This is a genomic window from Liquorilactobacillus uvarum DSM 19971, assembly GCF_001434935.1.
Classification (GTDB): Bacteria; Bacillota; Bacilli; order Lactobacillales; family Lactobacillaceae; genus Liquorilactobacillus; species Liquorilactobacillus uvarum.
In genome coordinates, this window is sequence record NZ_AZEG01000002.1 from 1 (window position 1) to 57,671 (window position 57,671).

Annotated in this window: 61 protein-coding genes and 2 tRNA genes (1 of these 63 running past the window's edge); 5 read left to right on the forward strand and 58 right to left on the reverse strand. The window is 38.0% G+C overall.

Annotated features, from left to right (window positions below; translation table 11 throughout):
- Positions 1-99 precede the first annotated feature (99 nt).
- From FD20_RS01000 to FD20_RS01025, 7 genes are all read right to left on the reverse strand, one after another.
- Complete coding sequence (locus FD20_RS01000) at positions 100-558, reverse strand: YopX family protein (RefSeq protein WP_057735687.1); 459 nt, start codon at positions 556-558, stop codon at positions 100-102.
- A complete protein-coding gene (locus FD20_RS01005) occupies positions 559-1,419 on the reverse strand; it encodes a DnaD domain protein (RefSeq protein WP_057735689.1) in 861 nt (286 codons plus the stop codon).
- Entirely contained in the window at positions 1,416-2,183 is a 768-nt protein-coding gene (locus FD20_RS01010) for a putative HNHc nuclease (protein WP_083488998.1), read from the reverse strand. Before FD20_RS01010 ends, FD20_RS01005 begins: the two co-directional genes overlap by 4 nt.
- 62 nt (positions 2,184-2,245) lie before the next feature.
- Positions 2,246-2,383: a hypothetical protein gene (locus FD20_RS13255; protein ID WP_157060816.1), complete on the reverse strand. Its 138-nt coding sequence runs from the start codon at positions 2,381-2,383 to the stop codon at positions 2,246-2,248.
- A 56-nt stretch (positions 2,384-2,439) separates the two neighbouring features.
- A complete protein-coding gene (locus tag FD20_RS01015) occupies positions 2,440-2,715 on the reverse strand; it encodes a helix-turn-helix domain-containing protein (protein WP_057735691.1) in 276 nt (91 codons plus the stop codon).
- 12 nt (positions 2,716-2,727) lie between these two features.
- On the reverse strand, positions 2,728-3,465 hold the full coding sequence (locus tag FD20_RS01020) for a BRO family protein (protein WP_057735692.1): 738 nt from the start codon (positions 3,463-3,465) through the stop codon (positions 2,728-2,730).
- Between the two features lie 19 nt (positions 3,466-3,484).
- Positions 3,485-3,703 (reverse strand): helix-turn-helix transcriptional regulator, encoded by a 219-nt coding sequence (locus FD20_RS01025; RefSeq protein WP_057735694.1) that lies wholly within the window; start codon positions 3,701-3,703, stop codon positions 3,485-3,487.
- A gap of 157 nt (positions 3,704-3,860) precedes the next feature.
- On the opposite strand from FD20_RS01025, the gene FD20_RS01030 reads away from it, so the two are divergent.
- From FD20_RS01030 to FD20_RS01045, 4 genes are all read left to right on the forward strand, one after another.
- Positions 3,861-4,475 (forward strand): LexA family protein, encoded by a 615-nt coding sequence (locus FD20_RS01030; RefSeq protein WP_057735695.1) that lies wholly within the window; start codon positions 3,861-3,863, stop codon positions 4,473-4,475.
- 177 nt (positions 4,476-4,652) lie between these two features.
- Positions 4,653-5,639 carry a hypothetical protein gene (locus tag FD20_RS13715; RefSeq protein ID WP_057735697.1) on the forward strand — a complete coding sequence of 329 codons (987 nt, stop codon included), beginning with the start codon at positions 4,653-4,655 and terminating at the stop codon, positions 5,637-5,639.
- Between the two features lie 29 nt (positions 5,640-5,668).
- Complete coding sequence (locus tag FD20_RS01040; protein ID WP_057735698.1) at positions 5,669-6,235, forward strand: hypothetical protein; 567 nt, start codon at positions 5,669-5,671, stop codon at positions 6,233-6,235.
- 179 nt (positions 6,236-6,414) lie between these two features.
- The gene (locus FD20_RS01045) at positions 6,415-7,560 is read left to right on the forward strand and encodes a tyrosine-type recombinase/integrase (protein WP_057735699.1); all 1,146 of its coding nucleotides are present in this window, start codon (positions 6,415-6,417) and stop codon (positions 7,558-7,560) included.
- 124 nt (positions 7,561-7,684) lie between these two features.
- On the opposite strand, the gene FD20_RS01050 is transcribed toward FD20_RS01045, so the two are convergent.
- From FD20_RS01050 to FD20_RS01070, 5 genes are all read right to left on the reverse strand, one after another.
- Positions 7,685-7,757, reverse strand: a tRNA-Gln gene (locus FD20_RS01050).
- 160 nt (positions 7,758-7,917) lie between these two features.
- The gene (locus tag FD20_RS01055; RefSeq protein ID WP_057735701.1) at positions 7,918-8,211 is read right to left on the reverse strand and encodes a hypothetical protein; all 294 of its coding nucleotides are present in this window, start codon (positions 8,209-8,211) and stop codon (positions 7,918-7,920) included.
- 317 nt (positions 8,212-8,528) lie between these two features.
- Positions 8,529-8,601 (reverse strand) — tRNA-Glu (locus FD20_RS01060).
- A 260-nt stretch (positions 8,602-8,861) separates the two neighbouring features.
- Complete coding sequence (locus FD20_RS01065) at positions 8,862-9,395, reverse strand: metallophosphoesterase (RefSeq protein WP_057735703.1); 534 nt, start codon at positions 9,393-9,395, stop codon at positions 8,862-8,864.
- Complete coding sequence (locus tag FD20_RS01070; RefSeq protein ID WP_057735704.1) at positions 9,395-9,991, reverse strand: XTP/dITP diphosphatase; 597 nt, start codon at positions 9,989-9,991, stop codon at positions 9,395-9,397. The genes FD20_RS01065 and FD20_RS01070 overlap by 1 nt, the downstream gene beginning before the upstream one ends.
- Before the next feature lie 176 nt (positions 9,992-10,167).
- Here FD20_RS01070 and FD20_RS01075 point away from each other — a divergent pair, with 176 nt between their 5' ends.
- Positions 10,168-10,683 (forward strand): YslB family protein, encoded by a 516-nt coding sequence (locus tag FD20_RS01075; RefSeq protein ID WP_057735706.1) that lies wholly within the window; start codon positions 10,168-10,170, stop codon positions 10,681-10,683.
- A 300-nt stretch (positions 10,684-10,983) separates the two neighbouring features.
- Here the strand turns inward: FD20_RS01075 and dltD are convergent, their stop codons facing one another.
- The 46 genes from dltD to yfmH all read right to left on the reverse strand — a co-directional run.
- A complete protein-coding gene (dltD, locus tag FD20_RS01080) occupies positions 10,984-12,243 on the reverse strand; it encodes a D-alanyl-lipoteichoic acid biosynthesis protein DltD (protein ID WP_057735707.1) in 1,260 nt (419 codons plus the stop codon).
- Positions 12,243-12,473, reverse strand: a complete 231-nt coding sequence (gene dltC, locus FD20_RS01085) for a D-alanine--poly(phosphoribitol) ligase subunit DltC (RefSeq protein WP_057735708.1) — start codon at positions 12,471-12,473, stop codon at positions 12,243-12,245. The genes dltD and dltC overlap by 1 nt, the downstream gene beginning before the upstream one ends.
- A gap of 19 nt (positions 12,474-12,492) precedes the next feature.
- Positions 12,493-13,701 carry a D-alanyl-lipoteichoic acid biosynthesis protein DltB gene (dltB, locus tag FD20_RS01090; RefSeq protein ID WP_057735710.1) on the reverse strand — a complete coding sequence of 403 codons (1,209 nt, stop codon included), beginning with the start codon at positions 13,699-13,701 and terminating at the stop codon, positions 12,493-12,495.
- Positions 13,701-15,224 carry a D-alanine--poly(phosphoribitol) ligase subunit DltA gene (gene dltA, locus FD20_RS01095; protein WP_057735711.1) on the reverse strand — a complete coding sequence of 508 codons (1,524 nt, stop codon included), beginning with the start codon at positions 15,222-15,224 and terminating at the stop codon, positions 13,701-13,703. Before dltA ends, dltB begins: the two co-directional genes overlap by 1 nt.
- Positions 15,225-15,241: 17 nt before the next feature.
- The gene (locus FD20_RS12925) at positions 15,242-15,391 is read right to left on the reverse strand and encodes a teichoic acid D-Ala incorporation-associated protein DltX (protein WP_083488999.1); all 150 of its coding nucleotides are present in this window, start codon (positions 15,389-15,391) and stop codon (positions 15,242-15,244) included.
- Positions 15,392-15,740: 349 nt separating this feature from the next.
- A complete protein-coding gene (gene trxA, locus FD20_RS01100; protein ID WP_057735712.1) occupies positions 15,741-16,049 on the reverse strand; it encodes a thioredoxin in 309 nt (102 codons plus the stop codon).
- A gap of 80 nt (positions 16,050-16,129) precedes the next feature.
- Positions 16,130-18,493 (reverse strand): endonuclease MutS2, encoded by a 2,364-nt coding sequence (locus tag FD20_RS01105; protein WP_057735713.1) that lies wholly within the window; start codon positions 18,491-18,493, stop codon positions 16,130-16,132.
- Between the two features lie 16 nt (positions 18,494-18,509).
- Positions 18,510-19,052: a CvpA family protein gene (locus tag FD20_RS01110; protein WP_057735715.1), complete on the reverse strand. Its 543-nt coding sequence runs from the start codon at positions 19,050-19,052 to the stop codon at positions 18,510-18,512.
- A gap of 8 nt (positions 19,053-19,060) precedes the next feature.
- A complete protein-coding gene (gene zapA / locus FD20_RS01115; protein WP_057735716.1) occupies positions 19,061-19,315 on the reverse strand; it encodes a cell division protein ZapA in 255 nt (84 codons plus the stop codon).
- Positions 19,316-19,471: 156 nt separating this feature from the next.
- Complete coding sequence (locus FD20_RS01120; protein WP_057735718.1) at positions 19,472-19,759, reverse strand: DUF1292 domain-containing protein; 288 nt, start codon at positions 19,757-19,759, stop codon at positions 19,472-19,474.
- A gap of 15 nt (positions 19,760-19,774) precedes the next feature.
- The gene (ruvX, locus tag FD20_RS01125; protein WP_057735720.1) at positions 19,775-20,215 is read right to left on the reverse strand and encodes a Holliday junction resolvase RuvX; all 441 of its coding nucleotides are present in this window, start codon (positions 20,213-20,215) and stop codon (positions 19,775-19,777) included.
- Positions 20,212-20,475, reverse strand: coding sequence for an IreB family regulatory phosphoprotein (locus tag FD20_RS01130; RefSeq protein WP_034987905.1), 264 nt, complete (start codon positions 20,473-20,475; stop codon positions 20,212-20,214). The genes ruvX and FD20_RS01130 overlap by 4 nt, the downstream gene beginning before the upstream one ends.
- Before the next feature lie 202 nt (positions 20,476-20,677).
- Positions 20,678-23,326 (reverse strand): alanine--tRNA ligase, encoded by a 2,649-nt coding sequence (alaS, locus tag FD20_RS01135; protein ID WP_057735722.1) that lies wholly within the window; start codon positions 23,324-23,326, stop codon positions 20,678-20,680.
- A gap of 292 nt (positions 23,327-23,618) precedes the next feature.
- Entirely contained in the window at positions 23,619-24,938 is a 1,320-nt protein-coding gene (locus FD20_RS01140; RefSeq protein WP_057735723.1) for a DEAD/DEAH box helicase, read from the reverse strand.
- Positions 24,931-25,893, reverse strand: a complete 963-nt coding sequence (locus FD20_RS01145; RefSeq protein WP_057735724.1) for a DHH family phosphoesterase — start codon at positions 25,891-25,893, stop codon at positions 24,931-24,933. The genes FD20_RS01140 and FD20_RS01145 overlap by 8 nt, the downstream gene beginning before the upstream one ends.
- A gap of 11 nt (positions 25,894-25,904) precedes the next feature.
- A complete protein-coding gene (locus FD20_RS01150; protein ID WP_057735726.1) occupies positions 25,905-26,588 on the reverse strand; it encodes a metal-dependent hydrolase in 684 nt (227 codons plus the stop codon).
- A gap of 68 nt (positions 26,589-26,656) precedes the next feature.
- Positions 26,657-27,739 (reverse strand): DNA polymerase IV, encoded by a 1,083-nt coding sequence (gene dinB / locus FD20_RS01155; RefSeq protein ID WP_057735891.1) that lies wholly within the window; start codon positions 27,737-27,739, stop codon positions 26,657-26,659.
- Positions 27,740-28,013: 274 nt separating this feature from the next.
- Positions 28,014-29,474 (reverse strand): glucose-6-phosphate dehydrogenase, encoded by a 1,461-nt coding sequence (gene zwf, locus FD20_RS01160; RefSeq protein WP_083489000.1) that lies wholly within the window; start codon positions 29,472-29,474, stop codon positions 28,014-28,016.
- Between the two features lie 176 nt (positions 29,475-29,650).
- Positions 29,651-30,409 carry an enoyl-ACP reductase FabI gene (gene fabI, locus FD20_RS01165; protein ID WP_083489001.1) on the reverse strand — a complete coding sequence of 253 codons (759 nt, stop codon included), beginning with the start codon at positions 30,407-30,409 and terminating at the stop codon, positions 29,651-29,653.
- A gap of 22 nt (positions 30,410-30,431) precedes the next feature.
- The gene (accA, locus tag FD20_RS01170) at positions 30,432-31,220 is read right to left on the reverse strand and encodes a carboxyltransferase subunit alpha (RefSeq protein WP_057735727.1); all 789 of its coding nucleotides are present in this window, start codon (positions 31,218-31,220) and stop codon (positions 30,432-30,434) included.
- The gene (accD, locus tag FD20_RS01175) at positions 31,213-32,070 is read right to left on the reverse strand and encodes an acetyl-CoA carboxylase, carboxyltransferase subunit beta (RefSeq protein WP_057735729.1); all 858 of its coding nucleotides are present in this window, start codon (positions 32,068-32,070) and stop codon (positions 31,213-31,215) included. The genes accA and accD overlap by 8 nt, the downstream gene beginning before the upstream one ends.
- 2 nt (positions 32,071-32,072) lie before the next feature.
- Complete coding sequence (gene accC, locus FD20_RS01180) at positions 32,073-33,437, reverse strand: acetyl-CoA carboxylase biotin carboxylase subunit (protein ID WP_057735730.1); 1,365 nt, start codon at positions 33,435-33,437, stop codon at positions 32,073-32,075.
- Between the two features lie 16 nt (positions 33,438-33,453).
- Positions 33,454-33,879: a 3-hydroxyacyl-ACP dehydratase FabZ gene (gene fabZ / locus FD20_RS01185; RefSeq protein WP_057735732.1), complete on the reverse strand. Its 426-nt coding sequence runs from the start codon at positions 33,877-33,879 to the stop codon at positions 33,454-33,456.
- Between the two features lie 8 nt (positions 33,880-33,887).
- Positions 33,888-34,337: an acetyl-CoA carboxylase biotin carboxyl carrier protein gene (gene accB, locus FD20_RS01190; protein WP_057735733.1), complete on the reverse strand. Its 450-nt coding sequence runs from the start codon at positions 34,335-34,337 to the stop codon at positions 33,888-33,890.
- 2 nt (positions 34,338-34,339) lie between these two features.
- A complete protein-coding gene (gene fabF, locus FD20_RS01195) occupies positions 34,340-35,575 on the reverse strand; it encodes a beta-ketoacyl-ACP synthase II (RefSeq protein WP_057735735.1) in 1,236 nt (411 codons plus the stop codon).
- A 13-nt stretch (positions 35,576-35,588) separates the two neighbouring features.
- Complete coding sequence (gene fabG / locus FD20_RS01200; protein WP_057735736.1) at positions 35,589-36,320, reverse strand: 3-oxoacyl-[acyl-carrier-protein] reductase; 732 nt, start codon at positions 36,318-36,320, stop codon at positions 35,589-35,591.
- A 4-nt stretch (positions 36,321-36,324) separates the two neighbouring features.
- A complete protein-coding gene (locus FD20_RS01205; protein WP_057735738.1) occupies positions 36,325-37,263 on the reverse strand; it encodes an ACP S-malonyltransferase in 939 nt (312 codons plus the stop codon).
- A gap of 21 nt (positions 37,264-37,284) precedes the next feature.
- Positions 37,285-37,527, reverse strand: coding sequence for an acyl carrier protein (locus tag FD20_RS01210; protein ID WP_057735739.1), 243 nt, complete (start codon positions 37,525-37,527; stop codon positions 37,285-37,287).
- An 18-nt stretch (positions 37,528-37,545) separates the two neighbouring features.
- Entirely contained in the window at positions 37,546-38,529 is a 984-nt protein-coding gene (locus tag FD20_RS01215) for a beta-ketoacyl-ACP synthase III (protein WP_057735741.1), read from the reverse strand.
- A gap of 20 nt (positions 38,530-38,549) precedes the next feature.
- Positions 38,550-38,990 (reverse strand): MarR family winged helix-turn-helix transcriptional regulator, encoded by a 441-nt coding sequence (locus FD20_RS01220; protein ID WP_057735743.1) that lies wholly within the window; start codon positions 38,988-38,990, stop codon positions 38,550-38,552.
- A 70-nt stretch (positions 38,991-39,060) separates the two neighbouring features.
- The gene (gene fabZ, locus FD20_RS01225) at positions 39,061-39,507 is read right to left on the reverse strand and encodes a 3-hydroxyacyl-ACP dehydratase FabZ (protein WP_034987865.1); all 447 of its coding nucleotides are present in this window, start codon (positions 39,505-39,507) and stop codon (positions 39,061-39,063) included.
- A 416-nt stretch (positions 39,508-39,923) separates the two neighbouring features.
- Entirely contained in the window at positions 39,924-40,298 is a 375-nt protein-coding gene (gene yajC, locus FD20_RS01230; RefSeq protein WP_057735894.1) for a preprotein translocase subunit YajC, read from the reverse strand.
- Between the two features lie 84 nt (positions 40,299-40,382).
- Positions 40,383-41,528 (reverse strand): tRNA guanosine(34) transglycosylase Tgt, encoded by a 1,146-nt coding sequence (gene tgt, locus FD20_RS01235; protein WP_057735744.1) that lies wholly within the window; start codon positions 41,526-41,528, stop codon positions 40,383-40,385.
- 29 nt (positions 41,529-41,557) lie between these two features.
- Complete coding sequence (gene queA, locus FD20_RS01240; protein WP_057735746.1) at positions 41,558-42,601, reverse strand: tRNA preQ1(34) S-adenosylmethionine ribosyltransferase-isomerase QueA; 1,044 nt, start codon at positions 42,599-42,601, stop codon at positions 41,558-41,560.
- A gap of 30 nt (positions 42,602-42,631) precedes the next feature.
- Positions 42,632-43,648: a Holliday junction branch migration DNA helicase RuvB gene (ruvB, locus tag FD20_RS01245; RefSeq protein ID WP_057735747.1), complete on the reverse strand. Its 1,017-nt coding sequence runs from the start codon at positions 43,646-43,648 to the stop codon at positions 42,632-42,634.
- A 17-nt stretch (positions 43,649-43,665) separates the two neighbouring features.
- Positions 43,666-44,280: a Holliday junction branch migration protein RuvA gene (ruvA, locus tag FD20_RS01250; protein WP_057735748.1), complete on the reverse strand. Its 615-nt coding sequence runs from the start codon at positions 44,278-44,280 to the stop codon at positions 43,666-43,668.
- Positions 44,281-44,307: 27 nt separating this feature from the next.
- Positions 44,308-46,299 carry a DNA mismatch repair endonuclease MutL gene (gene mutL, locus FD20_RS01255; protein WP_057735750.1) on the reverse strand — a complete coding sequence of 664 codons (1,992 nt, stop codon included), beginning with the start codon at positions 46,297-46,299 and terminating at the stop codon, positions 44,308-44,310.
- 15 nt (positions 46,300-46,314) lie between these two features.
- Complete coding sequence (gene mutS, locus FD20_RS01260; RefSeq protein WP_057735752.1) at positions 46,315-48,927, reverse strand: DNA mismatch repair protein MutS; 2,613 nt, start codon at positions 48,925-48,927, stop codon at positions 46,315-46,317.
- Positions 48,928-48,940: 13 nt separating this feature from the next.
- Positions 48,941-49,741, reverse strand: a complete 801-nt coding sequence (locus FD20_RS01265) for a TIGR00282 family metallophosphoesterase (protein ID WP_057735753.1) — start codon at positions 49,739-49,741, stop codon at positions 48,941-48,943.
- A gap of 157 nt (positions 49,742-49,898) precedes the next feature.
- Positions 49,899-51,464 carry a ribonuclease Y gene (gene rny / locus FD20_RS01270; RefSeq protein ID WP_057735754.1) on the reverse strand — a complete coding sequence of 522 codons (1,566 nt, stop codon included), beginning with the start codon at positions 51,462-51,464 and terminating at the stop codon, positions 49,899-49,901.
- Positions 51,465-51,934: 470 nt separating this feature from the next.
- Positions 51,935-52,996, reverse strand: coding sequence for a recombinase RecA (gene recA, locus FD20_RS01275; protein ID WP_057735756.1), 1,062 nt, complete (start codon positions 52,994-52,996; stop codon positions 51,935-51,937).
- 113 nt (positions 52,997-53,109) lie between these two features.
- Positions 53,110-54,354 (reverse strand): competence/damage-inducible protein A, encoded by a 1,245-nt coding sequence (locus FD20_RS01280; protein ID WP_057735757.1) that lies wholly within the window; start codon positions 54,352-54,354, stop codon positions 53,110-53,112.
- Positions 54,355-54,446: 92 nt separating this feature from the next.
- Positions 54,447-55,034 (reverse strand): CDP-diacylglycerol--glycerol-3-phosphate 3-phosphatidyltransferase, encoded by a 588-nt coding sequence (gene pgsA, locus FD20_RS01285; RefSeq protein WP_057735758.1) that lies wholly within the window; start codon positions 55,032-55,034, stop codon positions 54,447-54,449.
- A gap of 37 nt (positions 55,035-55,071) precedes the next feature.
- Complete coding sequence (locus FD20_RS01290) at positions 55,072-55,992, reverse strand: helix-turn-helix domain-containing protein (protein WP_057735759.1); 921 nt, start codon at positions 55,990-55,992, stop codon at positions 55,072-55,074.
- 98 nt (positions 55,993-56,090) lie between these two features.
- Complete coding sequence (ymfI, locus tag FD20_RS01295) at positions 56,091-56,816, reverse strand: elongation factor P 5-aminopentanone reductase (protein ID WP_057735895.1); 726 nt, start codon at positions 56,814-56,816, stop codon at positions 56,091-56,093.
- Between the two features lie 4 nt (positions 56,817-56,820).
- Positions 56,821-57,671, reverse strand: partial view of an EF-P 5-aminopentanol modification-associated protein YfmH gene (gene yfmH, locus FD20_RS01300; RefSeq protein ID WP_057735761.1) — the 3' portion only. The gene runs 451 nt beyond the window's last position; only the last 851 of its 1,302 coding nucleotides appear in the window; the start codon falls outside the window, past its right edge — the gene reads right to left on this strand; the stop codon is at positions 56,821-56,823.

Genomic DNA, 57,671 nt, shown 5'->3' on the forward strand with positions numbered 1-57,671 from the left:
TTATCAGGTCATGCTGACCAATTTGTCAAAAAATTCGGATTAAATTTGCAATCTACCTTATAAAGAAAATTTTTTCGTATTTATTTCGTATACGCCTGTTCATTTCCCTGCCTCCAATAGCTCTGGGTTATTGTGAATGTCGCCTATAACTTCAAGGATATTACTTCCTGGTCCACCACCAAAAAAGCTGTATAAGCATCTTTTATCTTTTAAATCTTGCAATTGAAATTGGGCACTAGAGCGATTAAAAATAACTTCATACAGTTTGCTCCTAGTTGTCCATGCTCCAGTCGATTCAGTACTTTTGATAATATTTCCTTCATAAATTTTATTGCCATTTTTATCTTTCAAGCCTATATACTGCTCAAGAGTTCCATCTACAATTGAGCACCACCACTTATGAGCGATGTATTCATCAGTAACTTCAATGACTGGCCCTAAAATACATCCGTCTGAATAATTGCCATACACAATACCATTTTTTAGTGGAATGTCAGCATACTCAATCTCATCTTTTGTTATACTTGGAACACCTCTAAACTCGATTTCTCTGTTCATTTAATTTATCTCCTTTTTGTGAAATTTCTGTAGTCTTTTTTTGATTGCTGCACGTTCTTCGTCACTTACTTGTGGTCCAGACTTATGTGACCAATCAGGCAACGTCTCCTTTTGGATAACCGGTTTTCCATAAATTTTATTTTGCTGTTTTTGCTTATATTCTTCCTCGTATTTCAAAGCATCTTTTACAGTCTTGATATTGTGTTTAGAATAGCTGTTAAGTATTTTACGCAGATAGCTAAATGACGATGCTCCATTATCTAGCATATAATCAATTGCATGTACCACGACTTCATTTCCTAGTTCACTGATGAAATCAAGAAAAACAGGCTGTGATATTCCGCTAAGAGGAATCCTTTTTTGTTGTAAGTAAAGAAAAGCATTAGGTCTTAATTCTTTTGTTTCAGTTTTTTGAGATTCTGTGCGCGTACTACTACTACTGTTAACCCTTGTAGTATTAAAAGACCTTGTAGTACTACCTTTATCAGTTCTGACTATAGGGGTATCATCAGAACTGACTATAGGGTCCCCCTCTGTTTTGCGTATAGGGGTATCATCAGAATTGATAATAGGGTCAGTTGTTGGATACATTCTTCGTTGCTTAATCTGCTTATTTTCATCCCTGATTAATACGATTTTTAAGTACCCTAATTCCTTGAGATGATTAATTCTCCTTGAAATTGTTCCCTTCGTCACATTGGAAAATACATCTACAAAATATGAGTTAGTGGCGTAGCAAAATCCTTGTTTAGTCGCTAAAGCTGTAATCTCACTAAACAAAACTTTTTCATCGCCTTTCAATCTGGAATCATATCTAACATTTGCAGTCAGAATTGAATAATAACTAGGCTGCTCTTTCATCTTGTTTCCCTCCATTCAGTGCCGCTGATTAACCGCTGTTCCATTTCTTCACGTTTATATTGCTCATCAAACTCTTGCATCTGTTTCCGTGACATTAACTTCATACTGATTAACATTTCATCGCTCAACTTAATTCCGTGAAAATGTTGTTCTTCGTAAAACGACTCAGCTCCGATACGATGAAACCTTGCATGACAATTCGCACACAATGCTTCGAGCCTATGTTGCCGATGATCAAGGTGATTGCGATTATTTCCGCTGCCTACAGTGTCCTCATGATTTATTTGAATATCTTTAGTTACCCCACATGCAGTACAACGCCTATGAAGTAAGCACAAGTAAACTCTTCGCTCGGTATCAAAAGTGTTTACCAAGTCTTTGAATTGGAATGGTACGTCATACTCGAAACAGTACTCAACCAGAAAAGAAATAAACTGTGTAGCAACATCTTTCTTGCAATCACTTAGGCTGAACATTTGATAGCCGCTATTCTCACAAAACTCTTCTTTTAGTTTCTTTTTCTGCTTTTCACGCTCAAAAACTTGAACATAGCCTTGATACTCACAAATATCACGAATCATTGCGTAAGCTTTTCGCCTCTGTATTCCTGATATCAAATCTTTTGAATGAGGTATGATGTCAAAATCAATCTTTCCTTTACGAAAAAGATTAATTAAGCCATCAAAATCATCAATTTTCATCGTGACAAGATCTTTGTCAATCGTTACATTTGTCAAATGTCCTGAGAAACGTTCATTTTCCATAATTGCTCCTGTGTGCTAAAATTTAAGTGTGTTAGTTTTATTTGAGCCTACTTGCGATAGGCTCATTTTTTATGCAGCCAATCCCAAACACCCCAAATTAGATCACTCATGAAACCACTAACCCCAAACAGTACTAATCCCACTAAAGGAATAACTATTGCCGGCCACTGACCAAATATAAACGGCCATAAATTAAGCATGCTTATTTCCCCCTGTCTCGTATACATTCCTCAATCACTTGCCGCCAGACTTGTAATTATTTAAATTCAGAAAGGAACGTATCTAAGTCACTTTTTTTAATTCTTGTAAGCCCTCCAACTGAGATAGTTGGTAAACCACGTTTTTTTATCCAATTTTGTTCAAGTGTTGATCGACCTATATTTGCGTACTCACACGTTTGAATAATGGACATGTACTCAGGGTATGTTTTTACCCCTTGTGATTCGCTCTGAGCAGTTTTTACCGCCTTTACGACTATTTGGGTTATCTCTTTTTCAAAACCATCAGACAGCTTCAAATTGATCTCAGCCATACGCTCACCCCCCTATGCTGGTTCATCATCAATATCAAGTGACATTTGTCGCACAACAGTTTTAGTTGCTGTTGCAGGCTCCCAGTCGTTAATAAAATCAACAACCATTTGATAATGCTTAGTACGAAGCTGGGAACGTGACCCAACACCAGCAATCTTCTTAACACCACTGTTGATATCCTTAAACAGTTCACCACGTTGTTGTGATGTTAATTTTCCAAAGCCACGACCTACTTCCGTAACTCGTTGACCGATACGGCGACCGATGTAACTATAATCGCCTTGAGGGATGACTTGATTTTCTTCAAGATCATCAACTCGTTTCTCGACCTTTTCAACTTTTTCGTTTGAATCTTTTTGGGCTTCAAACATTAGTTGCAAGGCTTCCATTGGAGTTTGTGGTAACTTAGCATGTTCAGAATAACTGCCAGTTTTTCTGATGGCTGGTAACACTTCTTCGGTAACCCATTCTTGAAATTTTTCAGCAGTTTGGTTATTTGCTTTAATTGCCAACTTGTAGAATTGCGGCTCAGTGATGAAATCACCACGTTTTAGCTGTTGTCCAGAAGTGGACAATTTTAAATACTTATTAACTCGTTCCCACCTGACTACGACGTTGCCACTTTTGGCAACGAATGAAATACCTAACCCAATCGCAGCTTGTTCAGCATCAAAATTAATTTCACCGTTATCTTTAATAAGAGTTGGTAAGTTGATGCTTTCATTGCTAAATTGTTTAAGAATTTTCATGATCATACCCCTTTCTCAGTCACATTTTTGTACCAATTTGGTACTTACGAGGCAAAAAAATTTCGTCCATTGTCTTGCCAAAATATCTTGATAGGGCAAACATTTCGTCCTGAGAAAATTCGCGAACACCTTTTTCTTTAGCGCGATAGGCATTTGCACTTATACCAAGATAGTTTGCAATTTCTTCCTGAGTTACATGTTTCTCATTTTTTCTCAAGTTATACAGTACCAATTGCATATCTAAATCTCCTTTCCTATAAATGTACCGTTATGGTACAAGAATAATATAATACCATTATGGTAATTTTGCAACACTTTTATACTAAATAACAAAAAAATATTCCAAAACGGTAATCATTGTTGTATACTGTAGCTATAGAAATGAGGTGTGATTTTTGGAATTATCTAAATATGTTGGCAGCAAAATAAGAGAACTACGTGAATCAAGAGGGATGGACCAGGATACTTTAGCATCCAAATTAAAAACCACGAGGGTTACCATAAGCAGATATGAAACTGGCGCGCGTAAAGCTAACCAAGATGTACTTTTCCAACTTGCTGATATTTTCAAAGTCAGTATCAACTATTTCTTTCCAACACCACAAAATTTAATTCCTGTAACAAAAACTATCAAAATACCATTGCTAGGAACAATTGCCTGTGGAGATCCAATCTTGGCAGAAGAAAACATAGAAAGCTATGTAGATGAGCCCACTGAAGATTTGCCATCTGGTAAGCTATTTTATTTAAAAGCTAAGGGAAATTCAATGAAGCCAACAATACCTAATGGCTCAAAAGTGTTAATACGTTTGCAATCTGATGTGGAAGATAGCGAAATAGCTGCAGTTTTAATGACTGAGGATAATGAAGCCACTCTCAAAAGAATAAAGCGTGTCAACGGAACCATGTTTTTAATGCCTGAAAATCCAGATTTTGACCCTATCATTGCCGACAAAAATAATCCAGCTAGAATACTGGGCAAAGCAATAAGATACACGAGTGATTTATAATAAAAACAAAAAGCCCTAGCATGGACTGACAATCACAACTAGGGCTGAATAATTCATATCTGAGTAAAATATAACACATCTCAGATACACATACATAATGATTTATGATTTTTATTAACAAATACTTAGTCCAAATTCTGAAGACATTAAAAGCTGAAGTTTTAGGGGGATTTAAAAATGAAAAAAGGTTTTGCACTCACAGGGGCCATAATGCTTGGCTTGTTATTAGCAGGATGTAGCAATGACGCATCAGCTGCAAGTTCTGGACCAAAGGTTGGGAATCATAAACTTTATTCGGCAAAAGTTACCAAGATTGCTGAAAGTGATGATGATAATTGGATTCTATCAGGAACAAGTAAGGCGCCTGATGGTACGAAAATAGTCGTGACACCATCTGAAAGCAGTAGTTTAAATTATGGAGAAGTTGCTTCAGAATCTAAATCTCTTGCTTCATGGGCAAAAGTTAAAAATGGTAAGTTCACAGTACTTGTCGACCCTGTCAGTTTAGTTGACGGAGATGAAAAAGAAGGTCTTGCAACAAAGACAGAGGTTTTTGCAATCAGCAACTATAACAAAAAATGGACAGAACCTGAAATTTCAAAAAAGATTGTTTCTGCTGCCAAGAAACATTTTAAACCTGTAACTCTTACTATCAGTTCTAAACAAGAAGCATACTATAAAACTTTAGACAAGAAATCATCAAGTAGTAGTTCATCATCTAGTTCAAGCTCTGTTTCAAGTTCTAGTTCAAGTTCTAGTTCAAGTTCTAGTTCAAGCGCTAGTTCTAGTTCCACAAATTCTGATAATGATACATCATCATATAATACTGGAATTACTTACGACCAATTAGCTCGTACTCCTAAACAATACAAGGGTGAAAAAGTTACCTTTACCGGGGAAGTTATTCAAGTTATCGAAGATGGTAGTTACACAGAATTACGTCTAGCTGTAGACGGCGACAGTGACAACATTATTTTGGTTGATATGAAAAACAAAATTTTAAATGGATCAAGAGTTTTGGAAAATGACTTAGTAACTGTTTATGGCAAAAGTGCCGGCACAACTTCATATGAATCTACCTCTGGTGAAAAAATAACAATACCAGCAATGGTAACAACTAATTTACAAGATAAAGGTAAAGCATCCGATGATTACGGAGATTAATCAGAAAGTGTTTAAGGAGGATTTTATGCATGGATCTGAATAATATAATCACCCCAGAAAATACGACTATTGCCTTAGAGGCGGGTAAAGCATTACTCTCTGAGGTAAGTATAAAACTCGAAAGGGCAAGAGCTAATAAAAATAAACAAGAAACTATAGACCAATTAAATATAATTATAACCAAGCTAATTGATAATCAAAATGCTTTGGTGCAAAATCAAACACTTATAAATGATAAACTAGAGTCTCAAACAATTTCTGCTGAAGATATCTCTTATATTTCTGAAAAAATAATTCCAATTTTAAAAAGAATTTCCGATCCAGACAAGTTCGATCCAGAAAATTTTGAAAAAATCAAAGCACTTTTATCTCCCGAGTTAATAAAAACATTACAACTTTTAGGCTTTAATCTAAAGGAAGCACTTGGCAAACCGGCAACACAAGCTCTTCAAAACTTTATTTTAAATATTGCAAATAAAGATGCTCTACAAGAACGAGTTCAAATTGAAAACCTTAAATATCAAAATGAACTAGCTAAAATAGCACAAGATGAAGATAGTTTTAATAGATATCAGGAATTTTGTAGAAAAAACTAATTTAAAACACAAAAAACACATCCCCCACCGACCAAAGTATGGGATGCGCTATTAACGAAAAACGTAAGGGTTAATACCCTCTATTCGCATATTATAAAGGAGGTTTTGCCTAGTAACAAGCCCCTCTCTAAAAAATAAGTCACTTGTCGCCAGCAAACTTATTGAGGAGAGATAATACGATGGCTTCATTTAAACAATATAAAACTAAAAGCGGAAATAAATTATGGAAATTTCAAGTTTTTGAGGGTCGTGATCCTTCTGGTAAACAAATCATAACAAAGCGGCAAGGTTTTGAAACAAAAAAAGAAGCCAAAATTGCAGCTGCTCGCTTAGAGGAGAACATCCGTAATCATGGCTTTACCGATAATAATAAAATTACTTTTTCAGAAGTTTATCATTCATGGTTTGAATTGTACCAGAATACTGTTAAAGAGTCTACTTGGGTTAAAACAAAAGAAATATTTCATTTGCATATTTTACCAGTCTTTGGAAATTTACCACTAGCTAAAATAACCACTATGCAATGCCAAAAAGCAGTTGATGATTGGTTTAATAATGGCTTCACCAAATACAAAGTTTTTATTAACAATGTATCTCGTGTTTTCAAATACGCAATGAGAATGAAACTTATAACTGAAAATCCTGTAGATAACATTATCCGCCCACGCGAAAAATCTAAACCAGTTTCAACTATGCAAGACAATTATTATGATCTTGATGAACTAAAACACTTTTTAAATTGTTTGTACGATGATGATAATTTTAAAGCATATACCTTTTTTAGATTGCTAGCTTTTAGCGGATTAAGGAAATCAGAAGCTCTAGCATTAACTTACAACGATATTGACTTTGATAGGAACACGATTTCTGTAAACAAAACACAGTCACGTGGAGAAAAAGGCTTAGTGATCCAGACACCTAAAACTTATGAAAGTAACAGAATAGTTTTTGTTGATAAGAAGACTATAGAAATTGTAAAACAGTGGCGCTTCCAGCAGCAAAAAGAACTTTTGATACTAGGATTTAATTCTCTTAAACCAGAACAACTAATTTTCACTTCAAGAAATAACACTATGTTGCAACCAGTAAAACCTACTATATGGCTTTATCATGTTATAAAAAAATATGATTTGAAAAAGATTACTACACATGGTTTTAGGCACACATATGCAACTTTAGCGATAGAGTCAGGTCTTTCTATCAAAGAGGTACAACAACAGCTAGGACATCGTGATTTTCGAACTACCATGAACATCTATGCTGCTGTTACTCAAAAGCGGAAAAATGAGATTGCCAACAAATTTACCAATTACGTTAACTTTTGATTTCGAGGCTAACAGAAGGCTAACAAACTTTCAAAAAGGTCACCATGTGGTACTAAAACACAAAAACAAAAACGCCGATAAATCAACGATTTACGAAGATTTACCAGCGTTTACGAAGTGTTAATTGGGCATACTGGGCTCGAACCAGTAAATTGCGGATTCAGAGTCCGCTGCCTTACCAATTTGGCGAATGCCCAAAAATCAACTATTTTATAATAATAGATTTTTGCCTTTTTGTCAATAGGATTTCAAAAAAGATCGTTATTAGTATTGCTGCTTGGCTTATAAAAATATTACTATAGCAAAAGCTGGGGCAACTAATCTAAAAATATTGCTCCAGCTTTTAATCGTTGCTTATTATTCTTTAACGTCTGTGTTATAACGTTTGATGTTTCTCTTCAGATAATGCAGCAATTCGGTTTCATTAGGAAACTCTCGCGGACTCTTCTGTCCATGCAGACGCAACGAAATCTTGTTTATCTTGATCCTACCTGTCCAAGTATAGGTGTGCTCAACGATAAAACGATTGTTAAGTGTTGTTTTCCCGAATTTTAAAACATAAACCTTTTCCGGAACAATCAGTGGATTGACGTGCTCTTTTTTATAGTTTATGTTGTTTGCCTGTAAAAAGTTTTTAGTCTTTCTCAGCATGTCACTCCTCCTTTACTAACCACTCATTTATCGTATAAAGCCCAACGACCGACTTCATATTCAATTATAGCAGTTTAAACTATAGTATCAATTTATTTAATCTGCTAACTCATTCAAGACTTTCTTCTATCTATCAATTTTCAATTAATTCTTTTCTACACTGAAAAATTTGTGAACTGATCTATAAAAAGTACTTTACTCTTAATATGTTCCATAGATTATAACCCTTGGCGCTCTAAAAAAGCTTAGTATAGCAATAAAAATGGGCCAAAACATAGTTTTGGCCCATCTCCTATCATTAAAAAGAGATACTATTATCACCCGTACGGGGATCGAACCCGTAACTCCGCCTTGAGAGGGCGACGTCTTAACCAATTTGACCAACGGGCAAAATTACTCTTATAATTATACATTGTACTCAGTAATTGTCAAGATTATTTTTTGAGAATCTCTATCTGCAGATACACACAGATTATAAAAATAAAGAGACAGTACAGACAGCCTGCCACAACAACTAAGCTCAACCAATTGTAACCCAAAATCTGTTTTGATACAAATAAGATTAAAACTGTCACACTCCATTTTAATAGTTTAATGTAGAGCCGCTTCAATTCATTTCGCAAACAACTGCCCTCTTTAGCTTTTTGACTTCATTTTCTTGGAAAAGCAAATTGAAGATCTGGAATCTTTGTAAAACTACGGTCATAGTAGCAGATTTCAAATTGTTCAGCACTTACTTCAATGATCGCATAGGTTCCACCCAAAGCACTGTATTCTCCACGTGGATAGCTTATACTGCCTGGGTTAAGGAAGAGGCAGCCATGAACATACTCAGCGCCTAAACGGTGAGTATGGCCAAACAAAGCAATCTGTGCCTGTTTCTCTTGTGCCAAAAGCCCCAGACGCTCTAAACCTGTATTGACACGCAGCAAATGACCATGTGTTAATAAAACGCGTGTTCCATCAACATCACTTACAAGATACTCTGCGAACCGTGGGTCGTAATCGCAGTTTCCTGTGACAACTTTAAAATAATTAAAAACTTCATCATCAGGGGAAAACTCTGAATCACCGCAGTGAAACATTGCATTTACTTTGGTCTTATATTTTGAAATTAGACTTTCTAATATTTGATGATCACCGTGATTGTCGCTAACTACTAATATTTTTGTTTTCTCGCTCATTATCTTTTCCACCAATCATCAAAATGTTCGTTTAAAGCTTGAACAGCTTTCCCGCGATGACTTACTTTATTCTTCTCAGCAGGTGTTAACTCAGCAAATGTTTTCTTCAATTCCGGCAGATAAAACAACGGATCATAGCCGAACCCATCCTCACCCTGCTTTTTAGTTAGAATGAGACCTTTTACATTTCCTTCAACAATGAGCGGCTCCTTAGATGTGCTTGTTACGACTAAGGATGTATGAAAAACTGCCGTTCTTTTAGATAACGGCACATCCTTCAATTCACACAGCAATTTTCCATTATTTGCTTTATCATCGTGGTCGCCCGCATAGCGTGCTGAGAAAATACCTGGAGCGCCATTCAGAGCATCGACCATCAGTCCTGAATCGTCCGCTAAAACAGGGATGCCTAATTTATCGCTTAAAATTTTTGACTTAATAAGCGCATTTTTTTCAAAGGTTTTTCCGTTTTCAATAATCTTCGGCAAGTTTCCCATTTCATTTAAAGTTTTGACTTTGAATCCTTTAGGTTCAAAAAAAGCCCTGAATTCTCTAGCTTTGCCTTCATTTTTTGTGGCTATCAAGATCGTTGTCATTTGACTACACCCCATCTCTGAATAATCATTTTACTACTTTTACAAATATAATACATTTTCCAACTCCTTTCCAGTACTTCAAATTGATCTAAATTGGTTAAAATTTCAATTTTGTCCTTTGTTTTATAAAGCATCAAGGTATAATTAAAGATAGATTTTAACAGAGGAGACTAGCCATGGATGTTAAACTTTTCCACGAATTGCTCAACAATAATGAACAAACAACGATGTTTGGATATGCACTTATACGCGATACCTTACTCCCAGACTTAATTGGCGACAATGCTAATATTTTATACTGGTCAGGGAAAAAACTTGCACGTGAATTTCTTCTAGCCACTGAAGAGGATCTTTCTTTATTTTTCAAACAGGCAAACTGGGGCGAATTGAAAAAAATAAAAAGTGATAAAAAACAGCAAACCTTTAAATTAGAAGGTACAATAATTAAACAGCGGCTTAAAAACAATTCAAAAGTGGATTTTCTGCTTGAAGCAGGTTTTATCGCTGAAACAATTCAAAATCAACGCGGTTTTATTTCAGAAACAATTATCAAGGATATAGACAAGCGCAAAAACATTGTGACTTTCCTTAATCAGTTAGATCCAAACGATACAATCGATCCTAATCTTATCCCAGAACAAGAACCACTTCACTTGACGGAAATAGCTCGGGAAAAAATGGAGAATGATTAACAAAACAATATGAGTTTTGTGTTGCACTTCAGACTGTGCCATTATTTGGGCACAGTCTTTTTTAACATGTACCGTCTCTCCCCCATGTAGCGAATTTTGCAACAACAACCTCTGTATGTTAATTATTCAAAATTAATGTCTCTTCTGCATAGACCTAGAATCAAAATCAATATAAACGTAAAAAAGATCTGAATCAAAAAGTAACTTTTGATCCAGATCCCTATGAATTAGCATATTTTAGCAAACTGCTCGTCAAAATAAACATGCTTCAACCACTGTTACCCTATATATATTGTCTATCTATTCCAGAGTAATATTTGCTTTTTGCTGCCAGTTCTTTGTGTAAAAATAATTATTGATTTTATAACTTGGTGCCTTTTGTTTCTTGCTCAAAAATGGATTAACATGCTGGTCCACTTTAAGCCAGCCTTTCCAACCTAAATGAATCGTATCTTGCATGAAATAAGGCGAGGATCCATCGTCGCTTAAATCAACAACGTTGTTGAATCCTTGCGAGTTCAGCTGATACTTAATCTTTCGATTAAACTGATGTATCATATTCATCGACAAACCTGTATAATCGGCCCATTTTTGATTGATTGGCGGAATTATAAAAAGCACATTAGTATTTTGTTTTGCAAATTGATTCAGCACTAATTCAAAATCTGAATATTCAACAGATTTTATATAACTGAAATTGCTTTGTTCATTCTTTAATCTCTGATAACTCTTTTTTAACCTTTTATTCCAAAAACTATTGTTAACATTGAAACGGTTATTAGTTGTATTCGCTTTGCCCAAATTCTCTGCAACCTCATTCAACTTAGCAACATTATACGTGTCCGGTAACTGTTTTTCGCCAGCCTCAATCAAAGACCTTCTGTCTTTTAGTGTGATCACTGAGAACATTTGATCTTCATGCTTCAACATATTGTATTTTAAATCTAAATACGTTTTTTCGGTAGAACTCAGCTTTTGTCCCGCTGCTACTTCTAAGATACACTTTTTAAGCGTATCTGATGAACTAGCTGAAGGCATAGTCAACAGACGTTCCGCTGCATATCGATCCATGCGGGTATTGCGTGCATGACGCAGCCATTCAACTGTTTCGAGATTCGAATAGTAGAAGCTGAAAGCATTAGGATCAACACCTTTTTTAACGAACCACTGCGGGGAGATAATGAAAACAGCCTTTTTGCCCGTAAGCTGCTTTCTAATTCCCTGCATCCCCCAATAATGCGTCAATGATTGTGTTCCGGGCGATCCTAAAAGAAATGGGCGGTAGTTCCGATGATATTTTTGAGCCAGAACTGATGGGTGTAGCGCATCCATACGGGATAATTCTGATGACCCAAAAAATGGAACATAATTTTGAGACAAAGCCGCTTCTTTTACAGCAGTTCCCTTGAAAACATTAGGTGATTGCGAAAGTGCCGCTTTCTGGATCGTTGTTTGCGATATATTTTTGACACCGAACGGGGAGATGAGAAAAACAAACAAAAAAAGTGCCGCAAATATTACCGGTCCAAAAATTTTGAATAACTTCTTGAAAACATTCATTACTGCATATTTTCAACTTTCGCAATTATTTTATTAGGCGTATCCCATTCACTACGTTCAAACTCAGACACCGGTACATCAATACCACATTGAGATTGTAATTCTAATAAGAGCTGAACTGTCCCCATTGAATCTAACAACCCTGACTCAAATAAATTAACATCCAAATCCTTACCAACTTCGTCGCTTCCTGTTAAATTCTGTAAAATTTCAATAACTTGATCCTTCATTTTAAATATCCCCTTTATCTTAATTTAAAGCACCGTGGAAAAATAATACGTTTAAAAAACCTGAGAAAATCAAAAAACTAAAACAAACTGTGTTGAAGGTTATAAAAATCGCAAGACCCTCAGTAAATTTATTACTTGGAATATGTGCTTGATGTTTCTTCTTAAACCTGAGCCATGCGTCACATAAAATGATAGCACAAGCATGAAAAATACCATAAACGATGTAATACCACGTTAATCCATGCCAAAAACCCATGATCAAGAATAAGGTCAAGTACCCTAAGTTCGCAATTGTTATCCGACTCTTAATCAGTTTGTTCTTCATTATGAAAAAAACGAGCCGCATATAAATATAATCACGGAACCAAAATGACAAAGTCATATGCCATCTATTCCAGAAATCTTTAATATTATGTGCCTTAAAAGGCCGATTGAAGTTCATTGGTGTTTCGATACCCATGAAATAACTTATGCCCACTGCAAATAAACTGTACCCTGCAAAATCAAAAAATAAATCCATCGAATACACATACATGTATGCGACCACCCACCACGACATTCCGCCATGACTAAGTGCCAACTGTTCAACCATTGGTTCGAGCCTTGAGCCAAAGAAATAAGCAAGAATAAACTTATATAAAAATCCCAAGAAAATATACCAGACACCCTTGTCCAGCATGTTCAAGTATTTATCCCGCGTTATCGTTGTATTGTAATCCTTGGTAAAGCGTCGATACCGATCTATCGGACCTGATGAAATAGTTGGAAAGAACAATAAGAATTGAAGTATTAGCCAGGGTCTGAATTCCTTGATGATCCCATCACGAATCTCCATTATCATTTGAACAACCTTGAAGGTTAAATAACTTATGCCCAAAAAACCAATCAAGGATGCACGCCCATTTTCAAATGCCGGCGTAACCTTTACAATTACCAGCGGAATAATCGCTAGAATAACCGCTGAACAAAAAACCCATGTAGCATTTTTCTTTTTGCGATACAAATGATACAAACCTATTAAACAAACTTCAAAAACAATATAACCAATCAGTGCAATTCCCTGTTCCCACTTTACTCCACCGAAAGTTAACACTAGAAATGCAAAAGAAATCAATGTTTGATACCAATGTAATTTTTTCCCAAACAACATACCGATCATGATCGGTAATAATGCTACACCTAAAATTAAAAAGTACGTTGGATTTTGATAAGGTTGAATATTCGGCATTATTTATTGACCTCTTTGATCAAACATTTGCGGTCGACTTTACCATTAGATGTTAGTGGTAAAGTATCAAGATAAACAAATCTTTGCGGCATCATATAAGGCATCATTAGATTTTTTAGTTCTTGCTTAATTGCTTTTGTCAATTCAAAATTGCTCGTAAAATTATTTTTCTTAGCTGTAACATACGCAATCAATTGACTTACTTTATGATCCTTGCCATATTTAGGAACTGTGGTTGCTTGAGAAATCAGAGAAACCTGATCCAAATGATGATCAACTTCTTCTAATTCGATACGAAAGCCATGCAATTTAATCTGAAAATCAATTCGGCCTTTGTACAATAATTGTCCGTTACTGTCAAGCTGACCCAAATCACCAGTTCGATAAGCCACCTGTTCCTTCAAATCAACAAAGGCCTGATTCGTTTTTACAGGATTATTCAGATAACCTTTTGACACGCTAGGTCCACTGATGATAATCTCACCATCTTGTCCTTCTTGGACATCATGTAATTTATCATCCACAACCCTTATCACAGTGTCTTTCTTTGGTGATCCGATAGGCAGACGTTTATAGTCTGCCAGAACTTGACTCGTAATCTCGACCTGACTGACAGCAACCGTTGTTTCCGTTGGTCCGTACGTATTAAAAATATGTGCATGAGGAAAACGAGAATGTAAAGTATCTGCAGTCTTATGTGTTAACTCTTCCCCACAAAATAGAAAATGAGACAAACTCGGATAATGTTCTTCATCAAAATGCGGCTCCAACAAACAAATATCAATAAACGATGGTGTTGAAACCCAGACATTTAAAGCCAAAGTCGGCAAAACAGCAAAAAGTTCTTTAAAATTATCAGTGACCGCTTTTGGTAATGCTACTAGCCTTCCACCGCGTGTTAGGGCCGGGTACAGGTCCATCACTGACAAATCGAACGAATATGGTGGTTGAGATAAAAAGTTGCATTTATCTTCAATTCCAAAATCCTTCTGCATCCAATCTAAAAAGCTTGCTAAATTATCATGACTGATTTGAACACCCTTTGGAACACCTGTCGTTCCAGATGTGAAAATAATATAAAAAATGTCACTGCCAGCAACCCATTTGTCCTTGGACGGTTCCTCAACAGAGTTACTGAAAATCATTTTTAATTTTTCAGGTTCAATCACAGGTATATCAGCTAGTGACAGAGGCATTTTCTCGACGGCAATACATGCAGCCGGCTCAGCAATTTGATTGATTATCGTCAACCGTTCTCCTGGAGAATTTGTGTCAACTGGTATGTAAGCATGTCCTGATTTGACCACTCCTAGAAAAGTCGCCACCATTTCAAAAGTTTGTCCACCGTAAACAATAATCGGTGTTTTCTCAGCTAATCCCATTGAATCGATATAAGTTGCCAACGCATCTGAATACTCTTTTAACTCTTTATAGGTATTAATCTTCCCCAAGTATTCATATGCAACCCTGTTAGGTTCAGTCATGGCATATCCATCAATTTTTTCAATGATACTTTTTTTCATTTGTTATCTCTCCCTGGCTAAAACTCGTTGTAAATAAAATGCGGCCCGTTTATCCCACTGTAATTGTATAGATAAACCAAAACTAACATAATCGCAAAATACAGTGCTGTGCGCAAAACAAAACGCAAGATCTCATTTTTGATCAGAGGGGCCTGTTTTTTATTCATAAATTATGCCTCCCAACATCATAAATTTTTTTGATTTTTTGAATTTAGCTTTAAATTTCAAAAAAATAACTAGGTTACAAAGTACCTATTATCTAGAATGTCACGAAAATGAAATATTTACAACCATAATTTTTATAAAACTTTGTAAAGATTATTGAAAATAAGATTAAAATAACTTAATAAAAATAATTATAAACCTCTTTTAAATTGTTAAAAAAGGTAAAATTAGAAAAAAAAGACCAAATAAAAAGCCTTCCGAACAGACAATGAAAGGTACCCACCCTCAGAGGGTGAAAACATTAGTATGTCCTCAGAAAGCTCTTTTTAATCAAACAAATCTAATAAAGAATTAAAGGTACTGCTCCAATTTTGATTGAATCTGTTCCTTAGGATGATAACCAACCAAAGTGTCAACAACTTCCCCATCTTTTTTGATAAGGAGTGTTGGGATGCTCATAATACCAAATTTGCTTGCCACATCCGTATTTTGATCAACATCAACCTTGCTGAAAGATACCTTATCACCAATTTCTTCATCAAGTTGTTCAATAACTGGTGACTGCATACGACAAGGTCCGCACCAAGTAGCCCAAAAATCGGTTAATGTTACTCCTGTACTTGTTTCATTCTCAAATGTTTTATCAGTTAATTCTTTCATTTTTAAATAGCCTCCTAGCTTTCTTTTTGTAAGTAAATCATAACAGAAGAATACAAAAAAACAATTTATCTGCCTAGCATTTATTTAAAGTAAACAACTGTTGCGCCATTGCCGCCCGCATTTGGCGGTGCAAACTTAAAACTTTTTACGCTTCGGCTTTGAGTCAAATAATCAGTAATTCCTTGCCGTAAAGCACCTGTTCCCTTACCATGCACAATTGTTACGGAAGAGTATCCAGCTAAAATAGCAGCATCCATGTAACGATCAACGTTGGTCATCGCTTCTTCATATCGCTGACCGCGCAAGTCAAGGTTAGGTGATACATGCGATTGACTCGCTGTTTTAAGAGTTGAACGTGCACTTCTTCCAGCATTGTTTTCTTTAATCTTTATTTTTTCTAGGTCACTCTCATTAATTTTCATTTTCAATATCCCGAGCTGCACTTCCCACTCATTCTTGCTGAGCTTTTGCAAGAGAACACCCTGCTGACCATAGGACTTAACCATAACATCGTCATTAGGGTGAAATTCCTGCTGTCTTTTAGCCCTTTGTAGAACCTTGTTTTTTCGCAGATTTGTTGGTTGATGCAGTCGGTTCATTTTTGTTTTAGCATCGATTAGCTCATTTTCTTTAACTTGCGTACCGACGTTCAAACGCATACGTCGTAACTCACTGATCAATTTATCAGATTTTTGGCTAGCTGTTTCAACAATTTGATTGGCTTTCATCTTAGCTTTTTCGAGTAGATCAGCGCGACTGTTGTCAAATTTCTGATACTCTTGCTCTAGATCTGCGTGCAGTTTTTCTGCCGCTTGTAAATTTTTTTGCAAACTGATATGTTCTTCTTCAGCCATATGCCTTTTCTGAACTAAATCTTGAATCATATCATTTAAGTCCTGACTATCACTATGAGTCAGCTGACGTGCTTGGCTGATAATCTGTTCGTCCAACCCAAGTCTTTTTGAAATATCAAGTGCATTACTTCTACCGGGAATCCCGATCAATAATCGATAAGTCGGTTGTAATGTATTGACATCAAACTCCATACTGGCATTGATTGTCTGTGAACGGTCAAATCCGTATGCTTTCAATTCCGGATAATGTGTTGTCGCAAGGACATAACTCCCTTTTGCCCCCACCGCATCAAGAATTGCGATCGCTAAGGCTGCACCTTCCTGTGGATCTGTTCCTGCTCCTAGTTCATCAAAAAGAACTAACGAATGTTCATCAATGTCTTCAAGAATAGAAACGATATTGGTCATATGCGATGAAAAAGTACTAAGATTTTGTTCAATTGATTGTTCATCACCAATATCAGCAAAAATTTCTTTAAAAATTCCTATCCGGCTACCTTCAAAAGCTGGAATAAATAATCCCGATTGCCCCATCATTTGAATAAGTCCAAGCGTTTTCAATGTTATCGTCTTCCCACCCGTGTTAGGTCCGGTTATTACGACAGCTTGATAATCTTTTCCCAGCGTAATGTCATTACGGACAACCTCCTGCATATTCAACAGGGGATGCCAGACTTGCCTTAAATAAATATCATTTTCCGCGGACAGTTGCGGCTCTGTAGCTTTAATAGATGCCGCATACTTGGCTTTAGCATTAACAAAATCAAAAGTTCCTAAAATATCAGCATTATTTTCTAATTCTGAAGTATAAGGTGCAACCAATTCAGACAGTTCTTGTAAAATATGCCTTATTTCTTCTTTTTCCTGCAGCTGCTGCTGTTTCAAGCGATTGTTTAACTCAACAATGGCCTTTGGTTCAACAAATAGAGTCTGCCCTGATGAACTTTGATCATGAACAACTCCACCAAATTGATGGCGATACTCTTGCCTTACGGGAATAACGTAACGGTCATTTCTGATTGTGATAACCGCATCACTCAAATACTTGGCAGAACTCCCATGAATAAAATCAGACAAGCGGTCGCGTAATTGATTTTCTGTCGTTGTAATTGATTTTCGAATACTGCGTAAAAGGCTTGATGCTTCATCTGTAACATGTCCATCTATTTCCACAGCTTCAAGCAAGCGTTTATTTATCTCAGGCAAGACTTGTAAATTATCTGTTAATTTGTAAAGCTCTTCCAGTTCAACATTTTCATCATCTAAATCAACAAAGAAACGTCTAACCTCGTTTGTTGCACGTAAAACTCGACCAATAGCAGCTAGTTCTTTCCCATTCAGTGATGCTCCAATATCCAACCTTTTTAAGTATGGCTGGATATTATGCAATTTAGGGAGTGGAATTCCACCCTTAAGCCGTAGAATATCAGCACCATCCTTTGTCTGCGCTAAAGCTTCTTTAATTTTAGTGAGGTCGCTGACTGGCCGCAAATTCCGTACTTTTCTTTCACCCATAGGAGTAACGATGAACTGAAACATTTTTTTGATTACTTTATTATATTCCAGAACCTCTAACGCCTTCTCGTTCATCTTTTGCACCCCCTTTTTATTCATTTGACTGCTGCAAATACTTCTGATATAAGTTTTGCGAAACAATTGGTGTTTCTTTCAGAATATACATTGCAACAGGTGAATTCTTGACACTTCGACTGACGTTTTCAGTTGGCCAGCCAACTAAAATCAATAAGCTGGCAAAAATCAGCAGGTAGGCGATTACTAATGAGAGTACTCCACCTGCAATTGCATTGATTTGACTAACAACAGGAAGATGTGTCAGTAAATTCAACTTGCGTGCAATTGATCCAAAAATAATTCCCCCCAGAATAATAATCAACCAATATGCAATTCCATGATAAAATAATGTGCTGCCTGACAGTGCAGAATTTCCTGCTTCGCTCCACGAAGTCTTTTCCGTAAAAAATGCGAAAATATTTTTTAGCCACGAACTCACCGTATCCGCATATTTGTTCGCAATTATAAATAAAACTACAATTCCAACAAGATTCATTAAAGTTAAAAAAAATCCTCGTCTAGCACCCCTTAGATATGCAAAAACCAATACTACAATTATTAACAAAGATATAAACATCGTTTCACCTACTTAGTATCGTCAATTTGCTTCTTTAACCGATCTAACTCTTCTTGCTTATATATTTGGTCAGAGACAGCATTAATCGCTAATAAAATCGATGCCCTTTCCTTACTTAGATTCGGTAACAAATTATTGATCTCCTGGAGTTGCTGATCTACTAGTTTTACAACAGTTTCCATATGTTCGGTACTGCTTTCACCGATAATAATGTAGTCTTTACCATCGATATGGGCTTTAAAACGTCTTTTTCCCTCAGACATTTTATTGACCTCCTTCAATTCAGAATACACTAGTCAATTTTAGCATAAATATTGGGGGGACAAAACTAATGTTTGACGCGTCCCTGCTTAATTTTTTCATAATAAAAAATAGAGTCTTAAAAGATACAGACTCTACCCATTTGCTTCTAACAGCAATTATTGCATTTTTTCGTCGTTAAGAAAGGTATCGAGAACTCCTTCAACCATTTCCCATTCTTCATCACTCTCAATATCATGCAAGTCAGCATCGTTTGCCTCGCCGTTTTCATCTGGATCAAAAGAAAATGCAAGTACATCTACTTGTTCTTCTGGTTGTGAATCAGTGGGAACCAGCAGGATATACGACTTTCCATAATCATCAGATTCGAAGGTAAATAAAATTTTGTATAACATTTCATTGCCCTTCTCATCTACAAGCGTGATCAAATTGTCTTTTTCGTCCATGGATATTCCTCATTTCTAGTTATTTCCAAGTAAGGGACCCTTACGGTCTAGATAGTTCTGCAGAATCAAACCTGCTGCTAACTTATCGATAACCTTTTTCCGCTTTTTCCGTGATGTATCAGCTTGCTCCACTAACATGCGCTCGGCCTCAACTGTTGTCAGCCGTTCGTCCTGATAATCTACAGGTAAGTCAAATGTTTCCTTGAGTAGAGAACCATACTTACGTGAAGCATCCACCCTCGGCCCTGAGGTATTGTTCATGTTTTTGGGAAGACCTAGTACAAAACCAATTACCTCGTACTTTTTAACCAATTCCTTAATTCGCTCAATTCCGAACTCTTCCTCATTCTCATTTATCGCAACAATCTCGACACCTTGAGCTGTCCAGCCTAATGGATCACTAACTGCAACTCCAACTGTTTTCGAGCCAACATCTAAGCCCATTAAGCGCGTCACTTAATTTCCCCCTTGTCGAGATATGATCGAACCAATTCCTCAACTATTTCATCACGTTCATGTTTTCGGATTAAGTTGCGCGCATCATTTAAACGAGGAATATAAGCAGGATCTCCAGATAACAGATATCCTACAATCTGGTTTATCGGGTTATATCCTTTTTCCTCCAATGCCTTATATACAGTGTCTAAAGTCTCATGTACACCTTTTCGGCGACCGTCTTCAAAATCAAAATACATTGTCTTATCTAATGAACTCATCGCAAGCACCTCCGCATGCATAACAACTCCTAGTTTCATTCTACTAGAGAAAAAAGATTGTCACAATCAAAACACATGCTTGTAATCATTCCGTAACACAACTGTCAAATGGAATTTCTCTAATAAATATGACTTAAGAGAAATAATTCTCCAAGCCATAAGAAAATACGCATTTTAAAATTGAAAAACAGGGAACGAATCCTTAAGCTTTTTGTTCCACCCATTTGCTAGCTGCCTTTAATGCATCAGCTATTCCTGCTGGTTTTTTACCACCAGCTTGGGCCAAATCAGGACGTCCGCCACCGCCACCGCCTACAGCAGGGGCAATTGTTTTGATTAGATCACCAGCTTTAAGACCGGCTTTGACTGCTTGATCACTAGCCGCCGTAATCAAATTAACTTTTCCATCCTCCGTCACAGTTGCGAGTACCAGTATATCTGAATACTTTTTGGATTTCCATTGATCAGCTAGCTGACGTAACTGAGCCATGCCAGAAACTTTGACTTGAGCTTTAATCAGCGTCTTACCGTTAATGTGTTCAACATTCTTAAAGATCGAACCAGCTTGTTGTTGTGCAAACTTGGCTTCCAATGCCTGCTTTTGCTGTTCTAAATCTTTAATTTGTGCTTGATATTGCTCTAATTTGTGTGGAATTTCTTTCAGTTGTGCAATTTTTAACTGTACACTGATGCCTTCAAGCAACTGATTGCGTCCCTCAAGGAATTCATATGCTTCCTTTGAAGTTACTGCTTCAATTCGTCTGACACCAGCACCGACACCAGATTCAGAAGTGATTTTAAACAGCCCCAACTCGTTGGTATTATCAACGTGATTTCCACCACACAACTCAATTGAGTAGTCGCCGACTTTTACGACACGGACAATATCACCGTATTTTTCAGTGAACAGCGCAATCGCACCAAGCTTTTTAGCCGACTCAAAATCCGTTTCAACTGTCTGTACAGGAATATTTGCCCAAATTTTTTCGTTAACGATTTTCTCAATTTTAGCCAAATCTGTCTTGGTTACGGAACCAATATTTGTAAAATCAAAGCGCAAGTAATCAGGCTCCACTAATGATCCAGCCTGATGTGTATGTGACCCCAATACATCACGAAGTGCTTGATCCAGCAAATGCGTTGCTGTATGATTTTTGCGTGTTTTATCGTGTAGCTGTTTATTTACTTCAAGAATGTATTCTTTTTCCTTAACCAAAGGAAGTAATATCCTAACAGTATGCATGTTCTGACCATTTGGGGCGTGCTGTACATCTGTCACTTCAGCGACCGTTGTGCCTTCAGTATTTTTGATGACCCCAGTATCTGCAACTTGACCACCCATCTCTGCATAAAATGGAGTTTGATCAAAAATCAGCTGAGCAGAGCCGCTTTCAACTTTATCGACAAGTTTGTCTTCACATATAATGTCCTTTAGGATCCCGTTGGCTCTCAAACGGTCATAGCCAACATAATTGCTTTCGGTTTTAATGTCTGTTAAAAGACCTTTCTGTACTCCCATTGATTTAGCACTACCGCGTGCTGCTCGAGCTCGCTCTTTTTGATGCTTCATTTCTTCATCAAAACCGGCTTGATCGATTTTCATGCCTTGATCATCCGCATATTCTTTAGTCAATTCAATTGGGAAACCATACGTATCGTATAATTTAAACGCCGTCTTGCCTGATAATTCCTTGCTTGCTTTTTCCTTAGCTTCTGCAATCATTTCATTGAGTAACTCAAGCCCATCTTTCAAAGTTTCATTAAAGCGGTCTTCTTCGCTGCGGACAATTTTAGCGATATAATCAGCTTGTGCAAGTACTTCTGGATAATGCGACTGCATAATTTTCCCAACAACGGGCACGAGTTTGTATAGAAAGGCTTGTCCTATTCCAAGTTTCTGTCCATGCATAACAGCTCTTCTAATCAAACGTCGGATAACATAACCTCTTCCTTCGTTAGAAGGGATCGCACCGTCTCCAATTGCAAATGTGACAGCTCTAATGTGATCAGCGATAACTTTAAAGGATACATCATCTTCCTTTACCTGACCATATTTTTTTCCATCACTAAATCCTTCTGTTTGTTTAATAATTGGTAAAAAGAGATCAGTCTCAAAGTTGGTTGGAGCATTTTGAAAAACTGAAACCACACGTTCTAGTCCCATCCCTGTATCAATATTTTTATGGGGAAGAGGTTCATATGTTCCATCTGGTTTATGATTAAACTCAGAAAAGACAATGTTCCAAATTTCTAGATAACGTTCATTTTCCCCACCAGGATAATTTTCTGGGTCATCTTCTGTCAAATTATTAAATTTTTGACCGCGATCATAAAAGATTTCTGAATCTGGGCCACTAGGACCTTGACCGATATCCCAGAAGTTGTCCTCAACTTCATAAATATGATCTTTTGATACTCCGGCAACTTCTTGCCAAATACGTTTTGCTTCAGTGTCTTTAGGATACACAGTCACATACAAACGTTCCTTGTCCATTGCGAACCATTCTGGGCTTGTTAATAATTCCCACGCCCATGAAATAGCCTCTTTTTTAAAATAATCACCTACAGAAAAGTTACCCAGCATTTCAAACAATGTATGATGCCGTGCTGTGTGTCCAACATTTTCAATATCATTAGTCCGTATACTTTTTTGCGAACTAGTAATACGCGGATTCTTCGGGACAACACTTCCATCGAAAAATTTCTTCATCGTCGCAACACCAGAATTAATCCACAGCAAGGTTGGATCATCATGCGGAACCAATGAAGCACTAGGCATGACTTCATGTCCCTTTTCTTTAAAAAACTCTAAGTACATCTGTCTGATCTGTGAACTCGATAGTTCTTTCATCCCTAAAATTACATCCTTCCTCTTATCGATAAACATAAAAACACCGTTGCGAGTAAGGACGCTTTCTGCGCGGTACCACCTTACTTGCAACGATGTTGTCGTTTACCTCTTTAAACTCGATAACGTTGAGTGACGTTTATTCAATCTTTACAGGCAGCTCTTGAACAGTAGTTATTGACCCTCACACCAAAACAGGCCTTCTCTTCAAATAACATATCTTTCAAGTATATCCTGAATTCTCCCAAAGTATATCCAAAATAAACTAAATTGTCAATCATACCTGAATTTACTATCAACGCTTTTTTTGTCTGCGTGAAATTTTTCGATCTTGCTGCTCTTTACGTTTGATTGCTCTTTTAATTTTATTTTTATACCCAGGTTTACGCTTCTTGCGCTCTTTTTTTACTAATCCAATCAGATTCACATCAAGCTGTTCCTTCTTGACCTTGCGCTTTTGACGTCGATCTCGGTCGTATGAATCAACAATTTCCCCATCTTTTAATGCTTTGGGTTTAAATTTCACACCCATCTGTTCAAGTTCAGAAATTTTTGCATCATCATTTGGAGTATAAAGCGTAATCGCTATCCCAGACATGCCATTACGTCCAGTACGACCAACACGATGAATAAAGAATTCAAGGTCATCGGGCAAGTCGTCATTGATAACATGTGAAACGCCTTCTATATCGATCCCTCTTGAAGCCAAATCGGTAGCAACAACAAACTGATATTCAAGATTTTGAACTTCTCGCATAACGCGTTTCCGTTGCCTAGGAGGAATATCCCCATGTATCTTTGCTACCTTCAACCCCTGTGCACGTAGGTAATCAGTCAACTCATCTGCTCGTGTCTTAGTATTGGTAAAAATCAAAGCCAAGTATGGCTGTCCCATTGTTAACAACTGGTATATTATACCATTTCGATCTCGTCCCTTAGTGGAAAGCAGCCAGTTGTCAACCGTTGGACTAATAACTGTTTTATTTTCAACGACTTCAATAACAGGATCTTGCATATATTTACGTAAAAATGGTTTGAGTTTAGCCGGGATAGTTGCAGAGAAAACCAGCATCTGCAAGTCTTTTGGCAAAGTTGAAGCAATTGCATCAACGTCTTTTAGAAAACCAAGATCTAAGGTCATATCGGCCTCATCAACAACCATATATTGGGCATTATGAATGTCCAAATCATTGCTGCTAACCAAATCAAGTATTCGCCCTGGAGTTCCAATCACTAATTGGGGCTGATGATGATGCAATTTTTCAATTTGACGCTGTTTGTCTGTGCCACCAACATAATTGTGCACCATAAGCGGCTGGTCTCCCTGTTCAGTCAGTTGTTTCGCAGCCTCATAAATCTGATATGCAAGTTCACGACTCGGTGTTGTAATGACGGCTTGAACGCTTTTATTGTTTACATCAATTGAATTCAAAATTGGCAATAAGAAAGTATGTGTCTTACCACTCCCTGTTTGCGACTGTCCAACCACACTTTGGTCATTCATTATGACCGGTATAAGTCTCTTCTGAATTTCAGTTGGTTCTTTGAAATGAATTTTGTCTAAAGCTTTTTCAAGAAAAGGTTGAAAACCGAATTCCTTAAACGAATTAATCATTAGATTCTCCTGTATAGCCGGCTGCTATTGCATCCAGCTTTTTAATATATTCTGGTATTTTTTCTCCATCAGGCATAAAAGCCCCGCTAGCTAACGGATGGCCTCCACCTGCATACTCTTTAGCAAGCTCATTAATAACGGGTCCCTTTGAGCGAATGCGCAGTCGAAAAGAACCATCTTTCTGCTGAACAAGAATCGTCCAGCACTTGACTTCAATTATTTTACCAAGTAACGGTACGATTGGAGCAGTGCTTGCATCCTTTATTTCGAATTTTTCCAAGATCTCTCTCGGCAGTACAATGTACGCTGCACCATTCTCCGTAATAGTCATATTTTCATAAACATAAGCTGCCAATCGTGCTACCGGCAATGCAATGCTATCTAGCTTTTGATTGATTTTTGCAGCTTCAAAATCATGCTCCATTAGTTGACCAGCAATTCGCATCGTATGAGGTGTTGTAGCATCGTACATAAATCTTCCAGTATCTCCAATAATTCCGGCGTACAACATTCGCGCAGCATCATCAGGTACAGTAAGCTGACCCTCGACCGCGTTCACAAGATCCATAATCATTTCAGAGCAACTTGATGCATGCGGATTGACCCAACAGATATCTCCGTAAGGATCTTCATTAGGATGATGATCAATCTTGATCAGATATTTTCCCTTTGTATAACGTTTATCATCAACTCGAGGCTGATTAGCCGTATCTGTGACGATTACGAGTGCTTCTTTATAAGTATCGTCTTCAATTTTTTCCTGCTCTGCTATCCAAGAAAGCCCATGAACATTTTCACCTACCTGATAAACTTTTTTATCAGGAAAGTTCATTCGAATAATAGCTGCAAGCCCACACTGTGATCCATATGCATCAGGATCTGGCCGCTGGTGGCGATGAATAATAATGGTTTCGTACTTTTTTATCTGCTCAAGAATATTTGTTTCTATCGACATCCTAGTTCTCCTTAAATTTCAAAAGATTTTCCTACAGTGGCCTTTATCCCGACCCCAAACGCCAACTTATTAATATATGCCGCAGCGTCTTGTTTTATCTGTGGAAAAGTGTTGTAGTGAATTGGCAGTACATGTTTGGCTTTAACGAATGATGCAGCGCGAACTGCATCTTCCGGTCCCATCGTAAAGTAATCGCCGATCGGCAAAAATGCCAAATCAACTCCACTTCCGCCATTGACCAATTGCATATCTGAAAAGAGTGCTGTATCCCCCGCATCATATAAAACTTTTCCATCAATATGCAATTCAAAACCAGCGGCAACGCCCAAAGTACGCGGAGTATTTCCATTTTGTGGAAGCGCCGCTGTATGCCAAGCTGGGATAAGCTTGACCGAACCAAAGTCAGTTTTCAAAGAACCGCCAAAATTGATACCATAAGCCTTAAGTCCTTTTTCACCAAAATACGCCGCCAAATCAGTAATTGCGATTACTGTTGCCCCAGTTTTCTGTGCAATCTCAACAGTATCTCCTACATGATCAAAATGAGCATGTGTCACCAAAATGAAATTCGGTCGACATTCCTCAACTTTCAGATCCGTTGCTGGATTATCTGTAATAAACGGATCAATCAAAATATTAGTCTTGTTTTCAGTAACAATTTCAATAACCGCATGTCCATGCCATATTACTTTCATCAGCTACACCTCCCAAATACTAACTTACATTACAAGTATACCTATAAAGACTAGCAATTACAAAGCCGCTACTCTTTCCATAATGGCAATTTAATGTTTTCAAATCTCAGTTCATCGATGTTAGTTAAGGTTAGCCCTAACAAGCGGACATCAATTTCACTAGGTTGCATTTGATCAAACAACTGTCTGCCCCAAAATACAAAATTTTTTTTTTCGTTTACTAAATAATCGTCAAAAGTTATTCGTTTAGTCATTGTCTCAAACTGACTATTTCTAAGTTTCAGTACGAGTGTTTTCCCATGTTTTTGCTTTTGTTGTACAGTTTCTGCAAGTTTAGCTGCTAAAAAATCCAACTTGTCATCAACCTCGGCAGAACTTTTTAGTGGCTGATTAAGCGTTCGCTCAATTCCAATTGATTTTCGTTTTCTTTTCCACTCGACCGGCCGTTCATCAATCCCGCGTACCCTTTGGTAAAGGATCTGACCCATTTTTCCGAATTTTGAAATCAGATCTACTTCACCCCACTCAAAAAGATCACTCCCTGTATCAATTCCCAACTGATGCATTTTAGGCGCAGTCTTCTTCCCAACTCCACGAAATTTATCAATTGGCAAATCAGACAAAAACGAGTTAACTTCTTCAGGCAAAACCAATGTAAGACCTGCTGGTTTATGATAATCTGAAGCTAATTTTGCCAAAAATTTATTATATGAAATTCCTGTTGAACAGGTTAGCTTTGTTTTCGCAAAGATTTCCTGCTGAATCAATTGAGCAATTCGTAAGGCCGAACCTATTTTCTTTTTATTCTCTGTCACATCCAGGTATGCTTCATCAAAAGCAATTGGTTCGACTTTGTCAGTATATTCATGAAAAATAGCATGTATCTCCTTTGATACACTCTTATATTTAGTGAAGTCCGGTGTAATAAAAACAGCCTGATGGCAAAGCCCATATGCCTCATGCGCACTCATTGCCGAGTGTATTCCAAAACGACGAGCCACATAATTAGCTGTTGTAACAACTCCTTTTCCCCCCGTATGACGTGGATCACGTGCGATTACAAGCGGTTGATTTTTATATTGCTTGTGATCGCGCATTTCAATTGACGCATAAAAAGCATCCATATCAACATGTACGATTTTACGCTTCAATTCCACAGTTATTACCACCCTGTAACCATTTTTGATACTTAAATCATATCAGAACGTTAGTTCGTTTTCAATTATTATCAACACAAAAAAGCTTGCAACAGACTAATGCCTACTGCAAGCTTTCTTTGTTTTGAAATCATTTAATGGATATTTCAACAAGTTTTTTTCTAAATTAACTGTTGCCTTGTTCACAATAAAATCCTAGTTTCAATCATGCTCTTAGCAACAGACTAAAAATTTTCTTAATTCTGGTGCAGCTCTTTGCTTATTATACTTATTTTTTTGCAGTGAAGATCCACTTGTGATCATCATGAGCTAACAATTCATCCGCTTCACGTGGCCCCATTGATCCGCTAATGTATTCAACAGGTGCATCTTCCTGCTTATCCCATGCAGTACGAATAGCATCGACAAATTTCCATGAATATGCAACTTCTTCCCAATGTGTAAAATTGGTTGCATCTCCACGCAACGCATCTAAAATCAATTTTTCATACGCTTCGGGTATTGGAGTACTATCGCTTTCAGACTGCAGTAAATCCAACTTTTGAACCTGCAGACCGAAATTCTGACCAACTTTTTTCACATTCATCTGCAGGTAGATCTCACCTTCAGGTTCTACGATAATCGTCAAAATATTTTTCCCAAGCTTCTCAGACCCAAAAATATTCTTAGGAACATCTTTAAAGACAATATCAATGCGCGTTGTTTTTTTTGCGAGTCGTTTACCAGTTCTAATATATATCGGAACGCCAGAAAAATTCTCGCTGTTAACAAACAGCTTACCTGCTACAAAAGTCTCAGTTCGAGAATTATCTGCAATTTGCTCCTCTTGCCGATAGCCTTTAAGACCTTGCGATTGCGCATATTGGGCTCTTACAAAGTTTTCTTGCACCTCTTCAGGCGTGTACACTTGCAGTGCTTTTAACGCATATATCTTTTCACGTCTAATATCAGTCTCAGTAAAAGAAGCTGGCATATTCATTGTTAGCAATGAAACGATCTGCAAAATATGATTTTGAACCATATCACGCAAAGCTCCTGCTGTTTCGTAATAGCCTGCACGCTCTTCGACACCCAGTGCTTCACTTAACGTAATCTGGATGTTATCAATATAGCGATTATTCCAAAGTGCGCGGAAAAGATTATTTCCAAAACGAACAGCTGCAATATTTTGAATCATTTCTTTACCTAAGTAATGATCAATTCTAAAAACAGAATCTTCGGCAAAGTAGCGTCCAATCGAGTCATTCAACTCCCTTGCGCTTGGCAGGTCATGTCCGAATGGTTTTTCGATTATAAGACGATTATATCCATTATCTGTTACTATATTTTGCGATTTCAAATGTTCAGCGATTGTTCCAAAAAAGCGCGGTGACATTGCCAAATAAAATAAACGATTGCCACCAATACTGTACTTTTCATCTAGTCGTTGAGCCAATTTTTGCAGAGTTACATAGTGCTCCGTATCATTGACATTGTGCGACTGATAATAAAAATGCTGTGCAAACTCATCCGCATCTTCTTTGGAAGTACCATCCGTAGTTACCGACTTTCTAACAACTTCTTGGAAATACTCATCAGTCCATGGACGACGCGCTGTACCTATCACAGCAAAATTTTCTTTTAAAAAACCTTTTTCATACAATTCAAACAATGATGGATATAATTTTCGTTTCGCAAGATCCCCTGTTCCACCGAAAATAATAAAGAGTGCTTGTTGTCTTGTATCCATAATTAGCTGCACCACTTTCACTTAATATCTTTACACTTATATAAACATCAGTGTACTTGTAAAAAAGAGTTTTAACAAGTATCGAGTATTCTTTAAATCTTATGTAGAACCTGAAAAAAGCGTAAGACTTAAACAATTTATTAAGTTCTTAATTTTTCTAGCGAAACAAAGAACTTTTAAATTAAGTGAACACCTTTATCTACGTAAATAACATCTCCAACAACACCTGTCGAAAGATCACTTACAAGGAACGAAGCTGCTCCGCCTATTTGTTCCGTAGTTACTGATTCGCCGTCGACCGTTCTCTCACGTGACAAACGTAACAGATCTCCATGATCTTTAACCCCTGTAACAGCTAATGTTTTAACTGCTCCAGCAGAAATGGCATTAACTCTAACACCATATTTTGCCATATCGCGTGCCAGATAACGAACATTTGCTTCAAGTGCAGCTTTAGCAACTCCCATTACATTATAGTTAGGGATAGCACGTTCTGAACCAAAATAAGTTAATGTTACGATACTAGCAGGATCATTTAATATTTTAATGCCGTATTTTGCAACTGCTATCAGTGAGTATGCAGAAATATTTTGTGCCAAGGCATACCCTTCGCGGCTAGAATTCATAATATCCCCAGCGAGTTCTTCTTTCTTAGCAAAAGCAATTGCATGGACAATCCCATCTATTTTTCCAAAGCGATCTGCTACTTGACCAAATGCTTTTTCAATGCTTTCATCACTGGAAACATCACATTCAATCAGACGATCCTCATCCTGTACTAACCGATTCAAACTTTTTTTCAATCGTTCATTTTGATACGTAAAAATGAGCTCTGCACCATTATCAAGCATTGATTGTGCACAGCCCCAAGCAATACTCCGTTTATTTGCAGCACCCATTATCAGAATTTTTTTACCGCTTAATAATTTATCCAATCTCTTCAACCTCCATCAAAACCTAGAACTGGCGGAACCTTTGCTGACGTTTCTCTATCAATTCAAATGACGTCAACTTCTCCAAATCAATCAATTCTTTTTGCAATATCTTCTTAACAGCTTTAAATACACGTTTGTGTGATCTTGATTCAGGAACTATACCGTCAATTATATGCTGTTCAAGCAATTTTTCTGGTGTCAACTGCATCACATCCGCAGCTTCATCAGCTCGACTGCTATCCTTCCATAAAATTGCCGCAAATCCTTCAGGTGATAAAACAGAATACATGCTATTTTCAAACATCCAGACGCGATCCCCACAAGCTAAAGCAAGTGCACCTCCACTACCACCCTCACCATAAATCATTGAAATAACAGGTATTTTGACACTGCTGATTTCAAGTAAATTACGGGCAATAGCTTCGCCCTGACCATTTTCCTCAGCCGATTTGCCTGGATATGCACCAGCTGTATTTACTAACGTAATAACAGGACGACCAAACTTTTCAGCTTGTTTAATCAACCGCAGCGATTTACGATAGCCTGAGGGTTCTGGGCAGCCAAAGTGTGTTCTGAGACGTTCTTCTGCAGACTTGCCCTTATTCGTTGCAATAACAGTGACTGGAGTATCATTAAATTTAGCGATACCCCCAACTATTGCCGCATCATCATCTGATAAACGATCACCATGAAGTTCCATAAATTCGCTAAAAATCCCATCAATCAACTCGTAGGCAGACATTTTTTCTTCACTGCGAGCATTAGCAACAATTTGAGCAGCCGTTTTTTTCTTATCAAGTAAACTAACCATTTGCATCACTCCCTTTGCTATGCAGTTCAAGCAGCCATGCAAGCTTCTTCTTAATGTCTTTTCTTGCAACAATAGCATCTATGAAGCCATGTTCTAGTACACGTTCAGCATCTTGCAGATCACTAGGAACCTTTTGATGCGTTGTTTGTTCAATCACTCGTTTTCCAGCGAAGCCAACCAAGACACGCGGTTCAGATAAAATAATATCCCCTTGCATTGCAAAACTAGCTGTTACACCACCAGTTGTCGGATCCGTTAAGACAGTAATATATAGTAATCCTGCTTCTGAGTGACGTTTGACCGCCTGCGAAATTTTTGCCATCTGCATCAATGAAAAAATTCCTTCTTGCATCCTTGCGCCCCCAGATGAGGTGAACAGAACTACAGGAACCTTTTGACGTGTTGCTCGTTCAAAAAGGCGTGTTATTTTTTCACCAGTGATCGTTCCCATTGAGCCCATGATAAACGCAGGGTCCATAATTCCTAATGCTAGGCGCTGGTCCTCTATCTTAGCCATCCCTGTCAAAACAGAATCATTCAATCCCGTCTGTACGCGCGCTTTAGAAAGCTTTTTTTGATAGTTTGGGAACTTTAGCGGGTCAGTTGTCTTTAAAGAATCATCCATCTCTGAAAAAGAATCCACTAACCATTTTAAACGTTCACGCGCAGTAATTCTAAAACCGTATTCACAATTGGGACAAACTTGGTAAACACCCAGATCCTTATGATAGAAAGACTGATGACATTTTGGGCATGCGATCCACATCCCGGATGGAACCTTTTCTCCAGCTTTTTTATCAGCCTTTATATGTTTGTGTCCCAATGTTTTTAATTCATTAAATAATTGCACACCTAATCCTCCTTCTTCCACCTTGGTAGGAAGGATTTCTCAAGATAATCAGTCGTCACTCGTCCGTTCTTAAAAGTATCGTCATCAAGCAGCGCTAAATGGAACGCTTGATTCGTTGTGATACCATCAATCAGCATCTCATTTAAAAGCCGTTTAATTTTTTGAATCGCTTCATTGCGGTCATTCCCCAAGGCAATAACCTTAGCTACCATTGAGTCATAGAAGGGCGAAATTTTGACACCAGCGTATAAAGCCGAATCAATCCGCATCCCTAAATTTCCGACAGGAAAATACAAATATTTAACTTTTCCAACTGACGGGGCAAAATTCTTTGCTGGATCTTCAGCATTAATACGACACTCAATCGCATGACCCTGACAATGAATATCTGCTTGTTTAAACGGTAATTCTTCGCCAGCAGCCACACTAACTTGTGCTTTTACCAAGTCAATACTTGTAACCATTTCCGTAACTGTATGCTCAACTTGGATACGAGTATTCATTTCCATAAAATAGAAATTATGCTCCTTATCCATCAAGAATTCAATTGTTCCTGTATTAACATAATTAATCGCGTTAGCAGCCCTGACTGCTATCTTGCCCAAGAAATTACGCTGATCTTCTGTAATCAGCTCACATGGACTTTCTTCGATAACTTTCTGCTTGTTTCGTTGAACAGAACAATCACGTTCAGGGAAGTAGACTGCATTACCTTGTTTATCACGAAAAATTTGAACCTCAATATGCTTAACATCTTCCATGATTTTTTCCAAATACATTCTTGAATCACCAAAAGACACAACGGCCTCTTGCTGTGCTTCCTCAAAATTGTTTTGTAATTGTTCTTCACTATCAACTCTTCGGATACCTTTACCGCCGCCACCGGCAGCAGCTTTCAGCAATATTGGATAACCGACTTTATTCGCAATCCTTCGAGCATCATCAGTATTATCGACAAAACCTTCACTACCAGGAATAACTGGCACACCGCTTGCTCGCATCTGTTCGCGCGCGTTTGCCTTATTTCCCATCAAGTCGATCGTTTCCGATTTAGGTCCGATAAAAGTGATGCCGCATGCTTCACACATTTCGACAAATTGGCTGTTTTCCGACAAAAAACCAAAACCCGGGTGAATTGCTTCTGCTCCTGTTCCGACTGCTGCACTTAAAATATTTTTCATATTTAAATATGACGCTTGCGGACGAGCAGTTCCGACACAAACAGCCTCATCAGCCAATTGAACATGCAAACTTTCACGATCAACATCAGAATAGATTGCTACTGACTTGATTCCTAACTCTTTTAGTGAGCGAATGATGCGAACGGCAATTTCACCGCGATTAGCTACTAGAACCTTTTTAAACATCAAATCACCCCTAACTTTAACCAATCATAAACGTCAATTCTGCAGTACATACTTTCTTACCCTCAACTGTCGCAAGACCTTTTCCTAAACCAACGTTATTTCTGATTTTTTCTAATTTGACCTCCAGGCGCAACGTATCTCCTGGACGAACAACACGTCGAAACTTGGCTTCCTTGATTCCGCCAAAATAAGCAGTCTTACCCTTAAAATCAGGTAAAGTCAACAGTGCAACCGCACCTGTCTGAGCCAACGCCTCAACGATCAAAGCACCGGGCATCACAGGATTACTTGGAAAATGTCCGTTAAAGACCTCTTCATGAATTGTCACATTTCTTTTCGCTACCGCCATTTCACCTGGAACAAGTTCATCAACGCGATCTATCAGCAGCATTGGATAGCGATGAGGAATGATTTTTTGTATTTCAGTCACATCTAAAACCATTTTATTGTTTATGCCTCCTCAACTTCAAAAAGTGGTTGTCCAAATTCAACTAATTCTTCGTTATTTACTAAGACTTTAGAAATAACACCTGCAACCTCACTCTTGATTTCTGTCATCATTTTCATTGCTTCAATGATGCAAACCACGTCGCCTTTATGAACATGATTTCCTGCCTTAACGAACGGCGGTTTAGTGGGTTCAGATTGAAGATAGACACTTCCAACCATCGGGGAATCAATCGTTTTTTCTGGTTTTTTAACTTTTGTTTCTTCCGCAGGAGAAACTTGTTTATTTGCAGTTTTTGGTCCATTCTCAATTCCTGTTGGTGCTTGTACAATCGGTTGTGAAACTTTATTTTTACTTAAACGAATATGAAAATCTTCCGTAGTGATTTCTAATTCACGGCTAGGCGAATCATTGAAATCAGCAATCAATTCTTGTATTTCTTTATAATTCAACCCTATTCACTCCATTTTCTAAATGCTAATACCGCATTGTGTCCACCAAAACCTAGCGAGTTGCTGATTGCATACTCAAGATCTGGTGCACTTTCGGCATTTTCTGTCACAACGTTGACATGGCATTCAGGATCTTGCTTCTTTAGCCCAACATTTGCTGGTAGTTCGCTTTGTTCAAGTGCTGCAACCGTAATAACGGCCTCAACAGCTCCTGCAGCCCCAAGCAAATGACCTGTCATACTCTTAGTGCTGCTTACTCTGACAGGGCTGTCGACTCCAAAGACACGATTAATGGCCTTAGCTTCGCCTGAATCATTAGCGTGTGTTGCTGTGCCATGGGCATTGATGTAGCCAATGTCTTCAGGTGTTACCCCTGCTTCAGAAATTGCCTGCTGCATCGCGCGTGCGGCTCCCTCACCTGTCGGATCTGGGGAAGTCATATGGAATGCATCACAAGTGCTTCCATATCCAACAACCTCGCCTAAAATTCTTGCACCACGTTCTTTTGCATGCTCCAAACTTTCAAGAACGAGTGTTGCTCCGCCTTCACCCATAACAAAGCCGGAACGATCTTCATCAAATGGCAGTGAAGCTCGATAAGGATCTTCTTCTTTGGAAAGTGCTGTCAGGGCAGCAAAACCTGCAATACCGATTTCATTAACTGATGCTTCGGAACCACCAGTCAGCATTACTTTAGCTCTGCCATCTTTTATCTGACGATAGGCTTCACCGATTGCATTGGTACCTGAAGAACAAGCCGTAACGATTGCAGTACATATATTCTTTGCCTTGAAACGCAACGCAATATTACCAGCAGCCATATTTACGATCGATGTCGGAACAAATAATGGCGACACTCTTTGAGGCCCCTTGCTGTTCATCTTTGTTACCTGTTCTTGAATTGTAGTTAAACCACCAATCCCAGAACCATAAATCACACCCATATCGTAATCATCAGTGTTTTCACTGTTAATACCAGCTTGTTCGACCGCAGCGATAGCACTGTCAACAGCATATTGCGAAAATAGATCCATTCGCTTAGCTGCCTTCTTGCCAACACGAAGTTTCGGATCAAAATCTTTAACTTCTGCAGCCACAGTGATTCCTGTTTCGCTTGCATCAAACTTGCTGATTTTATCAAATCCAATTTTTCCAGCAAAAATATTTTTAAGAAATGTAGCTGTATCGTTACCTACCGGAGTAACGGCACCCATTCCAGTAATTACCACTCTACTCATCGATAAAACCCTCCTAGATCGTCATTCCACCATCAATCGTTATAACTTGTCCCGTAATATAATCGCTTTTGGCCAAGAAAACTGCGGTTTCGGCCACTTCAACTGGTTCGCCAAAACGCTGAAGCGGAATGTCTTTTACCATTTGATCCTTGATTTTCTGGCTCACTTCAGCCGTCATATCACTATTGATCATTCCTGGTGCGATTGCATTGCAGCGAACGCCGCGTAAGGCGCCTTCGCGCGCGATCGTCTTTGTTAACCCGATAATACCTGCTTTACTGGCAGCATAATTTGCCTGTCCAAGATTGCCATGCAGCCCAACAACACTAGCTAGATTAATAATAACACCGCTTCTCTGACGGGACATTTTCTTCAAAATCCCTTGAGTTACATTAAAAGTGCCAATTAAGTTAGTTTCAATAACACGGCGAAAGTCTTTTTCTTTCATTCCGATCATCAACTTATCTGCTGTAATTCCAGCATTGTTAACCAGAACATCAAGATTATCAAATTCTTCAAAAATTTCCGTCTGCATTCTTTTGGCATCGTCACTTTGAGAAACATCACCTAATGCAACTTTACATTTCACGCCTTGTGCTTCAATTTTTTCTATCAGCTCATCTGAAACATTTTTACGACCGTTTAATACAACATTGCAGCCCTCTTTCGCAAATTGAAGTGCAATTGCTGCTCCGATTCCACGCGAACTGCCAGTAACAAAAACATTTTTTCCTTTAAGATCCATGTTATCAGCCTCGACTTGCTTCAATAAATTTTTGATAATTACTTTGGTTATCTATATGATAGCGTTCTATTTTCTTGTCAATTTGCTTAGTAAACTTACTCAAAGTTTGACCAGGCCCTATTTCAACAACTGTATCGATTTCTAAGTTATTAATCATATAGTCAACACATTGATGAAAATGTGTCGGAGATGTCAGCTGCCGTGTTAATATTTCCCTTGATTTTTCTGGTGCAAACGGCTGTGCAGTCGTATTGCTAATAACTGGAACAGTCGTCTTTTCAAACTGCACATTTGCAAGACGTTTTCCCATTAAGGAACTTGCCTTTTTAAAAAGCGGGGTATGGAACGCCCCGCTAACCTTTAATGGAATAACATTTTTAATTTCTTGCTCATGAAATAGCTTGATCGCACGATCAACAGCCGCCTTATTTCCGCCTATGACAACTTGTTTAGGTGAATTATAATTTGCAGGACAAACAACCTCTGATCCATTGCTTGCTTTTTTGCAAATATTTTCGATAACGTCAATATCTGTTTTCATAACAGCCGCCATTGCACCGTCAGTTTTTTCTGCATCACTTTGCATATACATTGCACGATCTTTTAAAACGCGCATGCCATTTTCAAAATCCAAACTATCTGCAGCTATCAACGCTGAATATTCACCCAAGCTCAAGCCCACCATTCCACGAACATCAAGCTGAGGAAGATCTCTTTTAAGCATTCGAGTTATCCCTAAACTCATCGTAACGATTGCAGGTTGAACATAAACAGTCTGTGCTAACTCATTATTCTCGTTGCGGTAAATAGTACCAAGGTCCATCCCTGTCAACGCAGACGCCTGTTCAACAGTCTCCCGATAAATCGAGTCTGACTCATATAAATCAAGCCCCATATTGCTGTATTGTGCACCCTGTCCACTAAATAAAAAGCCTATTTTCATAAATCCAAGATCTCCATTAAATTATTTTGCGTCGACTTCTTTTTTTACATATTCAACAACATCTTTGATTGTTTTTACGCCTTCATCAGCTTCGAGCTTGATGTCTAATTCATCTTCAAGTTCATTCATAATTTCAAAAACATCTAAACTATCTGCTTCAAGGTCTTCTTTGATATCTGAGTCCATCTTTACCTTATCTGCATCTACATCTAATTGTTCAACCACGATATCTTTTACTTTTCCAAAAATTTCTTGTTCTGTCATTATTAATTACACTCCTAATTAGTATTTGATAATTTGCGTTCCTACTGTTAATCCTCCGCCAAAACCACTCATTGCAATTATTTGACCACGTTTGATCACCTTGTTAGAAACAAGTTCATCCAAAAGAAGCGGTACACTTGCAGCGGAAGTGTTTCCATATTTAGCAATATTCATCGGAAATTTTGCTGAAGGTTGATCCAAGCGCTTTGCAATCTGTGCAACTATACGCGAATTTGCCTGATGCAAAACAAAATAGTCAATCTGATCTAAAGTCAAACCAGCTCTTTCAACTGCCTCTTCAATCGATACTGGAACTTTATGAGTTGCAAACTTGTAAACATCTCTTCCAGACATCGAAAAAGCCTTAATTTTATGATCACTTGCTACTGGAAATGAAACCAGCGGATCTGTCTGACCAGCTTCTAGTTTGTTGCCCAGTTCGCCGTAAGTATGCAAGCTTGAGGAAATAAAGCAACTAGCACTTTCCTCTTTTTGTTCTAATAAAACGCCTGCAGCCCCGTCTCCAAATAGAACAGCTGTCGTTCTGTCTGACCAGTCAATGACTTTTGATAAATCTTCTCCTCCGATCAACATTACTCTTTTGCAAGCTGAACCGGAAGATGTCATAAATTTTTCAGCTACGTTTAATCCATAGATAAAACCAGAACACGCGGCGCTGATGTCAAAAGCCAGTGCTTTGTCTGCTCCAATATTGCCTTGGACTAACGCAGCAGTTGCGGGCGTATAGCTATCCGGTGACATTGTGGCAATTATCAGCAAATCAATTGATTCGACATCCCAGCCGCTTTTTTCAAGTAGCTGCTTAGCTACTTTAGTACACAACTGTGATGTATTTTCATCAATACTGATATGTCGCTGCTTAATACCTGTCCGACTACTAATCCACTCGTCCGAAGTATCCATGATTTTACTCAAGTCATCATTAGTCACAACTTTAGGTGGAACATAGTGAGCAGTCTTGACAACTTTGATTGTTCCCAATATGCTGTCTACTCCTTAATCTATGAATGCTCCCTAAGAAAGTCCTCTAGGTTACATACTGCTTTTTCAATTGTTTTTATTTCTTCTGGGTCAAGATCTTTTAAAAAGCTCCGTACCATCATACGGTGAAAAGCATCATGTGCCCGATACATAAGGCGTCCCTTCTTGGTCAATCCTAAACGGACAACACGACGGTCATCACTGCACCGTATCCGTGTTACATAATTTTTCTTATTTAAACGATCAATGGTTGAAGTAAGTGTACCTGGTGTCAAGTGCAATTCTTTTGCCACTTGCGATGCCGTTTTTTTATCGTACATCGTTATTGCATTGATCGCATGCATTTCTTTGATAGAGACGTCTTTAAAATGACTTCTTTTTAATTCATGTTCCTCAATCCAAAGAATATCATTATAAATTCTTACAAGGGAATCATTGATTGTTTTTACCCGATTTTCCATGTGTTCAATGTCCGTCCTTATCCAACCTCAATTTAACTAACAATATCAAAACGAAATACAAATTCTAAATTTAGATTTTTTCGTCTCGATTTGCCACGATAAACATCAGTTCAGCTGCACACGCTGTTTTTCCATCAACAACTGCTTTCGTTTCTACGATTCCCATATTTTCCCGTTTTTTAGTCAAGGTAATATGTAGTTTAAGCACATCACCTGGTCGAACAACTCGACGAAACTTAGCTTTGTGAATCGCCCCGAGATAAGCAGTTTTTCCAACAAATTCAGGCGATTTTAGAATTAAAATCGAAGCTGCCTGTGCCAGAGTTTCGATAATTAACACACCTGGCATTACAGGGTTACCTGGAAAATGACCTCTGAAGAAGGATTCATTGATTGTCACATTTTTTGTAGCAACAATCGATTCGCCAGCTTTCAGTTCGTCAACATAGTCAATATAGATTATTGGAAAGCGATTAGGAATCAAATCCATAATTTCTTGTGCATCCATAAGCACCACATTTGTCACCTCACTCTTCCAAAAAAGTATTTCGAACATCAAAATATTCGATGATTGAATAGTATTACACTCGGACTAAATTGTCAAATTTTAAAAAAGCTTTCATTAAATTTCATTTAAAAATAAACGTTGTATATTTTAATCTCGTTCGAGTGTAACAAAAAATTATTTTATTGTTAATTTTTCGCATAAGGACAGTTTATATTTCACTTTGTATTCTAGATATACATTAGTCGCAGCTCATGATTAATATATATTAAAGCTTATTATAGCATTAAGAAAAGGACAATTTATCAAACATCGGTCTGGTTTTAACTAATCAAAATTTAATTTCCTATATTTTCTCTACACAGAAAAAATAAAAAAGTGTGCTTACAAGAATTGACCTTTAAGCATCACTTTCCCTATTATTATTTTCAACTCTTCTTTTCATCATCTTCGGAAGCATTTTTTTCAGTTACTTCTTCCGTGCTTTGAGTATCTGTCGACTGAGTACTCTTCTCAACTATTTCTCCACCATTTGTTTTTGCAGGTATAACGCTTGCAATAGCAGATTGTTCGAATGTTAAAAAGATTCCGTCACAATCAAGAGTCACGGTATGGTCAGCATTATTTATGCTATCGATCACTCCGTGCAATCTTCCAATTGTGATAACAGCGTCACCCTTCTTCAGATTACTCATCATCTCTTGACGTTTTTGCTGCTGCTTTTTTTGGGGCCTGATCATCATAAAATACATCAAACCTATCAAAGCAACGAACATTATAATCGTTGGTAATGATCCATTCATTTTTTTCACTCCCATCTATAAAACCTGCACAAATATAACTTTAACAAAGATTTAAGCTACTGACTAGGCATTTAGCCAAATTTTTTAGAAGTTCCGGCTGTTTTCGCTATTAAATCCATATTCCTCAAAAAAGTTTTCTCTAAACTCAAGCAGATTATCATCCATAATTGCCTGTCGTACCTGTTGCATTAAGTGTATTAGAAAATAGAGATTATGGTAACTGGTTAGTCTTAACCCAAATGTTTCATCTGCTTTAATTAAATGACGAATATAAGCTCGCGAGAAATTACGGCAAGTATAACAATTACAATTATCATCTATTGGCCGGAAATCGTGGGCATAGACTGCATTTTTTACAACAAGCCTACCATGTGAGGTCATACAGCTACCATTACGAGCTATTCTTGTTGGAAGAACACAATCAAACATATCTATTCCTCGAATCACACCATCAATTAATGCATCTGCTGAACCAACTCCCATTAGATAGCGCGGTTTGTTTTCAGGCAGCATCGGCGTCGTAAACGAAAGAACATGATTCATCTCTGACTTACTCTCGCCAACTGAAAGACCGCCAATCGAATACCCTGGAAAATCCATTGAAACCAAGTCGTGGGCACTCTGCGCTCTAAGTTCCTTATGCCCACCGCCTTGAACAATTCCGAATAAGCCTTGCTTTTCAGCATTCTGATGCGCCTTCAAACCTCTTTCTGCCCAGCGACTGGTCCGTTCAACTGATTTTTTAATATAGTCATAACTTTCAAAAAATGGTGGGCATTCATCAAAGCTCATCATAATGTCTGCACCTAATGCATTTTCAATTTGAATTGCTTTTTCCGGTGAAAGAAACAGTTTTTCGCCGCTTAAATGACTTCTAAAATGCACACCTTCCTCGGTAATATCACGCATTTTAGCTAATGAAAACACTTGAAATCCACCAGAGTCAGTAAGTATTCCCTTATTCCAATTCATAAATTTATGCAGCCCGCCTGCTTCTTTCACAATTTCTTCTCCGGGGCGCAACCACAGATGATAAGTATTTGAGAGAATAATATTAGCTCCCATTGCATCTAGCTCTTCCGGTGCCAGCGACTTTACAGATGCCTGTGTTCCCACTGGCATAAACATCGGTGTCGGAAACGTTCCGTGCGGAGTTATAATTTCGCCTAAGCGTGCTCCAGTATGCTTCTCTTTTTTGATCAAATGATATTTGATCGCTGGTTCAGTCATTAAAATTCTCCATTCTTTGTTAATTATACTTATTTAATAAACATTGCATCTCCAAAACTAAAGAAACGATATTTTTCTTCAACAGCATGTTTGTAAGCATTCAAAATATTTTTACGTCCTGTAAAAGCTGAAACTAACATTACTAAAGTAGATTTTGGAAGATGAAAATTAGTAATGAAAGCTTGGACTACTTTCCAATCATAACCAGGTTTAATAAAAATATCTGTCCAGCCACTATCTGCATGAATTTCACCCTTAAACTTTGTCCCGATTGTTTCAAGCGTCCGGATACTAGTTGTCCCGGTTGCAACAATTCTCCCGCCATTAGCGCGAACATCATTTAATATTTTAGCGGATTCTTCGGAAAGACGGTAAAACTCGCTGTGCATTTTGTGATCTTCAATGTTTTCAACACTAACTGGTCTGAAAGTACCCAAACCAACATGCAATGTTAGATATACTAGATGAACGCCCTTATCTTCAATCTTATGCAGCAGTTCTTTGGTGAAATGCAAACCGGCAGTCGGTGCAGCCGCTGAACCCACTTCACGTGAATAAACCGTTTGATACATCTCGGGATCATCAAGCTTTTCCTTGATATAAGGCGGTAATGGCATCTCACCTAATTCATCGAGAATTTCCATAAAAATCCCCTCATATTCAAACTTAATCATACGTCCACCGTGTTCTAATTCCTTGGTGATAACCGCACTTAACTTGCCATCTCCAAAGCTAATTCGCGTACCAACTTTTGCCCTTTTAGCTGGCTTAACGAGTGTTTCCCACTCATCACCCTGCGTATTGTTTAATAAGAGAACTTCAATGTGTCCGCCGGTTTCAGGTTTAATACCGTAGATACGAGCCGGCATCACACGTGAATCGTTCATTACCAAAGCATCCCCAGCATTCAGCTGATCAATAACATTATAGAATACATCGTCTTTATAAGTCCCAGTTTTGCTGTCTAGAATCAACATACGCGAGTGATCACGCTCTTTCAACGGTGTTTGTGCAATCAATTCTTGTGGTAAATTATAATCAAAATCTTCTGTAGTTAAATGTTCTTCTGACAAAATTGTCACCCTTTTTCAAAAAAATTATTTCTATTGTTTTTTAGAATATGGCAGTCTTAGATGCTCATAAGCTGCTTGTGTTACAATCCTTCCGCGCGGTGTTCTTTTAATAAAACCGCTTTGCATAAGGTATGGTTCAATCATTTCAGTAACCGTTTCAATTTCCTCTCCAATGTTTGCTGCAATAGTACTTACCCCAACCGGTCCGCCATCATACAGATTGATCATCATTTCCAGCATCTTCCGATCTGTCTCATCCAATCCATGGTCATCCACGCGTAATAAATTCAGCGCGTACTGGACAATTGAAGTATCGACCTTGTCTTGATGTGCAACTTCGGCAAAGTCACGTACTCTTTTCAGTAAACGATTAGCAATCCGCGGTGTTCCACGTGAGCGTCTTGCTATCTCATGAGCACCGCTCAAGCTGATTGTTGTTTTAAAAATATCAGCTGATCGCTCTACAATCTTAGTAAGCTCGTTTTCCGTGTAGTAATTCATATGTGCAACAATTCCGAAACGATCACGGAGCGGTGCCGACAATAGGCCGGCACGAGTTGTCGCGCCAATTAAAGTAAACGGCGGAAGCGTGAAGTGAACTGGATGTGCAGTTGGACCTTGTCCAATAACGATATCAACATAAAAGTCTTCCATCGCAGAATACAAAACTTCCTCTACAATCTTAGGCAGCCGATGAATTTCATCAATGAACAAAACATCTCCTGCCTCTAATTCATTTAACAGTGCAACTAGATCACCAGGTCGTTCAATCGCTGGCCCGCTCGTCGTTTTAATCGCAACATCCATCTCATTCGCAATAATTATTGCAAGTGTTGTTTTCCCCAAACCAGGAGGCCCATACAATAAAACATGATCTAAGGCTTCCTGCCTCTGACAAGCAGCCTTGATATACACTTGAAGTTCGTCTTTGATCGCTTTTTGTCCGATATACTGATTGAACATTCGTGGCCGCAAAGAGCCTTCTCTATCATCCTCGTGCTCATTATCGGTTAAATCACCTGATACTATGCGGTCATCCTCCGGCATTTAGACACCCCCTCAAATCATTTGTTAATCAATAGTCTTAATGCTTCACGCAAATATTCATCCGTAGAGTTTCCAGAAAATTGCGCAAGCTGCTTGCTGATTCGTTTAACTTCTGTTTTAGTATACCCTAAGGCAGTCAAAGCTGCGATACTTTCTTCCAGATATTGATTCGAACCAGCTTGAGCTGAAATTTCCAAATTCTGTTGTCCAATTAGTTCCTTTTGTGCCAGTTTTTCCCCCATTTTCCCTTTAAGATCTAGAACAATTTGTTTAGCTGTTTTCTTTCCTACACCCGGAAACTTGGTTAGATAGCCGATATCTTCGCTATCAATGGCAGTCACCAATCCTTGATGATCATCATTTGCCAAGATAGCAAGTGCACTCTTAGGACCTATTCCCGAAACATTGAGAAGTTTGACAAAAATAGTTTTCTCATTTAAATCCCAAAACCCAAAAAGAGTAATATCATTTTCTCTCACAGCTTGGTAAATATACACTTTTTTTTCGTTCTGCTCATCAACCTGATACCGAAATGGATTGGAAACATAGACCTGATATCCAATCATGCCTACTTCAACCACAATATAATAAGGTGTCACTCCTGTTATTTTACCTCTGAAATATTCGTACATTTGGTTTTCCCTTCTAAAGTTATTACATCAATACTGTTCTCTCAAGCTCTGATGAGGATCTTGGATTCGCTTAAACATATGTTCCATATCAGAATTAGTAAAATGTACCAGTACAGGACGCCCATGCGGGCAATTAAACGGGTTTTCACACGCTTTAAGCTGTTCCAGCAGAGCTTTTGCCTGTTTATCGTCCAAATGGTGATTAGCTTTGATCGAACGTTTGCAACTCATCATAATCGCAGTTTTTTCTCGATAACTTGCAATATCTATCTTGCCATCTTTCAAAATATAGTCAATCAATTCGCGAATAATATCTTCCTCTTGACCTTCCTCAAACCAAGTTGGATGATGTCTGACAATATAGCTATTGGGACCAAAGTCCTCTAATGTAATTCCTAACTGCTCTAATTTCGACAAATTCTCGTTTATAAGAAGTGAGTCACTTGTCGTATAGTCAAGAATAATGGGCACTAATAAATCTTGCTGATCCGGTTCAACCTCGCCTATTTTCTTACGATAATACTCATACTTGCATCGTTCCTGTGCAGCATGCTGATCAATAATATACAGGCCATCCTGTGATTCAGCAAATAAGTAAGTTCCATGCATCTGCCCAATATAGGTCAGTTCAGGAAAACGAAGCTTTTTATTTTCTTGTCCATTGTTCCGTTCAGCAAGTTGAGCTTGGCTTATCTCCTCTTGAGAAGGAGTAGGTTGCATTACTACTTCTTGAAGATACTTTTTATCCCATGCACTAAGTTTGTCCGCCATGTTGCTTTTATCTTTAATAATAGTAAGTTCCGGCTTTATTTCTTCTTCATTTTCTTTACTTGGATCATTTTTTGAAATAGTACCACTTTGTTCAGTCTCTGTATGAGCTGTTTCTTCTTTCCAAACCTTATCTTGTTCCATTGATGCAGGTTTATCATGATAGTAGGCGTGCGAAGACTCATTCAAATCGATTTGTAACTGATCTATATTGATTTCTTGACGTGTTTTTCGATTTAAATTCTTCAAAGCATCAGGAATCAAGTTTTCCTGCGCTATGCGATCATACACACATTTCGCCAATAATTGTGATAATTGATCTTCTTTACTTATACGTACCTGCTGTTTGGTAGGATGGACATTGACATCAACCAAAAGCGGATCAAGCGTAATATTTACTACAGCAATGGGATAACGTCCAACCATTAGTTTTGACCCATATCCTTTTATAATCGCATTGCTTAATTGAAAGTTTTTAATGTACCTTCCATTCAATAACAAACTAATATAATTCTTAGTCGCACGAGTCAACTTAGGCAATGATATATAACCAGCAATTTTAAAGTCCAAATCCTTTCCATTAAAGGAAATCATCTGACGGGCATTTTTTACACCGTATATCGCACTAATCGTTTGCTGCAAGTCACCATTACCTACAGTCTGCAGCAAAATATGTCCGTTATTACTTAGTGAAATCGCAATGTTATTATGACTTAATGCCAAACGGTTAACAATATCAGAAATAGCTGCAAGTTCTGTTTGAAAACTCTTCAAGTATTTCAACCTTGCTGGCGTATTATAGAACAGGTCAGCAACTGTTATCTCAGTTCCTTTTGGCCGTGCGCTCGTCTTCTTTTCGAGTTGCTGGCCGCCTTTAACATGCAAAAAAGTTCCTGAGGCAGCAGCTGTGCTTGTTTCTAGATACACATCGGCAACTGATGCAATACTTGGAAGTGCTTCCCCTCTAAAACCAAGTGTTTTTATTCTAAACAAGTCTTCCCGACTTGTTATTTTACTAGTCGAGTGACGTTTAAAAGCCAATTCTACGTCTTCAGCTGCGATCCCCTCACCGTTGTCGATAACTTGAATTTTTTTTAAACCCGCCTCTTCGACAACTATATCAATTTGTGTACTTCCAGCATCGATCGCATTTTCAACAAGCTCCTTAACTACCGAAGCCGGTCTTTCAACAACTTCTCCAGCAGCAATTTGATCAGCAAGTACTTCTGAGAGCTCTCTTATTTTCGGCATCAAAATTACCTCCAACTACTTTTTCTTTCTCAGATCCTTTTGCCATTTATATAAAGTATTTATCGCTTCAAGCGGCGTCAATGACATTAAATCAGTTTCTCTGATTTCCGATAACACCTTTTGATCACCTTTTTGGTAGACAACTTTTTCTGGTTTAAATAGAGACAGCTGTTCATCACTGGCCTGCACTTCTTTTTCTTGGATTACCGTTTTCCGCTCGTCAGCATTTTTCTCAGCACTGTGACTTTTTTGACTTTCAAGTTTTTCTAAAATGAAATTTGCTCTCTTCAAGAGTCCCTCAGGCATGCCCGCAAGTTTAGCAACATGAATACCGTATGATTTATCTGCCGGGCCCGGCTGCATTTTATGCAAGAAAATTAAATCACCATTTTTTTCGACAGCACCGACATGGATATTTCTCAATGTAGGCAGTTTTTCAGACAAAGCCGTTAATTCATGATAGTGGGTCGAAAATAATGTTTTTGCAAACACATGATCGTGAACATATTCAATAATTGCTTGTGCTAACGCCATTCCATCATATGTTGCAGTTCCTCTTCCAATTTCATCAAACAAAATCAGACTATTGGGCGTTGCATGACTAAGTGCATGATTGGCTTCCTTCATTTCAACCATAAACGTTGACTGTCCGGCAATTAAATCATCTGCGGCACCTATTCGAGTAAAAATCTGGTCAAAAACGGGTAAAAGTGCACTTTGCGCTGGCACGAAACACCCTATTTGAGCCATTACAACAGTCAAAGCCAATTGTCGCATATAAGTACTTTTTCCAGACATGTTAGGACCTGTTATCAGCAGTATATTAAGATTTTCAGGCATCATAATGTCATTAGGGATATAGCTTTGTTTACCCATAACTTGTTGTACAACAGGGTGCCAGCCACCCATTACTTTCACATCATGTTTTTTATCTGTCAACTTAGGTTTCACAAAGTGGCTCTGTTCGCTGACAACAGCAAAACACTGTAAGACATCAAGTATTGCAATTGCATGTGCAAGTTCTTGAAGACGCTTGATTTGATCCTTAATACGTTCGCGAATATCAGCAAAGAGCTGATATTCAAGCTCTACCGCCTTACTTTCGGCACCTAGAATCAGCGTCTCTTTTTCCTTAAGTTCCGGTGTAATAAAACGTTCTGCATTGGTCAGTGTTTGTTTACGTTCATAACGTTCAGCTGATAATTTATTTAAATTGGCCTTAGAAACTTCAATATAGTATCCGAAAACGCGATTGAAACCAATTTTTAAGTTGTTGATTCCTGTTTCTTGGCGTTCTTTTGTTTCCATTTCGGCTAACCAATGTTTACCGTTTTTCATCGCATTAGTGTATTTGTCAAGCTCCGAACTATAGCCTTCTTTGATCAATCCCCCATCTTTAACAGAAATAGGCGGTTCATCAACAATCGCATTTTCTATCAGATCAGCAACATCTTCTACCGGATCAAGATTTTTCAAAAGATCATCAAAGGTTCCATCATTCAATTCATTCAGAACATAACTAATTTTAGGAACTTGTTCTAACGATTGCTTCAATTGAATTAAATCACGCCCATTAACATTCCCAAAGGCTACACGACCTGCTAAACGTTCCAAATCATAAACGCTTTTTAATTCCTCTTGTAAAGTACTGCGTTCAAAATAATGTTTTAACAAGTTCTCGACCTTACTCTGACGACCGGTAATTTCCTTTAAATTCAATAATGGTCTCTCGAGCCATTGCTTCAGTAAACGTCCTCCCATTGCCGTTTTAGTCTCATCTAAAAGCCATAGCAGTGTTCCTTGTTTTTTCCCCGTACGACTATTTTGCAGTATTTCCAAATTACGTTTGGAATATGGATCCATTTTTAAAAAACTGGATGGTTCATAATGAACGGCTTTTTGCAGATGTCCTAAACTTCGTTTCTGCGTAACATTCAGATAAGTTATTAAATGTCGAATAACACTAATTTCAAGACCACTATTCAGATTTTGAATCGCATAGCTTGATTCAGCACTTTCTTTTGTATCATTCTGCTTTGAAAACATAATTTTCAGCGGTGCTATCGCCTCTGCGCTCTCTTTTGTTACGGAATCGTCAATCACAATTTCCTTTGTTCTCAGGCTCATCAATTCATTCAGAACCAAATTTATACTATCTAGCGTTGCTGTTTTCAATTCACCAGTTGACAAGTCTACATATGCCAGCCCATATTTTCCATTTTTCTCATGCAATGCCGTGAGATAATTGTTTTCCTTTGCTTCACTCGCTGAAGAATCGATCATTGTTCCAGGCGTAACTAGTTGAATAACTTCACGCTTAACCATGCCTTTAGCCAATTTAGGATCTTCCATCTGTTCACAAATAGCAACTTTGTATCCCTGATCGACCAAGATATCAATATAATTTTGTGCTGCATGATGAGGAACACCGCACATTGGTATCTTATCAGCAGCATTTTTATTACGCGTTGTTAATGTTAATTCCAAGATTTGTGATCCCTTGACTGCATCATCATAAAACATCTCATAAAAATCACCCAAACGATAAAATAAAAAAGCATCCGGATATTGTTCTTTGACGGCTAAATACTGTTCCATCATTGGTGTGTTTTTCGTTTTTTGAGGCATTTGACTCTCTCCTTTATTGCATAAACGGATGATCGGCATTAATTTGTATTGTTTTTATTTTTTTTGCTTTTCCTGTTTCATCGTTAATATCAATCACGCAAGCAGACAAGTTTCTACGCCCGTTCTCATCTACTTCAAATCTTGTTGGCATTTGATTTAAAAATCGTGTAATTACATTTTGGCGTTTCATTCCTATTATGCCATCATAAGGTCCTGTCATCCCAACATCAGACAAGAAGGCTGTTCCTTGGGGAAGAATTCGCGCATCATTTGTTTGAACATGCGTGTGTGTGCCCACAACAGCTGAAACTTGGCCATCAAAATACCACGAAAAGGCGGCTTTTTCGCTCGTTGTCTCTGCATGGAAGTCAACAAAAATAAAATTAGTTTGTTTTTTTAACTCTGAAATAATATCCTTGGCAACCGCAAAAGGATCATCTGAAGGGCTCATGAAAACCCGTCCCTGCAAATTAAGAACTGCTAACCGTTGCTGGTTGATCTTGATAGTTGTATAACCGATTCCAGGAACCTGTCCCGCTGAAAAATTTGCTGGCCTAACTAATTTTTTGGCTGATTGAATGAAATCTGTGATTTCTGCATTATCCCATGTATGATTTCCCATCGTGACAACATCTGCCCCACAGCTCAAAATACGTTTGTACACTTTCTCATTAATTCCGCGACCTTTGGTTGCATTTTCCCCATTCACAATCGTTGCCTGTGGATGATACAAATGCTTTAGTTTAGGTAAATACTCTTCAAGAACCTCTTGCCCAGCATTTCCCATAACATCGCCAACAAACAAAATACGCATATTTTTCCCCTTTTCTGATATTCATTGTTCAATGATTCAATTTTAGCATTTTAATACGCTGTTGCGAAATCAGATTTACTTTGATCCAGAATAAAAAAGAAAACTGGGAATCGCATCCCAGTTTCCTAGCAGGTAAATAAAATACCCAAAATAATAACTATTTAGCGTACTCAACCGCTCTAATTTCACGAATAACGGTTACCTTAATATGTCCAGGATACTCCATTTCACTTTCGATCCTATTTTTAATATCTCGTGCAAGAACTGTTGATTCCAAATCATTTACTTCATTCGGCTTCACTATCACGCGAACTTCTCGTCCAGCTTGAATTGCATAGCTCTTTTTGACGCCATCAAATTCATTCGTGATTTTTTCAAGTTTTTCGAGACGATGAATATAATTTTCCAAGGACTCGCTTCTTGCTCCTGGCCGTGCTGCAGAAATAGCATCCGCTGCAGCAACTAGTACTGAAATTGTATATTTTGGCTCAACATCTCCGTGGTGGGAAGCAATTGCATTGATAACAGTATCGCTCTCTTTGTACTTCTCCGCTAATTCGACCCCAATCTGTACATGAGATCCATCAACTTCATGATCAATAGCTTTACCGATATCATGCAGCAACCCCGCACGTTTCGCTAATGTTTCGTCCTCACCCAATTCAGCTGCTAAAACACCTGTTATCTTGGCAACTTCAACAGAATGATCCAACACATTCTGACCATAACTGGTTCGATATTTTAATCGTCCGACCGTTTTGATCAAATCCGGATGCATTGCATGCAAACCTAAATCAAAAATTGTCTCTTCACCTGTGTCTCTTATCTTTGCATCTATTTCTTTAGTTGATTTCTCAACCATCTCTTCAATTCTGGCTGGATGTATCCTTCCATCCTGAATTAATTTTTCTAACGCCATCTTTGCTATTTCACGGCGGACTGGATCAAATCCACTTAAAACAACTGCTTCAGGGGTATCATCAATGATTAGATCAATCCCTGTCAAAGTTTCAAGAGCCCGGATATTGCGCCCTTCACGTCCAATAATCCGTCCTTTCATCTCATCATTAGGCAATGAGACAACGGACACTGTCGTTTCAGAAACTGTATCAGCGGCACTTCTTTGAATCGCCTGTGCAATTAAACTCCTAGCAGTACGATCAGCATTAGCTTGAGCCTCTACTTCTTTGTCCTTAATCATAACTGCAAGCTCATGATTCAAAGCTTCCTTTGTTTCATTCATGATCAAATCTTTCGCTTCTTCTTTCGTCAAAGAAGCGACCCGTTCAAGCTCTGTTTTCTGCTGCTCAATTAAAGAATTAACTTCAAGGTGTTTTTTCTCCAGCTCTTTTTGGTCGATGTCCATCCGATTTTCTTTTTTTACAAGTCCCTGCTCGCGTTTTTCAAGTACTGAGTCTTTACGATCCAGGTTTTCTTCACGCTGGAGCAAACGATTTTCTTGTTTTTGAATCTCGGAACGTCTTTCCTTCAATTCACTTTCAATTTCGCCTCGGTAACGATGATTTTCATCCTTAGCTTCCAAAATAGCTTCTTTTTTTAATGCTACTGCCTCTTTTTTAGCATTCCTCACGATCCCTTGTGCAGTTTGCGTAGCGGCATCGAGCGTTTTTTTATAGCTGCTTTTTTGAAAAGCCTTACCCAAAGCTATACCAATACCCAAAGTTATAACAGCGATGGCGAGGATAGTAATTGTTAGTTCCAAATTTTCACCTCCACATCGTCAAAAAATGATTAGACTTTTAAAATAACCATTGCTTTTAAGATGTTATTTTGATCAACATACTCTTACATTTTACGGTGTTGTACCACGTTATGTCAACATAAAACAGATGGTTTCAATAATTCAAGCTACACAGTTTTTTTCAAAAATGTTCTGGTTCTTAAGAATTAAAATAGCAGGCCCTTTATTATTGTCCAAATATTCCAAAACATTAACAAAAGCATGATCTCGTATCCATAAAAAAGAGTTGTCGAACTTCAGAAGGCTTCAAACCAATAACAATACATCATGAACGCTTTGATTTAACTATGAATAAAATATTGTTGTGTGGAGAAGATCATTTTATGATCTTCATAAGGTAAAAATTTTATAAAAAAAGACAATGCCTCAATTATGTTTTGGCACTGCTCTTTCATTAATATTAAAAAGCAATTAAAGGCCTGCTTCACAAGTTAGTCTTTAGCTTCCGCTTTCTCTTTTTTATCATTGAGCGGCAAATCTGTGGATCCTTCTTTCTCATCTATATCTGCTATTCCATATGCTTGCCGAACTTTCAGCGTAACTTCTTCCATCATATCTGGGTGATCACTCAAATATTGCTTAGCATTCTCTCTGCCTTGCCCAATTCGATCTTCACCATATGAATACCAAGAACCACTCTTTTTAACAATTTCTTTTTCAACTGCCATATCGACCAATTCACCAGTCTTAGAAATTCCCTCACCATACATGATATCTACTTCAGCACGTTTAAAAGGCGGTGCAACCTTGTTCTTTACAACCTTGATTCGTACACGATTACCTACAATGTCCGCACCATCTTTGATTTGTTCAGCACGTCTTACTTCCAATCTAATTGTTGAGTAGAATTTAAGCGCACGTCCCCCTGGTGTGATTTCTGGGTTTCCGAACATTACTCCAACCTTTTCACGAATTTGATTAATAAAAATTGCAATTGTTTTTGTCTTATTAATCGATCCAGAAAGTTTACGCAATGCTTGCGACATTAAACGTGCCTGCAAACCTACATGCGCATCTCCCATCTCGCCTTCAATCTCTGCACGCGGAACAAGTGCTGCTACTGAATCGACAACCACTATGTCAATTGCCCCTGAAGAAACTAAAGCATCCGTAATTTCCAATCCCTGCTCACCTGTATCTGGCTGAGAAAGAAGAAGGTCATCAATGTTGACACCTAACTTAGTCGCATAGGCGGGATCAAGCGCATTTTCAGCATCGATATAAGCTGCCACACCACCGTTTCTTTGAACTTCAGCAACAGCATGTAGCGCCACCGTTGTTTTCCCGGAACTTTCAGGTCCATAAACTTCTACGATTCTGCCACGCGGATAACCGCCTACACCTAAAGCTTCATCTAGTGCAAGTGAACCACTAGGGATTGTTGAAATTTGGGTATCAGCTTTTTCACCCATTCGCATGATAGAACCCTTACCAAAATTTTTTTCAATTTTTTTTAATGCAGCATCTAATGCTGCTTTTCTTTCATCAGCCAATTTGATTCCTCCTCAGTCGACCACGCTTATAAATAATCAGCTATAGCCTTCCACTCAATAATACCGACTTAAAAAATAAATTGCAAGAAAAATCGAACAAAGGTTCGAAAATGTCATTTAGCTACTTCCCGTCTGATCCAATCCAATCCCGTCAACACGCTACGTTCACGCACAAGTGATCTTTGACGAGCAAAATGGTACAATTTGGCTCTCACCGGGCGGTCTTTAAAAGCCAACCCAATCCAAACTGTGCCTGCTTCATTTCCTTCAAGTGAGTCCGGACCAGCCACCCCTGTAAACGAAATTCCAATATCCGTTTTCATTTTCTCTTTTGATCTTCGTGCCATCCATTTTGCTGTTTCCTCGCTCACAACACCATTTTTTTGAATGATAGCTGGAGGAATATCCAGAAGGCTGCTTTTGGCACTATTGGCATATGTGACAAAACCACCCGGAAAAATATGAGAAACCCCAGGTACGTTTCCAAGAGTTGCTTGAAAAGCACCTGCTGTTAAACTTTCAGCAGCTGTAATACTTAAGTTTTCTTTCAACAATTTTTTTACAACAACTTCTACAAGCGTATTATTATCTCCATAACCATACATATATTCACCAACGCGATTGCAAATCTCTTTTTCAGTGTCATCCAAAATTCTTTTTGCTTCATTCTCATCAACAGCACTAGCTGTCAATCGCAAGGTGACCTCACTTGTTTTCGCATATGGCGCAATGGTAGGGTTTGTCTGTTTATCAATGAGATCTTCAATTTTAGTTGCCAAAAGTGATTCACCAATCCCAAAGAACCGCAAGACCCTTGAAAAAAGTAAGTGTTCATTATGGTATCTTTTGGATAAAAGAGGTTGCGCAATATTAACAAACATTGGTTTTAACTCACTGGGTGGGCCAGGCAGCAATAAAAAATCGCACCCATTATCATTTGGATAATACTCTCCCACTGCAAAACCAGTCTCATTCTTTAAAGGAACTGAGCCAGATATATACTGAGCTTGCAAACGATTATTAACAGTCATTTTCTTTTCGCTGGCTGCATAATAACTTATTATCTTATGCATTGCAGCAGCATCTTCCACTAAGTTTTTGCCAAGAAAATGAGCAACGGTTTGCTTAGTCAGATCATCTTTTGTAGGGCCTAAACCTCCCATTAAAATGACTAAATCATTGCGTTTTGAAGCAATTTCAATTGCTTGTATAAGCCGCTGCTGATTATCACCGACAACAGTTTGATAGTGAACATCGATCCCCAAGTCAGCAAGTCTGCGAGCAACAAATGTTGTATTCGTATTGACTATCTGTCCTAATAATATTTCTGTTCCAACTGCAATAATTTCTGTTTGCACTTATTTTCCCCTCCATTACCTAATTACGCAAAGCACTAATCAATTTTACACAAAAACAAGGGAACTGAGAAATACGTCAGCTCCCTTTAAAATTATTTGTCAAACGAATCAGCAAAAATCTGCTTGCTGTTCACAAAATAATCAATGCCAGAATATACCGTAAAGAACAGGCATATATACAATAATATTTCACCTAATGGAACTCCGATAGCCGCAAAAAAAATGTTGTTCAGTAAAAGAAAGATGATTGAAACCATTTGTGTCATTGTCTTTATCTTTCCAGGCATTGCAGCAGCAATTACTTCACCATCATTTTCGACAACAATAAGACGCAATCCTGTTACAGCTAGTTCACGACAAATAATAATTGCGGCAACCCATGCTGGAACCTTACCCATTGAGACCAAAATTATAAATGCTGTCATTACAAGCATTTTATCAGCTAAGGGATCAGCAAATTTGCCAAAGTTAGTCACTAGTTTATCTCTACGGGCTATTTGTCCATCTGCAAAATCAGTTAAAGATGCACCTGCAAAAATAATTGCAGCAATTAACTGAGTCACTGGGAGCGTTGCGCCTCCAAAATTCAGTTCCCCCCACTTAAATGGAACTGTCAGCACAACAATAAATACTGGAATCAAGAAAATCCGAAGTACTGTTAATTTATTCGGCAAGTTCATGGTTAAACCCCTCTCCCTTTTCATAGTGTAGCGATTTTTATTTAATTTTTAACGTTAACGTTCTGACAGTTAAAGAACTATTGTCCTTCAAAAAATTAAAACTGTGTCCATTAATTGAAATTTTTGTTGCTTTTGAATTTCCTAAATTAATAGTGATCGAGCTCGAACCTTCAGGAATTTTCACTTCATGATCTGCCCCAGAACTTAAAGTACCTTGCCATTGCTGTGTTCCATCAGCAGAAACAGCAGTCCACGCACTTGAATCTTTAACACTCACCTTAACAGTATTTGTCTTAGAACTATTTTTCAAATTATATACAAATGATGATCCTGAATTTGAAGCCAAGCTAAGCTGAACTTTTTTCTTTGTCTTGCTACTTGACTTTTTCTTAACTGATGAACTAGAAACCGAGCTAGAGCTTTTCTTAGTCACTTTCTTTTCTTCAGCATTTTTCTTGCTTGTACTCGTTCCATCGGATGAAACAGATACCTTAGTACTGCTACTTTGAATTTGCTGAGAATCAGCTGTTTTTTGATGTTTGTTCCAAGCAACAAAATAGATAGAACCTAAAATAGCAACGACAATCAGCACAATAATAATTGTTGGTAAGTAAGACAGAAAGCGATTGAAATTGTTTGTTTTTTCCATGCTTTGACGTGTAGCTTCTATCCGTTTGCGCGTATCCTCTCGGGATTCCGACTTATCTGGATCACTTTCCTGCTGCTTAGCCGCGCCTTCTCCAATACTGTTCAAAAGCTCTTCTGAATTCAATCCAACTGTGTCAGCATATTGGCGAACAAATGCCTTAACGTAAAAATCGCCGGGCAAGGCTTCGAATCTTTCATCTTCAATCGCAATCAAATAACGTTTCTGAATCTTTGTTATCTGCTGCAGATCATCCAGTGTATAGCCCTTTTCTATTCTTGCATTTTTTAATTTTTTCCCAATTTCAGTCATATCAAAACTCTCCATTATTATCCGATTACGCTTCTAAAAACAAGCAAATTCTTTATATAGTATAGCATAGCTCGCCACAAATATTAATTAAAAATTGCTTATTTCAACCATCCACCAGTAACATAAATCGTTTCACCCGTAAGATAAGAAGCTCGTTCATCTAAGAGTGCCTGAACCCAATAACTGATTTCAGTAGTTGCAGCAAAACGCCCTAGCGGTATTGCTTCATTAACCTGATTTTTTTCTTTTTCAGAAAAGAGCGAATTCATTTGAGTATTCACAGCTCCTGGTGCGATAACATTAATCGTGATTCCCAGAGAACCAATTTCTTTGCTGTAGGCGGCGGCAAAAGAACTCAGAGCACCTTTAATTGTACTATAACCGACCTCCATTGCACTTCCTGCTCCGCCATAGACAGAGCCAATGAACACAATTCTGCCAAAATGATTCCGCGACAATTTTTCTTCTACTTTCTGTAACAGATACAACGGTGCCGTCAGTTGCATCGAAAGCATAGAGTTCAATGCAGCAAACTTCAAATCATGAAATAAACCATAACAAGTTGTTCCTTGTGCAAAAACTACAGCGTCCAGACCAAAAAGCTGATTAATCATCATATCCAACTCTTTTTTATTATTCAGATCACACTGCATCTGAATGAAATCCTGCTTTGGATGTGCTTGTCGTAAAACTGAACATAATTCATCATTTTTTTCCCTATTTTTGAAATAATGCAAATAAATTGACCATCCTTGAGAAGCAAGATCACGTGCGACTTCACTACCTATATCTCCCGATGATCCAACTATTAAAGCCCATTTCATACTTTCAATTACCTTCTTTTGGTAAAATTTGGTATACACTGACCGCCTCTGAGCGGATAAACTCTTTACCGGCTGTTAAAACTTCTTCTAGTGTCATTTCTTGGATGACAGCTACTCTATCAAAGATTGTTGCTCCATTAAATAACCGACCTGAATATTGATTAGCAATCGATTCCAATGAATTCATAGAATGAATTTGCCTTCCAATCAACTCTTTTTTAGCTAAATTAAATTGAGTATACTGTCCCTTTAGTAACTGATCTGCATTCTCTAAAATTGCAATTATATCATGGCAGAACCTCTGTGGATCGTCTGTATCGCTATTTATGGAAGCATAATGAAAGCCACGTTCAAGCTGAAACATAAAATCAAAACTATCATCGATCACACCTTCATTATAAAGTCGTAAATAACTCACAGACGTATCACTGAATAATAGCCAAAGCAACATATCAATCCGCATCTTATAAATCAATCCTTCACGACCAGCAGGAACCTGATCCAACCCTTTGATACCAACGGCAGCTTTAGGACGCTGAGTATCTAGTTCAAGCATGCGATAAGGGATAATATCTTGACCCGATTCATCATTTTCCGGATTGGCACGTTTGATATCACTAATTGGCATAAATTGTTTCTTAGCCTGGTTCTCTTTTATCCAATTCATTGTTTCTTTGGGCTCTATTGCTCCGGTCACAAATAAATTCATATTTTGAGGATGATAAAATGTCCAATAGCAGTCGTAAAGATTTTGTACGGTAATTTTTGCGATTGATTCAACTGTTCCGGCTATATCAATACTTAAAGGGTGTTCGGGATACAAGTTCTGAAGCATTCCAAAATAGAATCGCCAAT

What these genes read in the sequence shown, in the direction of transcription:
- FD20_RS01145 (WP_057735724.1), bottom strand. Translation starts at nt 25,893, where the DNA reads ATGTCGATAGAAACAAATATTCTTGAGCAGATAAAAAAGTACGAAACC.
- FD20_RS01220 (WP_057735743.1), bottom strand. Translation starts at nt 38,990, where the DNA reads ATGGAAAATCGGGTAAAAACAATCAATGATTCCCTTGTAAGAATTTAT.
- FD20_RS01120 (WP_057735718.1), bottom strand. Translation starts at nt 19,759, where the DNA reads ATGGACGAAAAAGACAATTTGATCACGCTTGTAGATGAGAAGGGCAAT.
- dltC (WP_057735708.1), bottom strand. Translation starts at nt 12,473, where the DNA reads ATGAAGGATCAAGTTATTGAAATTTTACAGAATTTAACAGGAAGCGAC.
- FD20_RS01150 (WP_057735726.1), bottom strand. Translation starts at nt 26,588, where the DNA reads ATGAAAGTAATATGGCATGGACATGCGGTTATTGAAATTGTTACTGAA.
- pgsA (WP_057735758.1), bottom strand. Translation starts at nt 55,034, where the DNA reads ATGAACTTGCCGAATAAATTAACAGTACTTCGGATTTTCTTGATTCCA.
- FD20_RS01070 (WP_057735704.1), bottom strand. Translation starts at nt 9,991, where the DNA reads ATGACAACGATCTTGATAGCCACAAAAAATGAAGGCAAAGCTAGAGAA.
- ruvA (WP_057735748.1), bottom strand. Translation starts at nt 44,280, where the DNA reads ATGTACGAATATTTCAGAGGTAAAATAACAGGAGTGACACCTTATTAT.
- FD20_RS01290 (WP_057735759.1), bottom strand. Translation starts at nt 55,992, where the DNA reads ATGACTGAAATTGGGAAAAAATTAAAAAATGCAAGAATAGAAAAGGGC.
- FD20_RS13255 (WP_157060816.1), bottom strand. Translation starts at nt 2,383, where the DNA reads ATGCTTAATTTATGGCCGTTTATATTTGGTCAGTGGCCGGCAATAGTT.
- mutL (WP_057735750.1), bottom strand. Translation starts at nt 46,299, where the DNA reads ATGCCGAAAATAAGAGAGCTCTCAGAAGTACTTGCTGATCAAATTGCT.
- accA (WP_057735727.1), bottom strand. Translation starts at nt 31,220, where the DNA reads ATGGTTAGTTTACTTGATAAGAAAAAAACGGCTGCTCAAATTGTTGCT.
- FD20_RS01205 (WP_057735738.1), bottom strand. Translation starts at nt 37,263, where the DNA reads ATGAAAATAGGCTTTTTATTTAGTGGACAGGGTGCACAATACAGCAAT.
- FD20_RS01020 (WP_057735692.1), bottom strand. Translation starts at nt 3,465, where the DNA reads ATGAAAATTCTTAAACAATTTAGCAATGAAAGCATCAACTTACCAACT.
- FD20_RS01140 (WP_057735723.1), bottom strand. Translation starts at nt 24,938, where the DNA reads ATGATTAATTCGTTTAAGGAATTCGGTTTTCAACCTTTTCTTGAAAAA.
- dltD (WP_057735707.1), bottom strand. Translation starts at nt 12,243, where the DNA reads ATGAATGTTTTCAAGAAGTTATTCAAAATTTTTGGACCGGTAATATTT.
- FD20_RS01015 (WP_057735691.1), bottom strand. Translation starts at nt 2,715, where the DNA reads ATGGCTGAGATCAATTTGAAGCTGTCTGATGGTTTTGAAAAAGAGATA.
- zapA (WP_057735716.1), bottom strand. Translation starts at nt 19,315, where the DNA reads ATGTCTGAGGGAAAAAGACGTTTTAAAGCCCATATCGATGGTAAAGAC.
- fabZ (WP_057735732.1), bottom strand. Translation starts at nt 33,879, where the DNA reads ATGGTTTTAGATGTGACTGAAATACAAAAAATCATTCCTCATCGCTAT.
- tgt (WP_057735744.1), bottom strand. Translation starts at nt 41,528, where the DNA reads ATGACTGAACCAGCGATCAAATATCATTTGATCAAAAAAGAGAAGCAT.
- dltB (WP_057735710.1), bottom strand. Translation starts at nt 13,701, where the DNA reads ATGCCGAATATTCAACCTTATCAAAATCCAACGTACTTTTTAATTTTA.
- dltA (WP_057735711.1), bottom strand. Translation starts at nt 15,224, where the DNA reads ATGAAAAAAAGTATCATTGAAAAAATTGATGGATATGCCATGACTGAA.
- FD20_RS01040 (WP_057735698.1), top strand. Translation starts at nt 5,669, where the DNA reads ATGGATCTGAATAATATAATCACCCCAGAAAATACGACTATTGCCTTA.
- FD20_RS01130 (WP_034987905.1), bottom strand. Translation starts at nt 20,475, where the DNA reads ATGAGTTCATTAGATAAGACAATGTATTTTGATTTTGAAGACGGTCGC.
- FD20_RS01000 (WP_057735687.1), bottom strand. Translation starts at nt 558, where the DNA reads ATGAACAGAGAAATCGAGTTTAGAGGTGTTCCAAGTATAACAAAAGAT.
- mutS (WP_057735752.1), bottom strand. Translation starts at nt 48,927, where the DNA reads ATGCCTCAAAAAACGAAAAACACACCAATGATGGAACAGTATTTAGCC.
- FD20_RS12925 (WP_083488999.1), bottom strand. Translation starts at nt 15,391, where the DNA reads ATGAATAAAAAACAGGCCCCTCTGATCAAAAATGAGATCTTGCGTTTT.
- FD20_RS01265 (WP_057735753.1), bottom strand. Translation starts at nt 49,741, where the DNA reads ATGCGTATTTTGTTTGTTGGCGATGTTATGGGAAATGCTGGGCAAGAG.
- FD20_RS01005 (WP_057735689.1), bottom strand. Translation starts at nt 1,419, where the DNA reads ATGAAAGAGCAGCCTAGTTATTATTCAATTCTGACTGCAAATGTTAGA.
- FD20_RS01055 (WP_057735701.1), bottom strand. Translation starts at nt 8,211, where the DNA reads ATGCTGAGAAAGACTAAAAACTTTTTACAGGCAAACAACATAAACTAT.
- fabF (WP_057735735.1), bottom strand. Translation starts at nt 35,575, where the DNA reads ATGAGTAGAGTGGTAATTACTGGAATGGGTGCCGTTACTCCGGTAGGT.
- FD20_RS01110 (WP_057735715.1), bottom strand. Translation starts at nt 19,052, where the DNA reads ATGTTTATATCTTTGTTAATAATTGTAGTATTGGTTTTTGCATATCTA.
- FD20_RS01010 (WP_083488998.1), bottom strand. Translation starts at nt 2,183, where the DNA reads ATGGAAAATGAACGTTTCTCAGGACATTTGACAAATGTAACGATTGAC.
- FD20_RS01025 (WP_057735694.1), bottom strand. Translation starts at nt 3,703, where the DNA reads ATGCAATTGGTACTGTATAACTTGAGAAAAAATGAGAAACATGTAACT.
- yajC (WP_057735894.1), bottom strand. Translation starts at nt 40,298, where the DNA reads ATGAATGGATCATTACCAACGATTATAATGTTCGTTGCTTTGATAGGT.
- zwf (WP_083489000.1), bottom strand. Translation starts at nt 29,474, where the DNA reads ATGGATACAAGACAACAAGCACTCTTTATTATTTTCGGTGGAACAGGG.
- FD20_RS13715 (WP_057735697.1), top strand. Translation starts at nt 4,653, where the DNA reads ATGAAAAAAGGTTTTGCACTCACAGGGGCCATAATGCTTGGCTTGTTA.
- FD20_RS01045 (WP_057735699.1), top strand. Translation starts at nt 6,415, where the DNA reads ATGGCTTCATTTAAACAATATAAAACTAAAAGCGGAAATAAATTATGG.
- FD20_RS01075 (WP_057735706.1), top strand. Translation starts at nt 10,168, where the DNA reads ATGGATGTTAAACTTTTCCACGAATTGCTCAACAATAATGAACAAACA.
- accC (WP_057735730.1), bottom strand. Translation starts at nt 33,437, where the DNA reads ATGTTTAAAAAGGTTCTAGTAGCTAATCGCGGTGAAATTGCCGTTCGC.
- alaS (WP_057735722.1), bottom strand. Translation starts at nt 23,326, where the DNA reads ATGAAAGAACTATCGAGTTCACAGATCAGACAGATGTACTTAGAGTTT.
- ruvB (WP_057735747.1), bottom strand. Translation starts at nt 43,648, where the DNA reads ATGCCGGAGGATGACCGCATAGTATCAGGTGATTTAACCGATAATGAG.
- ymfI (WP_057735895.1), bottom strand. Translation starts at nt 56,816, where the DNA reads ATGAAATGGGCTTTAATAGTTGGATCATCGGGAGATATAGGTAGTGAA.
- trxA (WP_057735712.1), bottom strand. Translation starts at nt 16,049, where the DNA reads ATGAAAGAATTAACTGATAAAACATTTGAGAATGAAACAAGTACAGGA.
- FD20_RS01210 (WP_057735739.1), bottom strand. Translation starts at nt 37,527, where the DNA reads ATGACAGAACAAGAAATTTTTGGAAAAGTAAAAGATATCGTGGTTGAA.
- FD20_RS01105 (WP_057735713.1), bottom strand. Translation starts at nt 18,493, where the DNA reads ATGAACGAGAAGGCGTTAGAGGTTCTGGAATATAATAAAGTAATCAAA.
- fabG (WP_057735736.1), bottom strand. Translation starts at nt 36,320, where the DNA reads ATGGATCTTAAAGGAAAAAATGTTTTTGTTACTGGCAGTTCGCGTGGA.
- FD20_RS01065 (WP_057735703.1), bottom strand. Translation starts at nt 9,395, where the DNA reads ATGAGCGAGAAAACAAAAATATTAGTAGTTAGCGACAATCACGGTGAT.